Below are 57,671 nucleotides of genomic sequence, written 5' to 3' on the forward strand. Positions count from 1 at the left end.
GATATAGAAGGTTTTTTTACATTTATTATTTAGTTATACACTTTTCTAAAAGTCCATGTTCTTCTAAAACAGTTACTAATGTAGCACCCATATCTGAAGGTGTTGGAGCTACCTTCACTCCACAAGCTTCTAATGTTGCAGTTTTTTCAGCAGCAGTTCCTTTACCACCTGAAATAATGGCACCTGCATGACCCATTCTTTTTCCTGGAGGGGCTGTTTTCCCACCAATAAAACCAACAACAGGTTTTTTCATGTTTTCTTTAATCCACTGCGCAGCCTCTTCCTCTGCAGTCCCGCCAATTTCTCCAATCATAATTACAGCGTAAGTATCAGGATCTTCATTAAATCGATCTAAGACATCTATAAACTCCATTCCTTTTACTGGATCTCCGCCAATACCTACTGCTGAAGATTGACCAATACCTCGAGTCGTTAATTGATGTACTGCTTCATAAGTAAGCGTTCCACTTCTTGATACAACACCAACATGACCTTTAGTGTGTATGTATCCTGGCATAATACCTATTTTACATTCATCAGGTGTAATTAATCCAGGACAATTTGGACCAATGAGAAGCGTCTTTTTACCTTCCATATATTTTTGTACTTTAACCATGTCTAAAACTGGAATACCTTCTGTTATACAAATAGCTAATTCTACTTCAGCATCAACGGCTTCCATAATCGCATCGGCAGCAAAAGCAGGAGGTACATAAATGACGGATACTGTTGCACCTGTTTCTGTAACGGCTTCCATTACTGTATTAAATACAGGTAAAGAAGCTGTATTTCCATTTTCAAGTTCAATATCTACTTTTGTTCCTCCTTTACCAGGAGTCACACCGCCGACCATTTGTGTTCCATAATCCAATGCACCTTTTGTATGTAACATACCCGTAGATCCGGTAATCCCTTGTGTGATGACTTTTGTATCTTTATTTATTAAAATACTCATCGCATTTTCAAATCCTTTCTAAATTATTATAATATGGATGGATTTTACTTCACTAATTCCACAATTTTTTGAGCTCCATCTGCCATTGAATCTGCAGCTACTATATTTAAACCAGATTGATTTAAAATTTCTTTTCCTTGTTCTACATTTGTACCTTCAAGTCTAACAACTAAAGGACGGTCTAATTGAATCTGTTTAGCTGCTTGAACAACTCCATTAGCGATGATATCACAACGCATGATTCCACCAAAGATATTTACAAATATACCCTTTACGTTATCGTCAGATAAAATAATTTTAAAAGCTTCTTTGACTTTCTCAGTTGTTGCACCGCCCCCAACATCTAAGAAATTAGCAGGGTCTCCACCATAATGTTTAATGATATCCATCGTTGCCATAGCAAGACCAGCACCATTAACCATACAACCAATATTCCCATCTAATGCAATATAACTTAAATCAAATTTAGAAGCTTGAATTTCTTTTTCATCCTCTTCATCTAAATCACGGTATTCTAATATATCAGCATGTCGATACAATGCATTTGAATCAAAATTCAATTTAGCATCTAACGCCATGACATTTCCGTCACCTGTAACAACTAATGGATTGATCTCTGCAATAGAACAATCTTTTTCAACAAAAGCAGTATATAAACCAATCATAAACTTTACGGCTTTATTCACTAATTTAGTTGGGATATTTATAGAATAAGCTAATTTTCTAGCTTGGAATGCTTGTAAACCTACAGCAGGATCTACAACTTCTTTAAAGATTTTCTCAGGTGTTTTTTCTGCAACTTCCTCAATCTCGGTACCACCCTCTTCAGATGCCATCATAACAACTCTACCTGTATCACGGTCAACAACGATTCCTACGTAATATTCTTTCTGAATATCACATCCTTGTTCAATTAACAAACGTTTCACTTCTTTTCCTTCAGGTCCTGTTTGATGTGTTACTAAAACTTTACCTAAAATATCTCCAGCATATGTACGTACTTCATCTAAATTTTTTGCTACTTTAACACCGCCTGCTTTACCTCTTCCACCTGCATGTATTTGAGCTTTTACAACATTCACAGATGTTCCAAGTTCTTTAGCAGCCTCCACAGCTTCATCAACAGTAAAAGCAACTTTCCCTTCTGGAACCGCTACACCATACTGTCTCAAGATTTCTTTCCCTTGATACTCATGGATATTCATTCTATTTTCCTCCTATCAAAATTCACCTTAATAAAGTGTCGACAATTTTGTCTATTTATTAACGATTCTCTATTAGAACCATATATTGGAGCAGGTTTATATAGTCCTTATCACAAATCCTAAACTATTGTACCATTTTTTTTTGACAATTACCTTACTTTTAAAAAAACACACGAATCATACCAATATCATTTTTTTTAAAGTAGGTATAAAAAAAATTTATCACTATTGTTCAATAAAGAAACTTGTCGAATGTCCTTAAAGGCAAAGACAGTGCGGGAATTGTCAGTTTAGGTGTGCATGCCAATTTATGTCGCATGGAAAAACCGTCCAAGGGACGGTTTTTTCATTTCAGTAATATAAATTTCATGTGCTAAAAATCTATCTTTTACGCAAATCAAATCAATCCATAGATGTAGTTGCATTTTCAAATCTAGGTTCCCGCTCAGCCTGTTTGATAAAACGCATTTCGTTGCCGCTATAGTTACATACTCTGCATTGAATCATTGGTTCAGACTCCTCAATCAAGGTAGGTTCTTCTTGTTCAACGATCTGTCCAGAATAAGCGTTCTTTAACATTTGTAAAGATGTGGAAGCAATTAAGTTAAACTTAATTCGATTTGCACGACAGTTTGGACAAAAATATGGTTTTTCTTCCATTTTTATCACCTCAATTATAATATGTCCATCCCTCATTAAAAATATTTCAAAACAGTTGGTTTTATTAAATCCACTTTAATATAGTAGTTTTGAAAGAATAATTACCTAACTTTAATTTTATTAGATTAATTTTTATGGAATGGAAAATACAAGAAATACTTGCAGAATATAATGGTGTTTATTATAATAAATAAGAAAATTCAGGAAAAATGGAAGCACCTTTTTCTATTGTTTTATCATGATATAAGAAGAGGAGGGTGTTTTTTTTGTATGCAAAATTATTAAGTAGTTGTTTACATGGAATCGATGGTAAAATAATAGAGGTTGAAGTTGATCTAAGTAATGGTTTACCCGTTTTTCATATTGTAGGTCTTCCTGATTCTGCTGTTCGAGAATCCATAGAACGTGTAAGAGCCGCCATTAAAAATTGTGGTTTTGTATTTCCACTTCAACGTATCACAATTAATTTAGCCCCTGCAGATCTTAGAAAAGAAGGATCTTCTTTTGATTTAGCTATCGCTCTAGGCATTCTTGTGGCAAGTCATCAACTCCAAGTAGAAAACTTATCTAAAACACTCATTATTGGAGAATTAGCTTTAGACGGGACTTTAAGAGCTGTTCCTGGAGTGCTTCCAATGGTAGATTATGCACATAAACAAGGGTTACACCAAGTCATTTTACCAAAAAATAATGCATCCGAAGCAGCCTTAATTGAGCATTGTAAAGTTATTCCTATATCTCACTTGAATGATTTAAACCAAAAAGAATATCCGACGTATGTACAAAATCAAGAGATGTCTGAGCATTTAAGATGGTCAGCATTAGATAGTGTAGAAAAGGGCTCTAATGATTTCTGCCTCTGGAATGCATAATATTTTGCTTATTGGTCCTCCGGGTTCTGGTAAAACCATGTTAATGAAGCGAATAACGAGTATTTTACCAATGTTATCAAACGAAGAAGCACTTGAAGTAACAAAAATATATAGTATAACTAATAAACTTAAAAATAACCAAGAACTTATGAAAAAACGTCCTTTTAGATCTCCACATCATACGATTTCTCAAGCTGGATTAATTGGTGGTGGGAGTATACCTAAACCTGGTGAAGTGAGTTTATCTCACAGAGGGGTATTGTATTTAGACGAGTTTCCTGAATTTCATCGTCATGTTCTTGAAGTTTTACGACAACCTTTAGAAGAAAAGGAAATAACAATTAGCAGATCCAAAGCCGTATATACTTATCCTTCACAATTTATATTAGCAGCAGCTATGAATCCCTGTCCTTGTGGGTATTTAGGATCTGATTCCCAATCAAATTCTTGCTCTTGCAGTGCCCACAAAATCAATCAATATCGATCTAAAATTTCAGGACCGTTGCTGGATCGAATTGACCTGCATGTAGAAGTTCTACAAATGGATTATAACATCATAACATCTAGTGAAAAACAAATGTCTTCTGCTGAAATGATAGAACGTGTTGAGGCAGCACAAAAAATTCAACGTAAAAGATATCAACATACAGATATCCATTTTAACGGGGAAACCTACGGATCTTTAATTTATGAACATTGCAAATTGGATTCAAATGCAAAAGAGCTTTTACAAGTTTCATTTGAAGCCCTTGGATTAAGTGCTCGGGCGTATGATCGAATTATAAAAACAGCTAGAACGATCGCCGATTTAGATGAACAAACACATATTAAAAGTGAACATATCGCTGAAGCTATCCAATATCGTACATTAGATCGAAGATTTCATACAGTCTGATACTTAAATAGCAATTAAAATGCATTTTTTATGTGGTCAATTGACAGCAAAGTGTCACCCTTCTTATTTAATAATATACAAATGGCATCAAATCTAATTTTTGCATTTAATTTATTATTTTGTAGAAGAAACACCTGTGAAGCTGAACGGACTTTGTTTTGCTTTTTATAATCAATAGATTCCTGAGGAGTACCAAACCTCCCTGTATCTCTTCTTGTTCTTACTTCTAATAAAACAAGAGTATCTTTTTTATAAGCGATAATATCTATCTCTCCTAATTTGCACCTCCAATTCGTCTCTATAATATGATAGTTATTTGATTTTAAATATTTAACAGCTAATTGTTCACCTATTTGTCCGATTTTTAATCTTTGATTCTTTACATTTTTGTTCATGAATTAAATACTTTCATCATTTTTGCTTTTTGATCCGCCTTGTAAACCATTGTAAAAATCTCAGCAATAAGCTGATATAATTCTGCGGGAATTTCTTCATTTATTTCTAATTTTGATAAAACTTCTACTAGGGAAGCATCTTCTTGAATAGGAACGCCATAATTTTTTGCTTCTCTTATAATATTGTCTGCGACTAAACCTTTTCCTTTAGCTTTTAATTCAGGTGCATCATTTTTCTCAGATGTATAACTTAAAGCTACAGCTTTTGCTGTTTTTAGATCTTTTTTAATCATACTCGAACATCTACCCCCTTATATGCAGAATTAATATAGTCTCTTGTGTTATGTCTTTCACTTGACTTTCCTTGCTTTTCTGGAATAGGGAAATGTTTTAAGGAAAGAAATTGAAATCCCAAACTTTCAATAATAGGTTTCACAATTCCCGAATCTATTAACTCCTTTGTTTTAGGATGATCATTATGAATTTGTATGCTGACCATATTGCTAACAACTTGGACATCTATTAATGTTTCACCTAATGTTTTCATATTTAAATCGAACCATAAACTACAATGATTAACATCTAACTCACCATTTTTATTATAACGGCTTTGAATATTGACCGAAGAAGTCTGACCTCCGCTATCATTGTAAATAGGAATGAAAATAGTAAAGTGAGTCGTAATATCTGAGCGATTGGAAGTTAAGAATAGCTGTTGTCCAGTAATATGATTGAGTAGCTGCAGTGATTGTTCTTTAATATGATTCGGAAGATCATCAGCAGATAATAACTGTAACATTAAACCTTTAAGGTTTTGAAAGTTATTGGAAGTTTCTAAATCAAATAAACTAGCATTTTTCATAACAGATTGATTCATTTTATTTGATATAAACTCAAATGTTTTTATCGAATTTACTAATTGTTTCTCATAGTCTAATCCAAGACTGTTAATAAATCGAGCAATCCAATTTTCATTCAACTGACTATCTTGTGTCATATATCCCACAGGTCTTTGTTGATTAGATAATTCTGCGGACTTTTGTTTATTGAAATATAAAGATGAAAGTTCTGTTCTTTGAACATTAATTTCTGATTGATGAAAAACAGGATTCTCTGCATTCATCTTTTGAACAGGTTTAGTAATACCAAAGTTCTTATTATCATCGGGTGATTGAGTATTATTAGATTTTATCACCTCGGAAATCTCTTGCTGGACCATTATGCTTTTCATCATATTCTGTAATTTTACTAATAACTTCAAAGAAACCATATTGGGTTGGTTAGAAATTACAGATACGTTAGATTGATTATTGGGATTTAGATTGGATTTAACTAACAAATCTGCTTGAAGCTTAGGTTCTTTTATTGTTTGTAAATTCGATTTGAATTCAGCCACTGATTTATATAATTGGTGTATAAGCTCGTGTAGCGGTTTTCCATGCTGTATTTGCCGGATTGCTTCCATTGTGGTTTCAGTCATAGGTAAACCTCTATTAAACAGAAAAATCGCTGATTGTAAGGATTTTTTTATTAAATTACGATCCTTAGAACTAGAAATGATAGATTGAAACTGTGTTATATTCTCTTTAGTAAGAGGAATTTCTTCTTTATGTAAGGTTTGTATCAATTCTCTATTCAACGTTGTGTTCTTTATATTAAGTACATTTAATAACTGTGTTACTGATTCATTTGCATTAGGAAATACAGATTGTTCAACGGATTTCAAAAGCAATAAGCCACCTGGAGTTTTTGGTTGTACTTGCAACAACTTATGATCCCCTGGTGATAATGCAATTTCTAATTTCGCTTTTAATTGTATACCATTAATTTGAATTAATGCTTCTTGATTGTTCAAAAGCTGAAGCACCAGGCCTTTCACAATCTGTCCTTCTTTTAACTGAAGAGTTTTACTATCTGATATTTTAAAATCTCCTAAAAAATTACGCATTAAAACACTTAAATTCATAATAATCTCCCCAATTAATCTTAGTAAGCCTATCCAATTATTATCGGTAAAATACACACATAAGTGTAGAGAACCCTTGAAGATTATTCCCAGTTCACAAATAAAAAAGCCCAAAAATATAAGTGGATCATTCACTTTTAACTTTAGGACTCAATTATGTACATATTTTATTACTGTTTGTTATAAATTTCATACGTTTAAAACTGCTTTAAAAAAGGGTTTGTTGTATGTTAATGATATTTTTAAGGAAAGTCTGTCTATGTATTGGACAAGGACCAAAGTTTGTAAGGTGTTCTCTATGTAGCTTTGTTCCATAACCCTTGTGCTTAGCAATATCATATTCTGGATATTCCATATCCCACTGCAAGCACATTCGATCCCTTGTCACTTTTGCAACTATGGAAGCAGCAGCTATAGACTGACTTAGTTGATCCCCTTTGATGAGTGCTAACTGAGGGATCGGAGTACTAATTTTCTCAGCATCTATTAATAAAAAATCTGGTTGGATGGGTAAATTTTCAACGGCTTGTTCCATTGCTAAACGTGCAGCTTGTTTTATATTTATGTTGTCTATTCTGTTTGCATCCACTTTGCCTATACCAATGGCTAATGCTTTTTCCATAATTTTTTCATAACATATTTCTCTTTTTTTAGGACTTAGTTTTTTAGAGTCATTAATCCCTTCAATTACTAAATCTATAGGTAAAATAACAGCAGCAGCCACAACGTCACCTAATAAACACCCTCTGCCAACCTCATCAATGCCTGCTATGTATTGTTTGTTCTGCTGCCAATAAGTTTTTTCATAACTAATCATTCATTTTCTCCGGAGTTTCCAATGAAAATCTACCTAAGGTGCCGGCTCTCATTTCCCTTATAATGATACTTGATGTTTTTTCAAGATCAATGATTCCTCCACGTTTAATGCAGCCACGTTTTTGTCCGATATCTTCCATAACAGTTACAATTTCATTTGGATCATCTAAATCTTCGGGAATATATTTAATATCATATCTATCCTTTAGTCGTTCAGGATAATTTTCAAGAAAATATTTCACAACATAAAATGCTACGTCATCTAGGTGTAATAATGTTTCCTTAATCGCACCCGTTGCTGCTAATCCCATCCCTACATTTTGATCTTCAAATTTTGGCCATAAAATACCTGGCGTATCTAATAATTCCATTTCTGAGCCAACTTTGATCCACTGCTGCGCTTTTGTAACACCCGGTTTATCTCCTGTTTCAGCTATTTTTTTTCCTGCTAAACGATTAATCAATGTAGATTTACCTACATTAGGAATTCCAACAATTAATGATCGGATAGCTCGAGGTTTAATACCCTTTCTCAATTGGGCATCAATTTTATTCTTTATTAACTGCTTTGATCGAGGCAATATTTCTTGTACATGTGTTCCAGAAATTGAATCGATAGGTAAGGCATCTAAATTTTTTTCTTTGAAATATTTTACCCATTCAGAAGTAACAGAAGAATCTGCTAAATCTGCTTTATTTAAAAGAACAATTCGAGGTTTATCCTTTAATATTTCATCAATCATTGGATTTCGACTGGACAGAGGAACTCGAGCATCTAATAATTCAATCACGACATCAAGCAGTTTTAATTTACCTTCAATCTGTCTCCGTGCTCTAGTCATATGTCCAGGAAACCATTGAATGGTCATTGTAATTCACCAACCTCATGTGATACAATTCCTAGATCCTGTAAAGGCCAAATCACTAAGTCTGCACGACCAATAACTTGCTCATATGAAATGAAACCAATTCTTCGACTATCTTGACTATTGGGGCGGTTATCTCCCATTACAAAAACTGTGCCTTCTGGAACAATAGCTTCAGGAAAATTCAAATTATTATAACTCCCACCATTTTGTTTGGCTTTTTCTATTTCTTCTTTAATATAGGGCTCGTCTAATCGTTCGCCGTTAACAAATACTTCATCACCTTTGACTTCCACCGTTTCACCTGGTAGAGCAATAACCCTTTTAATAAAATCTTGTTCTTGATTTGCTTTAAATATAACCACTTCACCGCGCTCAGGCTCACGAATAGTATAAAGGATCTTATTAACGATTAACTTATCATTATTAAAAAAACTTGGTTCCATTGATTGCCCAGACACAACGGTTGGTGTAAATAAAAAAGAACGAATAATAACAACCAATGCTACTGCAATTAATATGGATTTGACCCATTCCCAAGATGTGTTCATAAAGGAACTTGCTTGTTTTGTTTTTTCATTATCTATTTTTTCTTCCATATCCATGACCTTTCTACTTGTAAGAATATATTGAATAACCTTAAAAATAATAAGATAGTCGTTGAGTAATTAACTGATAAAAAAAGGGACTTGTTTTAGCAAGCCCCCCTTCTTTTTTATCTTCTAATTTCTTTAATTCTTGCTGCCTTACCGCGAAGAGCACGTAAGTAATACAACTTAGCACGACGAACTTTACCACGGCGAACAACATCAATTTTATCAATTTTAGGTGAATTTATAGGAAATGTTCTTTCAACCCCAACGCCGTAAGAGATTTTTCTTACTGTAAACGTTTCACTAATTCCGCCACCACGTTTTTTGATCACTACACCTTCAAATACCTGAATACGTTCACGAGATCCCTCGATTACTTTCACGTGTACTTTTAAAGTATCACCAGGACGAAAGCTTGGTAAATCTTGACGTAATTGATCTTGTGTAATTTCTCTAACAATATTCATGAGTTAATTCCTCCTTCCAAACAGATGTTCATACCGTCTATAATATAGAAATAATCCTATATGTTCTACGAGCAGAGGACCACCTTAGTCAATCACAACAGAATGTATTTTACCATATCATGCTTAAAAACTCAATGTAATTTTATTCTTTTGTACTTTGGTCTTTAAGTTCATTTATGTATTTTAATTGTTCCTTACTTAATTTCATTTTTTCAAAAAGCTCTGGTCTACGTTCCAAAGTTCTACGTATAGATTCTTTTAATCTCCACTCATCAATGTTTTTATGATGACCTGATAATAATACATCAGGTACATCTAGTCCTCGAAATGAAGCGGGCCTTGTATATTGCGGGTATTCTAACAGCCCTGAACTAAACGAATCACTTACAACAGAGGTTTCATTCCCTAACACACCAGGAAGTAGTCGTACAACACTATCAATGACAACCATTGCAGGAATTTCTCCTCCTGTTAATATATAATCACCGATAGATATCTCGTCTGTAACTAAATGTTCTCTAATTCTTTCATCATAACCTTCATAGTGACCGCAGATAAAAATAAGATGTTGAGCTTTGGAAAGCTCCTCAGCCTTTTTTTGATCGAACTTTTTACCTTGCGGGCACATTAAAACGATTTTAGTATTTGTTTCACCTTCTGTTATCAGGTTTTCTACCGCAGAAAAAATGGGCTCTGGTTTTAATACCATCCCAGCTCCGCCCCCGTATGGATAATCATCAACTGTGTTATGTTTATTATTAGCAAAATCACGAAAATTAATAGTATTTAAATTGACAATTCCCTTATCATTTGCTTTGCCAAGTATACTTTCATTAAAAACACCACTAAACATATTCGGAAATAAGGTTAAAACATCGATCTTCATGATTATAACATTCCTTCCATCAATCGAATGATAACCTTTTTTTCTTTCACATCCACACTCAATAAAACATCATCTATAATAGGAACTAACAAATCTTGTCCTTTTTTTCGTTTGGCTACCCATACATCATTCGCACCAGTTGTTAATATGTCTGTAATTTCACCAAGCTCTTCATTTTCTTCAGAAAACACCTTACATCCTATAATTTCATGAAAATAATACTCCTCATCAGGTAGTTCAACAAGTTGATCCTCAGAAACATATATTATGTGATTTTTTAATTTTTCAACCTCATTGATATCATTAAAATCTCTAAACTTCACAATAAATACTTCTTTATGAGGTCTTGCATTTTCCACAATCATAGCTTCGTATTTATTTTCATTTTCAAGAGAGACATATAACTTACTTCCTTTTTTAAATCGAACTTCAGGAAAATCAGACTTTGAGATAATTTTGAGATCTCCACGTAAACCGTGAGTATTAACGATCTTACCTACTCTATAGTATTTTTTATTTTCCTCCAATATCATTCACTCCTAAACATCTACAGAAATTCATCATTAATATACCCATAATTAGGGAAGTAAATATATCTATAAAAAAAGGTTAGGAAAAATAGTTCCCCTAACCTTATTGAATAATATCAATGTATACACGTTTTTTATCTTTTACAGCTGCAGATGATACAACTGTACGAAGCGCTTTTGCGATCCGACCTTGTTTACCGATAACTTTCCCCATATCATCGCTATGGACAGATAATTGATAAACTGTTTCACGATCTTTTTGTACTTCATTCACATGAACATCTTCTGGATGGTCTACTAATGCCTTTACGATCGTTAAAATTAACTCTTTCATAAAAAGCCCCTCCGTATGAAGATATTATTTTTGAAGCTTTTGCTCATGAAAAGTTTTCATGATTCCTGCTTTACTGAATAAATTACGTACAGTATCAGAAGGTTTTGCACCTGTGCCAAGCCATTGAAGTGCTTTCTCTTCATTAATATTAACAGTTGCAGGCTCAGTTAACGGGTTATATGTTCCAATTTCCTCGATGAAACGTCCATCACGAGGAGAACGAGAATCAGATACTACTACACGATAAAACGGTGCTTTGTGAGCACCCATACGTTTTAAACGGATACGAGTTGCCATTATGTTTTCACCTCCTTAACAAAATAACAAAATTATTTTAGTATAATACACTTCCTATCCAAAAGGAAATTTGAATCCTTTTCCTAACTTGGGCTTTTTTCCTTTTTTACCTTGTCCACCCATCATAGTGGAAAACTGCTTCATCATTTTTTTCATATCTTCAAACTGCTTTAATAATCTGTTGACATCTTTTACAGAGGTTCCACTCCCTAATGCTATTCGTTTACGACGACTTGCATTTAAAATTTCTGGCTTTCGTTTTTCCTCTGTTGTCATGGATCTAACGATTGCTTCTACACGTCCTAACTGTTTTTCATCTACATTCAGATTTTTCATATTTTTCATTTTACCCATACCAGGCATCATATCCATAATTTGATCAAGTGGACCCATATTTCTAACTTGCTCCATTTGCTCCAGAAAATCCTCAAATGTAAATTCAGCCTTACGCATCTTACGTTCCATTTCTTTGGCTTTTTCTTCATCGATGTTGGTTTGTGCTTTCTCAATCAAACTAAGCATATCCCCCATACCAAGTATTCGAGAAGCCATCCGATCAGGATAAAAAGGTTCTAATGCATCTATTTTTTCACCCATTGCTGCGAATTTAATAGGTTTGCCTGTTACAGCTTTTACAGATAGCGCAGCACCACCTCGAGTGTCACCGTCTAATTTTGTTAAAACAACTCCAGTTAACTCAAGCTGTTGATTGAAGCTTTCTGCCACGTTCACAGCATCCTGACCCGTCATGGAATCTACAACCAGCAGTACCTCATCTGGTTTAACAGTTTCTTTAATATCCTTAAGCTCATTCATTAAGTCTTCATCGATATGCAAACGTCCCGCTGTATCAATGATGACATAATCATTGTGATTTTCTTTTGCTTGCTGTAAACCTTGTTTTGCAATTTCTACAGGATTGGCTTTATCTCCAAGTGAAAATACAGGTGTATCTATTTGTTCTCCTAAAATTTGAAGCTGTTTGATTGCCGCTGGACGATAAATATCTGCTGCTATTAAGAGTGGTTTATGATTTTGTTTTTGTAAGTATTTCGCTAGTTTTCCAGTTGTGGTTGTTTTACCTGCCCCTTGTAAACCTGCCATCATAATCACTGTTGGAGGTTTATTGGATTTATTTAATTTACTATGTGTTTCCCCCATTAATGAGGTTAGTTCTTTATTAACGATATCGATGATGACCATACCAGGCGTAAAACTTTTCATCACTTCTTGCCCGATTGCTTTTTCTTTTACTTTGTTAATGAAATCTTTAACAACCTTAAAGTTTACATCAGCCTCAAGAAGTGCAAGTCTTACTTCACGCATTGCTTCTTTTACATCATTTTCAGAAACCTTTCCCTTTCCTTTTAGCTTTCCAAAAACATTTTGCAATCTATTTGATAATCCTTCAAAAGCAGCCATTCACCTTCACCCCCCAATCCTTAATATTAAATCTCATCTATTTTTCTAACTTTTTGTATAATGTCTAACATTTGATCATTGTCATTTAAATCTAAAATGTAATCATTTAATTGATTTATTAATTCATTTCGCTTTATATAGTTCGAAACTAAATGTAATTTGCTTTCATACTGATCAAGCACTTGTTCCGCCCGTTTAATGTGCTCATATATAGCTTGTCTACTAATTTGAAATTGCTCTGCAATCTCTCCTAATGAGTAATCATCTTGAAAATAAAACTTTAAGTATGTTTGCTGCTTCTCGGTTAGTAAGTTTTGATAAAAATCAAATAACAGATTAATTCGATTTGTTTTTTCTAACATTTTTTCAGCAGACATATTCTCTTCTCCTTCTGTCAAGGAATATATCCTTACAGTCAAACTTTAATTATCATAAAGGATTTAAGAAACAATGTCAAGTGATTTTACTTGATAGGATGATATTTCAATTCAAAGGGATGATCCTTGTTATTGCACATGTGGAAAATACCATTTTGAAGGATATATTCTCTAATTTCATCTGCTTTTTTTTTAGGAACACGGATACCTCTATACATCGTGACTAAATCTTTCCTCATATCATCACCTCTCCAACTTCTGTTATCAATTCATAAAATGAAATTCATGATAAAAAGGTGATAACTATATAAGTTCGCAGCTTAATTATTCGGTTTAAAAAGAACGGATGTTATATCATACGATATAACATCCGTCATTTTATATTTGCTATTTATTCCACAGATTCCTCTACTTCTCTTTTCTCTTCATCTTTAATCAACCCTGCAAACAATGCGTGAACAAACTGCTCTGAGTCAAATTCCTGTAAATCATCCATTTGTTCTCCTAAACCTACAAACTTCATTGGAATATCCATTTCATTTCGGATTGCTACTACAATACCACCTTTAGCTGTTCCATCCAGTTTAGTTAGTACTAAACCTGTAACACCTGTTTTTTCTCCAAATAATTTGGCTTGACTAAGGGCATTCTGTCCAGTTGTTGCATCTAATACAAGTAATACTTCATGGGGAGCATTTGGAACCTCACGTTTTATAACACGATATATTTTATTGAGTTCTTCCATCAAGTTTGTTTTATTTTGCAATCTACCTGCTGTATCACAAAGCAAAATGTCGGCTTCCCTTTTTTTAGCTGCTTGTAATGCATCATAAATAACTGCTGCTGGGTCTGAACCTGCTTGTTGTTTCACAACATCTACACCAACACGGTCTCCCCAAACTTCAAGCTGTTCTATCGCACCTGCACGAAACGTATCTCCTGCAGCTAACAAAACTTTTTTTCCTTCGGAATTAAAACGGTGGGCCATTTTCCCTATCGTTGTAGTTTTTCCTACTCCATTTACTCCAACAAAAAGAATAACCGTCAAACCGCTCTCTTGTATATTTAAGCTGTTATCCTCTTTCCCAGATAACAATTCTACGAGTTTCTCTGAAAGAACTGGCTGTAAGTCAACTGCATCTTCGATTTTTCTTTTGCGCACTTCCGTACGTAGCTCATCAATCAACTCCATCACTACATTAACGCCTACGTCCGCCCCAATTAAAATTTCTTCTAACTCTTCATAAAAATCCTCATCAATTTTCTTACGACGAAGAACTAATGTTTCTATTTTTTCAGTAAATGCAGTGCTCGTTTTACTTAACCCATCCTTAAACTTAGTTGTTACGTCTTCTGTTTTTTTAGAAATTTTATCTTTTAGTTTTTTAAAAAAACTCATAAATATCCTCCTTCTTATATTACTTTATGATGCAGAGAAAAATCCATCCTCCTCTTCATCCAATCGAACTGAAACTAATTTAGATACTCCATCTTCTTCCATAGCCACACCGTATAACACATCAGCTTCTTCCATCGTCCCTTTACGATGAGTAACAACAATAAATTGTGTCTGTAAAGAAAATTCCCTTAAGTATTCAGCGAAACGAGTAACATTCGCTTCATCGAGTGCGGCTTCTACCTCATCCAATACACAAAATGGTACAGGTTTCACGTGTAATATTGCAAATAATAAAGCGATTGCTGTTAAAGCTCTTTCTCCACCAGATAACAATTGTAGATTTTGCAGTTTCTTCCCAGGGGGTTGTGCAACGATGTCTACACCTGTTTCTAATAAATTTTCTGGATTACTTAATATTAAATCTGCTCTCCCACCACCAAACAACTTCGAAAATGAAACAACGAAGTTTTTGCGAATATCTTCAAATGTTGTAATAAAACGCTGTGACATCTGTTCATCTAATTGCTCTATCACTTGATAAAGTGTATCTTTGGCTTCAATAAGATCTTGTTGTTGTTTAGTCAAAAATTCAAATCGATTATGAATTCGTTCAAATTCGTCAATGGCACCCAAATTCACCTCACCTAACGAAGTAATTTTTCTTTTTAATTGCTTTACCATTTCTTGCGTTTCAACAACATCATTAGGAAGAGAATATTTTTGTTTTGCCAATTCAAAACTGAGTTCGTAGTCTTCAGAAAGTTTATTTAATAAATTTTCTAACTCTACATCCAACCGATTCACTTTTACTTCTACTTGATGTAATTTATCCTCTGTCTGTTTCAAAGCTAATCTTTGTTCTTTTGTTTCATTTTCTTTTAATTCTATCATCTGTAATCCATCAGCACGTTCTTTTCTTTTAAAAGCAACTTGGTTGCTGCATTCTTGTTTATTTATTTTAAGCAGATTTAATTTTTCAAGTTGTTCTACATACTCTCTTTCATTTTTTTCACTCTCTGCTTCAAGCTGTAGTTTGGTTTGATCATTTGCATTCATTTCTATCTGCAACTGCGTTAACTCATGTTGAAAACGATGCAACTGCTCCATAGTGGCTTGTTTCTCCTGTGTAATAGAAGCTACTCTAACCTTTAAATCCGTTAATTCATTCTGTACTTCATCTTTTATAAATTGTTTTGTTTTTTTACTCTCTTCTGCTTCCTTCATCACTTGTTGTATTTTTTCTTCAGTTTGTAAAGATTCTGTTAATTTCATTTGTTCCCTTTTTTCTTTTTCAATTAACTCCTCTGATTTTTGTAATAATTGTTCAAGCTCTAATTGATTTGAAGAAATTTGTGATTCCTTATGCTCCATTTGTTGCTGACACTGATGAATTTCTGATTGTATTTTCTGTTCCTGCAAACGAAACTGTTCTCCCAGCGTTCGTAACTCTTCAAGTTCTGATGAAGTTTTAGAAATTTCCTGCTTTACATTTTTGCTTTTTTCCTGTAATTGATCAAGTTGAATTTCTGAATTTGTAATTTGATGTTCCAATTCCTCAATTTGTCTTTTACGACCTAAGAGATTCGTATTTTTCTTTTGTTTACTTCCACCAGTCATAGAACCGCCAGCATTAACAACATCACCATCTATAGTTACTATTTTAAACCGATAAGAACAAGAAGCAGCAATTCGATTGGCATCCTCTAAGCTATCAGCAATAATTACCTGACCTAATAAATTAGAAACAATAGATGAATAAGAAGAATCAAATTGTATTAAGTCAGCCGCAATACCGATATAACCTTTATTTTTATTCATTTTATGAATTTCATTTTGAGAAATGGTGCGAGGTTTAATAATATCTATTGGTAAGAATGTAGCTCTACCCAACTTTCTCTGTTTCAAGTAAGAGATGGCTTGTCTGCTGTCTTGTTCGTTCTCCATGACAATAAACTGGAGAGCACCTCCAAGTGCTGTCTCAACTGCAGTTTCTAATCTAGCAGGAACTTTTACTAATTCAGCCACTGCTCCATGAACACCACTTAACCCTCCAGAAGTTTGTCCCCTCTTTTTTAGTACTTCTTTAACACCATGAAAGAACCCATCAAAATCATTTTCCATTTCTTTGAAAGTATCTTTTCTTGAAATTAAAGAATTTAATTTTTGCTGCCATTTTTGTATAGTTAATAAAATATCTTCCAGTAATCTTTGTTTCTTCTTAACCTGCTCACTGATTTGATAGTATTTATTTTTCGTATCATTAATTTGATTCTGTACTTGTTCTAAGGAGGCTATTGTTGCCTCATTATTAGTATGAAGCTCATGATGTTGTTCAATCAAAAGTTTATGTAATCGTTGTAGTTCTTCTTTCTTCTCTTCATTCATTCTTAGTTGTTGACTAATATTACTAATTTCATTTTGACTTTGTGCAATTTCATTAATTACTTTTAACAGTGTTTCTTGCAGTTGTTCATCTGAGTCAATATTCAACTCTGATGTAATACCTAATAAATGTTCTTGCTTTTCTTCTAAGTTGTGCTCAGCTTCTTTAAGTTGATGTAGGATTTGCTCTAATTTAGATTCAAATGAATACTGCTCATTTTGTACATTTTCATGACGTTGGTTTTTTTCAATTACTAAAATTTCATGTTGTGTTTTTTGCTGTAATAGATTTTTTTGTCTTTCTTTAAGAACCTCACCAAAACCCTCGCTTTTTTCAACCTCTTCACTAAGGTTTAATAAGGTATTTTGCAATGCATCCAATTCATCCTCTAGTTGTTTTGCAACTATGCGGTCTTTTTCAATCGTTGCATCATGTTGATTTACAATTGTGGAAAGTTCAATTTGTTTGTTTTGTAATTGCTTTAAAGTTTGTGAGGATGCTTCCCAATGTTGATGTGCTTCTTCAATTTTATACACATAAAGGGAAATGTCATGTGCTTTTAATTGCTCCTTTAACTTTTTATATAAAACTGCTTGTTCAGATTGCTTTTGCAAAGGTTCGATTTGATCTTCTAATTCAGCAATAAGATCGTAAATTCTAAGCAGGTTTTGTTCAGTTTCAGCCAATTTTCTTTCTGATTCTTTTTTTCTAGTTTTAAACTTTACAATGCCTGAAGCTTCTTCAAAAATTCCTCTTCTCTCTTCTGAACGGTTGCTTAAAATTTCTTCAATTTTACCTTGTCCAATGATAGAATAAGCTTCTCTACCAATACCTGTATCCATAAAAAGCTCTATAATGTCTTTCAATCGACAAGCTTGTTTGTTTATAAAATACTCACTATCTCCATTCCGGTGTATGCGTCGAGTCACTGTAACTTCACTAAAATCAAGCAATAACTTCTCATCTGTATTATCCAATGTAAGTGAAACTTCACCAAAATTTACAGGTTTTCTTAACTCACTACCAGCAAAAATGATATCCTCCATTTTACCCCCACGCAAGGATTTGGCTTTTTGTTCTCCCAACACCCAACGTATGGAATCAGAGATGTTACTTTTCCCACTTCCATTTGGACCTACAACAGCAGTGATGCCTTGTACAAAGTCTAATGCAGTCTTGTCGGCAAAAGACTTAAAACCATTTAATTCAATCCTTTTTAAAAACATATAAAGGTCTCACCTCATGAATAAATATAACACAATTTCACCCCAAAAAGTGAACTAGATTCATAGATGTAATATCCGAATACTTTTCGGGGACCCCATAACAACAAGCCCAAAAGTTTTGAGTTCCCAGTTTAGGAAGAACTGGTGTCGGATGTTAGCCACATGGACGTGGCTGGTTTTAATCGACCGACTACTTTTGCGGGTCTTAAAATGAAAAGAGCCACCATCAAGTTTTTTATACTTGAGGAGCCCTTCTAATAAAATTTTAATTGACGGTTTCTATAAACGCTCATCGATCGATGAATTTTAAAAAAAATCATTTATAATTTAATTTTATAAGTGCTTTGGAAGCAGCTTGTTGTTCTGCTTCTTTTTTTGATCGCCCTGTACCTTTACCTAAAGATGTGTCATTCATGCTAACTTCAGATACGAACAATCTTTCATGAGCAGGACCACTTTCATCTATGATCTTATATTTTATTGCACCCATATTATGCTGTTGTGTAAATTCCTGAAGTTGTGTTTTGTAGTCTTTTAATTGCGGTTTACCTTCGCTTGATAACTTAGGGAAAATATACTTTTCTAAAAATGATTTCACTGCTTCTAATCCTTGATCAAGAAACAATGCTCCCATAAAGGATTCAAATAGATCTGCCAACAAAGCAGGTCTTGCTCTTCCACCCGTTAACTCTTCTCCTTTACCGAGAAATGCATATGCACCAAAATCTAAAGCTGATGCAAATTTTTCTAAAGATGGCTCACAAACAATTGAAGCTCTTAGTTTTGTTAACTCTCCCTCTGGTAATCGTCGATAGGTTTGAAATAAATATTCAGAGATCGTTAATTCAAGTACTGCATCACCTAAAAATTCTAATCTTTCATTATCTTCGTATTTAGATAAGCGATGCTCATTCACATAGGATGAATGAGTAAATGCTTGCTTCAATAATTTTTGATTTTTAAAAAAGATATCCAACTTTGTCTGTAATTGTTTCAAATCCTGATTCATATATTTCACCACCTAAACGATTAAAAGTAAAACTACATATAAGATTTAACTTTAGAGCTAATCTGTCCTAAATATTGCTACTTTTTTCATTCATATTTTTTCATAATAATACTAGCGTTATGTCCACCAAAACCAAATGAATTAGATAGTGCCACTTCAACCTCAGATTTACGAGCTACATTTGCGGTATAATCCAGATCACACTCAGGATCTTGATCATCTAAATTTATAGTAGGTGGAATCATACCGTGCTTTAAAGTCAATGCAGTAATAACTGCTTCTAGGCCTCCTGCTGCTCCTAATAAATGACCTGTCATTGATTTAGTGGAGCTTATAGCCAATTGATACGCATGTTCTCCAAAGGTTTCTTTAATCGCATTTGTTTCTGAGATATCTCCAACTGGAGTGGAGGTCCCGTGGGCATTAATATAATCTATTTTATTTGGTTGAATATCAGCATCTTTCAGTGCATTTTTCATACATCTTTCTGCACCATCTGGATTAGGATCAGTGATATGATATGCATCTCCACTCATTCCATAACCGATAATTTCACCATATATTTTTGCATTTCGCTTCACAGCATGATCATAAGACTCTAAAATCAAAACTCCAGCGCCCTCGCCCATGACAAAACCATCTCTACCAGTATCAAAAGGACGGCTTGCCTTTTCAGGCTCATCATTTCTTGTTGACATTGCACGTAATGCACAAAATCCAGCCACACCTGTTAATGTAATTGGAGCTTCTGCTCCACCACAAATCATGACGTCGGCATCCCCTCGTTGAATCAATTTAAAGGAATCACCAATAGAATGTGTCCCTGTAGCACAAGCTGTAACTGGAGTTGTATTAGGTCCCTTTGCACCCGTACGAATAGATATCTGACCTGATGCCATATTTGCAATCATCATAGGGATGAAAAATGGACTGACACGTTTTGGACCTTTATTTTGCAATATTGTATGTTGTTCTTCCCACGTTTGCAGTCCTCCAACACCTGAACCAACGATGACGCCTGTTCTTTCAGGATTCGTATCTTCTTTGACATTTAAATTAGCATCTTCTAAAGCATGGGTAGCTGCTGCAATCGCTAATTGTACAAATCGATCCATTTTACGTGCTTCTTTTCTCTCCATATAATCTTCAGGATTAAAGTCTTTTATAGAAGCAGCAATTTTAGTACTCAAATCACTGACATCGATGGATTCGATGATAGAAACTCCAGATTTCCCCTCTAATAGATTGTTCCAAAATGATTCTAAATTAGAACCAAGGGAAGAAGTTACACCCAAACCTGTGATCACAACTCTTTGCTTCATAAAATTCACACCTCTATATAAAACATAGTAAGCTTCTCGTCAACAATGCAGTTGATTAACGGTAAGAGCTTCTTGTTAATGAAATATGTTACTAAATTAGTAGAAAATAAATGATTACTTAGACATTCCTAAGTATATGTAATTTAATGCCATAAGGTTAATTATACCATATAAGTTACTTTGTCACAAACGTTAGTTCGCTATATACATTTATTACAAATATAAAATCATCTATTCATGACCTTTCACAGATCCCGATTAGTTTTTCCCTCATTCACATCATTTACAACTATAAAATGATAGATAATAGTCCCGTTAATGAACGGGACTTGAAGATTCTAATTAAATTATATAAGGTTCAATTATTTATGTGATTCTATGTAATTCACAACTTCACCTACGGTATTAATTTTTTCAGCATCTTCATCAGAAATTTCCATTTCAAACTCATCTTCTAATTCCATGATTAACTCAACTACATCTAAAGAATCTGCACCTAAATCATCTTTAAAAGATGCTTCGGGAGTAACTTCAGCTTCATCAACACCAAGACGATCAACAATAATTTTCTTAATGCGATCCATTAATTCTGACATTCAGTTCACCTCCTCCATGGTATTATACTTAAAATCAACTAAAATTTCCATATGCTTTTTATTTACATATACATTCCACCATCTACATGTAATGTTTGACCAGTAATATAAGAAGATTCATCACTAGCTAGGAATTTTACTGCATTTGCAATTTCAGCAGGTTGTCCCATTCTTGCTAGTGGAACCTGACTTAATATCCCTTCTTCCAAATCTCCTTTTAAATGATCTGTCATATCTGTTTCAATAAACCCAGGTGCGACTGCATTTACAGTAATTCCACGTGGAGCCAATTCCCTAGCAGCTGATTTAGTTAAACCGATAACACCCGCTTTTGCAGCAACATAATTAGCTTGCCCTGCATTCCCTAATACCCCTACAACGGAAGAAATATTAATAATTCTACCTGAACGCTGTTTCATCATAGGTCTTGATACCGCTTTGATACAGTTGAAGACACCCTTTAAATTGATATCAATGACTTGATCAAATTCATCTTCTTTCATACGCATTAACAAATTATCCCTTGTTATGCCAGCATTATTCACCAAAATATCAATCTTACCAAATGTTTCTATCGTTTTTTTGAACATATCACTAACTTCAGAAACCTGAGAAACATTCGCTTTAATTTTAATCGCTTTTTGCCCGAAATCTTCTATAGTGTCTACAACTTCAGCAGCTGCTTTTTCATTTCCTGCAAAATTGACAACGATATCTGCACCTGCTTCTGCTAGAGATAAGGCAATGGCTTTCCCAATACCACGAGAAGCCCCTGTTACTAAAGCAACTTTCCCCTTAAGCATGTAATCCCTCCATTTTAAAATCTTCTAATGATTTCATGTTATTAATAGAAATCACTTTCACTTTACGATTAATCTTCTTAATTAATCCTGCTAGTACTTTTCCAGAACCAATCTCAAAGAACGTATCAACCCCTTGTTCTAGTAGGTAATTAATACTGTCTTCCCAAAGTACTGGAGAATATACTTGATCAACTAATAACTTTTGGATTTCTGTTGGATGTGTTACCGTTTTCGCCGTTACATTTGCTACAACAGGCACTTTTGGACTATTCAGGGTGATTTGACTCAATTCCACTGAAAGCTTATCAGCTGCGTCCTTCATAAGAGAAGAATGAAAAGGTCCACTTACTTCCAACGGTAACAATCTTTTAGCTCCTGCTTCTTTCCCTTTGTCAATAATCTCTTGAACACCTTCTGTTGTACCAGAGATAACAATTTGTCCAGGACAATTAATATTTGCCATTTCAACTAATCCTACATTTTCACTAACTTCTTTACATAATTTCTCTAACTGCTCTCTCCCTAAACCAAGAACTGCTGCCATCGTTCCTTTACCTTCAGGTACTGCTTGATCCATAAACTCACCACGTAAGCGTACAATTTTTACGGCATCTTCAAAGCTCATTACCTCTGTAGCAACTAAAGCGGTATATTCTCCTAAACTATGTCCTGCTACAAAATCAGGATGGACTCCCACCTCTTTAAAAACTTCATACAATGCCATACTTGTCGTAAGCAAAGCTGGTTGGGTATTATAAGTAAGTCTTAATTTTTCATCAGGACCTTCAAATATTAAATCTGTCAGTTTAAAATCTAATATTTCATCTGCTTTATCATAAATTTGCCTAGCGCCCTCATGTTGTTCATAAGCATCTAACCCCATTCCAACAGTTTGGGCACCTTGTCCTGGAAAAACAAATGCAATTTTTCCCATTTAATCAACTCCTAAAAATATGGTGTTAAAAAGATCCGTTTTCACCGAGAAAGGGGGGTTTTTCTTCTTACCAAATAATTACGGAAGCACCCCATGTTAATCCACCACCAAAACCAACAAGTACAATACAGTCACCTTCGCTTATTCTTCCTTGCTCATTAGCTTCAGCTAAGGCAATAGGTATGGAAGCAGCGGATACATTACCATAATTTTGTAAATTAACAACACATTTTTCCTCAGACAATTCCAATCGATCCAAAGCCGCTTGTATGATACGGATATTGGCTTGATGAGGAACTAATAAGTCAATGTCCGATTTATTTAAATCTGCTTTTTTCAAAGCTTCTTCAGCTGCTGAACCCATAATTCGAACTGCAAATTTAAAAACTTCCCTTCCTTCCATCGAAATGTAATGTAATTTATTTTCAATTGTTTGTATAGAAGATGGATATCTCGAGCCCCCTCCTTCAACTTTTAGCAAATCGCCACCTGAGCCATCAGCTCCTAGCTCAAAAGAACGAAAGCCTCTATCATTGGCAACAGGTCCAAGTACAACAGCTCCTGCTCCATCTCCAAATAAAACACAGGTATTACGATCTGTATAGTCTGTTAATGTTGACAAACTTTCTGCACCTACTACTAAAATATGTTTATATGTACCATTCGCAATAAAATTAGACGCATTCGCTAAGCCATAAATAAATCCTGAACAGGCAGCAGATAAATCATAAGCCGCTGCCTTTTTGGCCCCTAATTTATCTTGTAATATACAAGCAGTAGAGGGAAAAATCATGTCAGGTGTCACTGTTGTAACAACGATAAGATCAAGATCCTCAGCATTTATTCCTGCATTTTTCAAAGCTTCTTCAGCTGCTTTTAATGCAAGGTCTGAAGTTGCTTGGTTTTCAGATTTTATTCTTCTTTCCTCAATTCCAGTACGTGTTTTAATCCACTCATCATTCGTTTCAACTATATTCTCTAAATCTTTGTTTGTTAATATTTTTTCAGGAACATACTTTCCAGTTCCAATAATTCCAACTGAAATCATCTATTATTACCCTCATTTCTAATTTCAGAGGCAATTGAATCCACTAGCTTTTTTTCAATAGCATTTCTAGCTTGACCGATAGCATTTTTTACTGCATTTGCATCTGAGGAACCATGGCTTTTAATACATACACCATTTACTCCTAATAAGGGTGCACCACCATAAGTGGTATAATCCATCTTCTTTTTAAAAGCACTCAAACTGGATTTTAAAATAGCTGCAGCTGCTTTTCGCAGTAAGTTTTTCGTTAATTCAACTTTCAAAACAGAAAAAACATTACTCGCTGTACCTTCCATCGCTTTTAATAATATGTTACCTACAAATCCATCACATACAAGTACATCACAGTTTCGATTCAATACATCTCTTGCTTCTACATTCCCTATAAAATTAATGGGAAGTTGCTCAAGCAGTGGATAAACCTCTTTTGTAATCTCACTCCCCTTTCCCTTCTCGGTGCCTACATTAAGCAGTCCAACTCTTGGAGAGTCCATACCATGAATTTTTGTTCTGTATATATTTCCCATTATTGCATATTGTACTAAATGCTCTGCTGAAGCATCCATATTGGCTCCCAAATCTAAAGCAAGCAAACCAACATTGTCCATCGTAGGTAACATAGGAGCTAAAGCAGGTCTTTCAACACCGGGAATACGACCCATAACCAACAATCCAGTTGCCATTAATGCCCCTGTATTTCCTGAAGAAATCATCGCGTCAGCACTTCTATCCTTTACCATTTTCCCTGCTAATACCATAGATGAGTTTTTTTTACGACGTACTGCTCTGACAGGCTCTTCATCCCCTGAAATCATCTCATCAGTGTGATTAACTGTAATATTGGGAAAAGTCGTATCGAGTAATGGATCAATTTGTTTAGAATCACCCACTAAAATAATTTCAATATCTTTCCATTGTTTAGTGGCTAACATCGCGCCCCTTACATTTACCTCAGGTGCATGATCTCCACCCATCGCATCAATCGCGATTTTCATCGGAGTCACTCCCCTCATTAATTATTTTTTATGATCTGAACGAAAGATGACAAAATTTCCTTCAAAAACAAGCTCATTGCCTACATAAGTAAACACATCTACGTTTACTTTGTCTCGATTCAACGAATCATTCCGTACATAAGCTTTAGCAATACATTTTTCTCCTAATTTCACTGATCGTACAAATCGAATATCCGCTGACGCCGTTAATGCTACCTCATCATCTATAACTGCAATCGCTAATGAATTACCTTGTGAAAATATATGATGACCTCGAGCTATTTTTGTTTTGGCAAAAACATGTTCTTCATTGATTTCAAAAATGGAGATTGCGCTTTTATCTAACTGTAAATCAACTACTTCCCCAATGACTTCATCAATTTGAAGTGAAACCACTTTATCATACGATTTTTCTGCCATTAATTTTATTCTTTCTCGCAGCTCAGGAATACCAAGCTCCATCCGATCTAACCTTATTGTTTGGATACTAACATTAAATTTCTTTGTAAGTTGTTCGTCGGTTATAAATGGATTATGTTCAATTTCATTTGCTAATTCCAATAACCGCTTCTGTTTTGGAATCCGTCCGATTCTCATCACCACCAAAAATTATTACCTGATACTAAAAGTAGTATATATAAATTTATCACAAAAGTGAAGAAAAAAATAGTACTTCAACGTAATGAAGTACTATTTTTTATAAAAATAAAATTATTTTGCTGCAATTTCTCTTCCTTTATACGTTCCACATGTTTTACATACGTGATGAGAAAGTTTTAACTCCCCACACTGTTCACATTTCACCATACCTGGAACTTCTAATTTAAAATGAGTACGGCGCTTATCGCGACGAGTTTTAGATGTTCTCCTTTGAGGTACTGCCATGATTCTCCACCTCCTTAATTCGATGTCATTCATTATTCGACATAAAAGTCTTTTAATTTAGCTAAACGAGGATCAATTTGATCCTGTTTACAAGTACAGGATGATTCATTTTTATTAATCCCGCATGTAGGGCACAACCCTTCGCACGTTTCCTCACAGATCGGTGCATATGGAAGCTCCAATAAAAATGATTCTCTAATGTAAGGTTCAATATCAACCTCATCAGATGTAACTAGCTGAATACTTTCCTCAGGATCAGATTTTGCAATTTCTGAATTTTGTGTTAAAGCCTCTTGTATGTTAATTTGAAGTGTTTTATTATATTCTTTTAAACATCTGGAACAAACATAACGAATTTGACCATTACATATTCCCCATACTCGAGCCACTTCAAAATCCATTTTCACTTGTAAATCCACCTCTAAAGGTGTAATATCCAAAATTTCTTTGTGATTTGAAATTAGATCCGCAACAGACAAAGATTGTTGTATGACTATTGGATCTTTTTTTGTAACTAGATCACGTAAATTAATCATTATTGACATAAAGAACCACCTCAAACAGACAAAGTTTATTATAGCGATTTATTTTGTGTTTTGTCAACAATATTTCCTCCATGTTATATTAAAAGTACCCTAAAAAGTGATGAAATATCTAAGAACATAATTAAACATGCTTTTTAGGACTATAAGTTCCTATAAATTGAAGGTGGGAGTATATGACAACCGTTGGCATTATAGTTGAATACAATCCATTACATAATGGACACGAATATCACTTTGAACAATCTAAAAAAATATCTAACGCAGATGCTGTAATTGCAGTAATGAGTGGAAATTTCCTGCAACGAGGTGAGCCTTCGATAGTAAACAAATGGGCTCGTACAGAAATGGCTTTACATATGGGGGCTGATTTAGTCATTGAACTTCCTGTTATTTATTCTTCCCAACCTGCTGAATGGTTTGCATTCGGTGCAATTTCCGCCTTGGATGCGACAGGGATCGTAGATCATTTATGTTTTGGCAGTGAAAGTGGTGAGTTGGAAATATTACAGACATTAGCCAAAAAATTAAAGGAAGAACCCGTTAGATTTGGAGTAGAAGTAAAACAGCAATTAAAAAAAGGAATAAATTATCCAGCCGCATATACTTCAGCCATTCAAAAAATATTACCTTTTGAAAAATCTGAACATATGGACTTATCTCAGCCTAATAACACTTTAGGTTTACATTACCTAATTGCAATTGAACGCTTAAATAGTAGTATCCAACCTCTAACTATAACAAGACAGAAAGCAGGTTATCATCAACAAGAGGTGACTGACCAACGAATTGCTAGTGCTACGGCTATTCGCAAACTCATTTTTGAAAAACAAAATCAATCTTACTTTTCTCAATATATGCCAAATTATACTTATGAGGTGCTGCAACGTGAATTTCAATCTGGTCGCGGACCTATCGATTGGGAGTGTTTAAAGGATCAATTATTATATAAATTACTAAGTATTACACCAACTGAATGTTCACATTATTTTGAAGTCACAGAAGGATTAGAAAACAGACTCAAACAAACATTGCCTGAACTACATTCTGATTCATCTTTTTCAGTTACAAAATTATTAGATTTATTAAAAACAAAACGATATACAAGAACAAAGCTGCAACGCACATTGCTTCGCATATTACTCAATCATTACAAAACTGATATCACAATCGATAAATTGAAAAAAGGCACCCCTTATTTAAGGGTACTAGGATTTTCAGATAAAGGACAACATTTGTTAAAGAAAATGAAGAAAACCTCAAAAGTACCCATTATAACAAAAGTAAATAAAAATCATACATCACTTTTAGAGATGGACATACGTGCAACCTCCATATATTCACTTTCTTATCAAAATCCATCTGCTAAAGAGATGTTCCAGGATTACTATCAACCGCCACTCATTTTGAAGCAATGAATGACTACCCTTTAAGGGTGACTAGGAGATAGCTGGTATAAATATTCCAGCGCTTCTTCCATGGTCTTTACAGTTACTACATCCATATCTGACTTAATTTCTTGTGCTTTTTCAGAAGCTACTTCAAAATTCTCTTCAGGTACGAAAAACACTTCGGCCCCTTCCTTATCAGCCGCTACAATCTTACGATCAACTCCCCCGATAGCTCCAACCTGACCATTTGCATAAATCTCACCTGTACCAGCTATGAGGAGACCTTGTGTAATGTCCTCACGTACTAGCTGATTATATATCTCAAGTGAAAACATTAACCCTGCAGATGGTCCTCTAATATTACCTGAATCAATAATGTGCTGTAAGTCAGCTAAATAAATGCCTATGCCTGGTTTTTCTTTGACTCCTTCTGAAACCTCATTATCACTCCGAAGATCCACTAATGTTAATTGAACTGTCTCATTCTGCTCTTCTCTTTCATATGTAATTGAGATCAAATCACCGACCTGATTTCTTCCAACACTTGAATATATATCCTCAGTGGTTTTAATGTGTTGATCATTAACTGATATTATTTTATCCCCAGATTGTAATACACCATCCGCAGGAAACCCCTCCACTGCGCCTAAAATTACAACACCATCTATAATAGATTCATAAGCAATTCCTGCCTTATTGTAAGCTACCTTAATAGCATTGCTTTGTGAATTAATCATGTTAAATGTTTGTCTTTCCAAATACTCTTCTTCTGTCTCATTTCTAAAGATATCTTCTTTTTTCACCACTATTGCGTGAGGATTAACAAAAGAATATAAATAGTAAAAAACATTGCTGTAATTCATGCGCACCGTAGTTAACATGAATGCCCCCTTTGCATCAACATAACCATCTTCCACATTAACCATCGGTTCTAATATTTCAGCAGATCCTGGCTCATAAACAACATAGGGTGTTGGCATTAAAAATATAATGTATAAAATGGCGGAAGCGATGAGAAAAAACTTGATGTTTTTAGAAATTTTCATATCCCTATTTTTATGTTTCTGATGCTCCATTTTCAATTTCCTCCCAGATGGTCTATTTGGACAAACTTTAGCGTAAACATGTACCATTGTAAAGCAAATGAGGTGAAAAAGCATGTCACGATTGAATTTTAACATGAATCATCGCTTTTTTACATTTTTACTAGCCATGTGTGCAGCCTTCCTTGTTCTATTTATTATTATATTTCCAGAAGAGGCTTTTCAATCCTCATTACAAGGATTAAATATTTGGTGGAAAATTGTTTTCCCATCACTACTCCCCTTTTTCATTTTATCTGAAATTTTAATCGCGTTTGGTGTAATTCGTATGTTTGGAGTTTGGTTGGAACCACTAATGAGGTTTTTATTTAAAGTACCAGGGGTAGGAGGATGGGCACTTGCAATGGGGTGGACTGTAGGATATCCATCTAGTGCTCAGATCACATCAAATATAAGACAACAAAATCTAATAACAAGAGATGAAGGTGAAAAAATACTTGCTATCTCTCACTCAAGCAGTCCCATATTTATTATCAATGTCATTGCTATAGGTTTTTTTCATCACATGCAGCTTGGTTTATTCATTATGACCATTCATTTTATTTCATTATTATTACTAGGATTTGTACTCCGATTATATTATGGAGACACTTCAAATAAACTTTTGACTGAGAACAATCATTTCATTATAAGAAGTATAAGGGCAATGTTTCAAGCACATCAACAGGATGGAAGAACATTTGGTAAATTACTTGGTGATGCTGTTATTTCCTCTATACAAAACTTGTTAATGATCGGTGGCACCATGATGTTGTTTGCCGTAATTATCAAGATGATTACCTTAACAAACTTTTTGCTTCTAATAAATAAGTTACTAACACATTTTTTTAAAATCACCAATCTTTCTGATAATACATTAGCTTCCATCACTACCGGATGGTTTGAATTAAATCTTGGTGCATATCAAATTAGCACAGCACAATCGATACCTTTTATTTGGCAAATTGCTTTGATTTGTAGTTTGTTAGCTTGGAGCGGTTTTTCCGTTCATCTACAGGTTAAAAGCCTCATTCAAAATACAGATTTACGTTATCGTTCGTTTTTCGTATCTAGAATGTTGCAAGCACTATTTTCCTTTGCATTAACATTTTTACTTTGGAAACCGTATCAAATCTTATTTTCTAATGTTGAACCTAGTTTTTTAAACACCGCTCCTAAATACGTGGAAACTTCTAACACAGTTTGGTCTATTTGGGAAAGTACATTTATTTTTATACTCATCCTATTGTGCACAATGCTCTTTCTATCTATAATAATCTCAATTTTTAAAGCCGTTTTCCATAAATTCGTTTGACAAGAAACGATCATTCCCACAATCATACTATTACAATAGAATTAAAAACATCTTCACATTTTAGTGTGCTTAAACTTTTCTCTCATTGCTATTTCCACTTCTATTGGGACGAGGTCAGTAACTGCCCCATCATATTTAGCCACTTCTTTTACGATACTTGAGCTTAAATAAGAATATTGTGGGTTTGTCATCATAAAAAAGGTCTCCACGTTCTCGTTTAATTTTCGATTTGTAGAGGCCATTTGCAATTCATATTCAAAATCAGAAACCGCTCGTAAACCTCGAACGATGATCTGTGCTTTTTTTGATTTCATATAGTTGGTCAGTAAATCGTGAAAATTATCAATTTCTACATTAGGCAGATCACGAGTAGCATGATAAAGTAAATTCTTCCGTTCTTCCACAGTAAAAAGGGGATTTTTTTTAGCATTATTCAACACTGCAACTACTAAAGTCTCAAATTGCTTGGCAGCCCGGTGTATAATATCTAGATGTCCATATGTAACGGGATCAAAACTCCCAGGATATACAGCTATACTTTGCTTCTTCTGCATTTTTCAACACCTCATTTTATTCATTCACTATCATAATCATATACCGTAACAGCAGTATCACCATAAACTAACCTACGGTCGTTTTTTAGTTTTCCTATGTGACTGTTATATGTATGTACCGCATCATGTTCTACAACAACGATAGCACCATTTTGAAAAAGGGAAAGCGAGTCCATTTGTTGCAAAATATCCTCCGTCATTTCTAATTTATAAGGAGGATCTAAAAATACTAAATCAAATTTCAATTTACGTTTTGCACAAACCTTCAGAGCTCTTTTTGCATCATTTCGATACACTTCTGCTTGTCCAGTCTGCCCTACGGCACTAATATTTCCTTTAATTACTTCTATGCTTTTTGGGTTAATATCTATAAAAATTCCTCGGTCCATCCCCCTGCTGATCGCTTCTATACCCAATGCTCCTGTACCTGCAAATAAATCCAATACAGTCCCACCTGAAAAATAGGGACCTATCCTACTAAATATTGCTTCCTTTACTTTATCGGTAGTTGGCCTCGTATGAATCCCTGGAACCGCTTTTAACTTTCTACCTTTAGAGACTCCCGATATCACTCTCAACACATTCACCTGCTTATTACATTTTCATTAAATATGTACGTTGCTATCGTATCATATTCTGCATGTCTTTAAAATACATGCACAAATAGTTGGTCATTCTTATGTATATTTTCTCAAAAAAGGGCAAAAATTAAAATTAACGGCATCAAAAATGTCGTAGATAACCGCGGAGAAGACTTACGTTTCCCCATAAGCTCTTCATCCGGTTTCTCCTCTCCCATGAGGTACCTGTGAGAACAGGTACCAAAAGAAAAAAACGCAGGATAATACCTGCGTTTTTTCTGTATCCTCAAAATAACCATCTAAAACTTAAAAAGAGAGCTACTAACATAAGTGTCAGCAGCTAATGGGGAAAAAATAAAAAACCGTTTGATTCATCCAACTCACGTGGTTCATTTTTGTCGAAAATTGATGTACATGAGTTTTAGAGAAATATCTCCATTTTATAAGTCAAATCTAGTAAAATTGACTCACGTGAATCACTTAATATTAGAATAACAGAACTGCTCTTTTATTACCACTATATTTTTATTACAAATCCGCAACGTCTGATGGCAAGACTTCTCCTGAATTCATATAATAAATTTCCACAATTACAAATGTTTTTTGTCAAAAAAAGAAACTTATTTATTTCATTTCACATCCATGATGTTATCAAATTGAATCCATTGGCAATCATCATTATAACATTGTAATTTAATACGCCTTATTGCAGAATCCATCTTGCTGACTATTCCTGTTACAAATTGATTTTTTCCATTTTCATTAAATATCTCTATTGTAATCTCTTCATCATCCATCATTGAATCTGATAAACGTTGTGATATGATCCCAACTTGTTCGTCTATAAGTTGTGGTTTCTTTTTCTTCTTACGTTGTTCATTATACAAATTAATACGCTCTTTGTGCTCTGGAAGCATCATTCGGCTAGATTCCCACAAGCCATTTCCCTCTAACTTTTTACTCACTTATAATGCCCTCCAATCTTAGCCGCTCTATCTTTAGCTTGACCCGCTTCAGCCACGGAAACTGCTCGCATAATAATGGCATCCCCATACCTGTCCTTTAACCCATCTGTTGCCTTTTCCAACGAACGATCTTTTTCAAATGGATCAAACCAGCTCAATTGAAATTCGTGATCACTAACTAACTGCGTTAAAGAAACCCCGAGACTACGTATAGGTGAACCGTCCCAATGTGTATAAAATAACTGGCGAACAGTTTCATATACTTCATTCGTTACATTTGTTGGAGCTGCTATTTTTTTCTGTCTATGAAACCCAGTAGGACGATCAAAATTAGCTCCTCTGCATCCTACAGAAATAACAGATCCCATATAACCTTTCGTGCGGCACCTGCGACAAACCAACTCTGTTAACTCTAGTAAAATTACCTCAAGCTCAGTTTTGCTCCAATAATCTCTCGGTAATGTCATTTGGTGTCCAATTCCTTTTTGCATTTCGTGGGTTTGAGGGGTTACTGGAGAAGCATCCAGGCCCTTAGCAATTTTCCAAAGTAACTCTCCGTTCACTCCCCATTTTTCTCGAAGTTTAGAAAGTGGTGTATTTGCTAAATCTCCTATGGTGTGAATCCCCAAACGCAATAAATGTGTATTCATTCGAGAACCTACTAAAAACAGTTTGTGGATGGGCAAGGGCCAAAGCACAGCTTGCAAATCTTTTTTAGGAAGCCCGAAAATTCCTTTTTTATTTTTTTTAGCAAAGTTATCACACGCCATTTTTGCAACTACCTTACAATAGCTGATCCCTATTCTGGTGTATACGCCCGTAGCATCCATAATTTTTTCTTGAATTTGCTCAGCTATATACTCTGGTGCGCCAAATAAATGCTGTGTATTTGTAAGATCTAGAAACTGTTCATCAATAGAATAAGGTTCAACTAAATCGGTGAAAGTTTCCAAAAGTCGAGTAATTTGAAAAGAAACATCAATATAGAATTGCATTTGAGGTTTTAACACGATTAAATCGGGACACTTTCCCATCGCTTCCCCCAATCGTTCCGCTGTCACCACCCCTTTTTTCTTTGCTAATGGACAAGCTGCCAGAACAATACCTGATCTTCGTGCAGGATCTCCGGCCACTACAACAGGTTTATTTTTATATTGCGGATGTGCTGCCTTTTCAACCGAAGCGTAAAATGACTGACAGTCAACCAGCATAATTACACGCTCTTTTTTATGCATTTCTTCATCACCCTAAATAGAATATATGTTCCTATACTTATTGTATTCAATATATCGAACATATATTCTTAATTCAACCGGTTAATTTTTACAGAAAGCGATAAACCCATATGTAGCAAAGCTTATTTACGTGCATACACTTTACGGAAATTTGACCAAAAATCAACGGAAAAGTGGTAGTTATATAAACAAATGTGGAAAAATAAGAAAACCATTCTATAAACCAAAATTATAATTAGGATATACATACGGTTCAGCAGGAGTATCAATTCTAATGATTTCCTTCACGTTTACTTTCATAATCTCAAAGTCATTAAATGTTGTTTTATCAATCGTTCCAATAATCGTAACCCATTCGTCATCCGCCCAACTTTCTGCATCATTATATTCCAAAAACACACCATAAGGTGAAGCATCAGCTGAGCAGCATTGAACTGCAAAACGACCTACAGCAAATTCATTCTCATTCATACCATCCGCTCGAAATATAAATCCACTGATTTCAATCTTTTTCCCTATAAACGCATCCAAGAATAAATCCAATGTTGTTAAGGTTTCAATATAAATGTCTTCTTGCACCTGGATGATATCTTGGGTATAAATTTGTTTTCCATAATTTGCATACACTTCTGTGAAGATTTCAGAAGCAAATAATGAATCTAAATCTTCTTCAGACTGCTCTGTCATTGTTTTTGATGATGGATCCACTATGCTTTCTTGGGGTTGTACTTCTGTTAACTCCTCCGTCTCATCGTCTGTGTAAGGGTATGATGTTTCAATAATAATCTCTACTCCATTTAACATATCATTTTTGGGATTTGCATTATTGAAATCATCACTATTCATTTCATTCTTTGAAGATATATCTTCTGACTCCACTTTTTGTGTTATTTCGTTAGATTCATCAGTTTTTAAAGAGTTTGCTGAACTAAAATTAACCCCTTTTTGCTCTGCCATTTGACTTCCTAAAATTGTATCGGGAGTTAAAAAACCTAAAAGAATGGGCATTAAAAAAACGGAGTAAACAATCAAGCTTTTAAAAGAAGACGGAGTTGTATGGCTGTGCCCACAGTTACAGTGAACACCATGTTGATCTTTCTTCATGAAAAAATAATAAATATGATATAAAGCAACAATAAACAATCCAAGTGCAGCTAACTTTACATAGATTTCCATACGGGGAGCAATATACAACTGAAGGTCCCCTTTTTTATCAAGAAATACAATATAAACAAAAAATCCTAAAAATATAAACCCTTTAATAAAATGATGAATACGACTCATATTTACTAAACCCCCTCCTAAGCAAATAATAAATGCTGAATGAAAATAGAACTAAAGAGAACGATGATAAAGATAAGTAAAGATAATACAACAATAAATCTTGTTTTAAATACTGATAACATCATCAGTGTATTTTTCAAGTCAAGCATCGGTCCAAATACTAAAAATGATAATAATGAACCTGCAGAGAAAGTCGTTGCAAAAGAAGAAGCAATAAATGCATCTGAAGTAGAACATAACGATAAAATATACCCTAATCCCATCATAAATAAATAGGAACTCCATTGTCCTTGTCCAATTTCAACAAGCTCAGCACGACTTACAGTAACTTGGATGATAGCTGTAATCAAAGCACCAAAAATTAAATACTTACCCATTTCAAAAAATTCTTCTGATGCATGAGCTAAAACAGAGATAAATTTACTTTTAACATTTTGGGAATGATGATGATGTATATGTAAATGTTCATTGACATTTAAAGACCGCTTGTTTTTCAAAGGATTTATTTTAATAAATTTATATATGATTAGTCCTATGATAAAAGCAGTTACAAAAGCTAATCCCATACGAGAATAAGCTATTTCTGGTTGATTGCGAAACGCCATATATGTGGAAGCGAATACGATAGGATTAATGATAGGTCCTGACAATATGTATACTGTACCTATGTAAAGAGGCATTCCTTTCAACATCAACCTTCTAACGATAGGAATCATTCCACATTCACAAAGTGGAAAAATTAAACCAAGAAAGCAACCAACAATAACCCCAAGTATTGGATTTTTAGGAATCATTTTGGCAATCATTTTTTCAGAAACAAACACACTTAACAGCGAAGACACTAAAACTCCTAGTAATATAAAAGGAAATGCTTCTAATAGAATACTCAAAAAAATAGTTTTAAAATTTTGAAACATCGTTATATTTTTTTCTCCCCACTCAAATACCAAACATTCCACCCCTTAATCGTTATCATTACGATTAATATAATTTTAGTCTATGAAAGTTTATTGGTCAATATGATTGTATACATTCTTTTATTAAATTTAATTCCTATTTGCATAAAATAACTGTAAAATGATAATAAGGATTTATTTTTTGAAAGGGGAATCAGTATGGAACATATAAAAATCCCTCATCAACAAGAATTAAAATTTAAAGATAAAACAATTTACATAGAAGGTCCAGTTTCTTCAGCCGAATTAAGAGAGTTAACTATGCATGAACATTTAGTTGCCTTTCGTGAGCCTGAAGAACAACAAAAAGCACTAATAGAAATTACCGATTTGCCAGAAGGTAGAATCATCATTGCTCGAAACGAAAATATCGTCGTAGGTTACGTTACCTTCCACTATGCTGATGAATTAGAAAGATGGTCAAAAGGAAATATGGAAGATTTAATAGAACTGGGTGCTATAGAAGTCGCTTTCCCCTATCGATCTTACGGTTTGGGTAAAAAGATGATTCAACATGCTTTTTTTGAAAATCAAATGGAAAACTATATAGTATTTACGACAGAATATTACTGGCACTGGGATTTAAAAGGCAGCGGCTTAAGTGTTTGGGATTATAGAAAAATGATGGAGAGATTGATGGAATCTGCTGGAATGACATGGTACGCCACAGATGATCCTGAAATCTGTTCACATCCTGCAAACTGTTTAATGGTACGCATAGGAAAAAACGTGCCAATGAGTTCAGAGGAAAAATTTGATAAAGTCCGTTTCCAACGACGTTTCATGTACTAAGATACCCACAAAAGTGAAGAGAAGCTTTGTAGGTTAGTCCTATTACTTTTGCGGGGGCCGGACACATAGCAAAACCCCAAAAAGTGAAGTAATACTTCTATGTTTATCCCCAGTTCTTGGATGAACTGGTGCCAGTGTTCAGCCAGCTCAAGGATGTGCTGGTGCCAGAATTGTCACATGGAGGTGACAGTTTATGATTGGCCACATGGACGTGGTGTGATCTTAACTGGGGAATACTTTTCGGGGACCCCATAAACCTAAAACCACAAAAGTGAAGCGAACTTTGTCAGTTAGAAATTTCGTAGAACAATAACCAAAAGAAGCTAAAAGGAGCTAAGTAAAGTGAGTATAAATTCAGCATTTATTTATCATCCTCAGACCTTAAACTATAAATTTAATGAACATCATCCATTTAATCAGAAGCGTCTAACTTTAACGATAGATCTACTAAAAAAATCCGGTGCTTTAAATGAAGAGAATATAATCACTCCAAATCCAGCTTCAGATGAATCTATTCATGCTGTACATCAAACTGAATTTATTCAAGCCGTGAAAGGATTAAGTTCACCCTCCCCATCCACAAAAGCATTGTCACAAGCTGAAAAGTTTGGACTTGATAAAGGCGACACACCTTATTTTATAAACATGCATGAAATTACATCTATTGTAGCTGGAGGGTCAATAGAAGCAAGTAAACAAGTCATGTCAGGACAATATTCACACGCTCTTCATTTAGGAGGAGGATTGCATCACGCGATGCCAGATAGATCTGCTGGTTTTTGTGTATATAACGATGCTGCAATTGCCATTCAATACATCCGTAAAAATTATGGAGCAAAGGTATTGTTTGTAGATACAGATGTTCATCATGGAGATGGAGTTCAATGGTCTTTTTACGCAGATCCAGAAGTTTTCACTTTCTCAATACATGAAACAGGGAAATACTTATTCCCAGGTACAGGGTATGTTACCGAACGAGGAGAAGATAGCGGTTTTGGATTTAATTTAAACCTTCCTATGGAACCGTATACAGAGGACGAATCGTGGCTGAAATGTTTCAGTGAAACATTGGAAAGAATTGTGAAAAGCTTCAGACCAGATGTCATTGTCAGCTTACATGGTTGTGATGCCCATGTTTATGATCCTCTTTCACACATACATTGCAGCATGGATATTTATCTAAAAATGCCTCAAATCATTCATAACCTGGCTCATGAATACTGCAACGGACAATGGATCGCACTTGGTGGCGGAGGATACGATATTTATCGTGTTGTACCAAGGGCCTGGAGTCTGCTATGGATGGTGATGTCAGAACACCCATTAATCCATTCTCTTATAGAAAAACCAAACCTTATACTGCCTGAAGCGTGGATTCAACAATGGCAAAAAGAAAGTCCAAAAATACTTCCAAATACTTGGTTAGATAAAAAAGAAGAATGGGATCCAATGCCTAGACGTGCGGAAATTACAAAACAGAATGAAAAAACAAAAGAGATAGCATTAACATACTGTTAAATGTAGAAATCCCGAATGTCACAAAAACATAAAACGGGATTTCTTAGTCATTACAACATTACCGATTAATATAGGAACCGCTAGTTTTAAACTAATGGGGACAATCGGACCGTCAAATATACTTTTTGTTAATTTATCATGTTCCTTTTCATTTTTTTGTTCCTTCACTTCTTTTTCTGAAATTAATTCTTGTCCTGTGCTCATTATTTTTTCACCTCCTTTCACAATTTGATAGAATTCAATTTTTCTGTTAAATTATTTTCTTGACCTTTTCGTGTTATACCCTTTATCTCCATAAGGTTGTAATTCATTCAGCCATTTTTCTTCAAGTTTTTTTAAGGCATCCCATTTATCTAAGTGTTCATCCTCTTTATATTCTAAAAGCTCTAATACTTCAAAAGAAAACGCCTCTTTCCCATACTTTTTGTAATCATTTTGCAATTTTTTAATAGGATAACTGCCCATATCCAGTTGAAATTGTTTCCCGTTCATAGATTTCAAATTCATACTGCTACCAATAAAAACCTTTTGATTTTGATTATTTTTAATCTGATACACACCCGCTTCCAATTTTGTATCCATATAGGTTTGTACCGCTTCTTTTCTATTCAACATCTCTTCTCCCTCCTTCAGCCAATACTCACTTCCATCTGATTTTCTGTCTAAAAAACCATATTGAATTAAATACCTTCTTAAAGTTACATAGTCATCATACACTGCAGACAAAATTCGATTCAGTTCCTTCTCTGTATAGATTCGTTTACTTTCAATTTTTTTAACGATTTCTCTAAGGACAACCAATTTATGCTTTTCCTTCATTGAAAATGTTTTTAGAGGACCATCAGTACCTTCAGAAAAGTATTTTTTTATAATATCTGCGCTCTCCTTTTCAGTAACAACATAACGATCGTCCACCATGGTTGCTGTTTTATGAGGAATAACAAAATTAGATCCATTTTTTTCATTTTCTTTTAAAAGCTCCATCATCACTAAAAAAACTTTTGACTGACGTTCCTTCTCTTTTAAAGCAAAACGATGATTTCGAATCGTTGAAGTACTTCCTATTCCAGTTTCCTTCTGAACTTCTTTATCATTTTTCCCTTCAAAAAAGAGTCGCAGTAATGTGTTTTGATGATCGGTTAAACCCGTAATTTTTTTATCCATAGCAATTAAATAATGAAATACCGATTGATGCACTTGATCAATATGAATGCGTATATACTTACTAGCATCATACAAAATCCCCTCGTTGGGATAAATAATTCCTTTCTCAATTTTTTCCCCACAAAGCAAACATTTATAATTTTCCTCTTCTTCTTTAAATCCACATTTCATTTCTTCTAGTGGCGCATTCCAAAATAGGTCTAAATTTTTCATTTTATAAACACCTTTCATTATTATCTAAATATATATAGATTTATTATTATTTTGTTTATATATTTATAAACATTATATTTATTTGTCTGTAGAATGTCAAACATTCTTTCGATTTGTTTACTTATAAAAAAAATTACATCCAAATGGATGTAATAAGATAAGGTATTGGTTTGACTGTAAGTATTCCAAGAAGGAAAGATGAATCTACGGGTTTTTTTAAAAAAAACCATCTCTATCAAACACATAAGAGGGATATAAATGGTCATTATTTCATTAGTTCTTACCTAAACATTCCCCACAACTTTATCATATGAAATGTATTATTCGGATCAATTTTTTGATCAATTACAAAATTAATGATTTTATTGCTTGTTGCTGTGTCAACTTTGATCCCTAAAATTCTTGATACTTTTTGTAAAAGAGATTTCACTTTTGTACGACTTTGCAAATCTTTTTTTGCTACACCATCTAACGCTTTTTTTACTCGTTCTAAGTATACATCGTTTTGCAATTTTTTCTTCACACGTTCTACTAGTGATTCGGGTATTCCATATTCTTGATAGCCCATTAATCACACCTCCATAATGCAATGTTTATGATGAAGGTGTTAAATATGTACCTATAAATGAAAAGAAAAAATCAAAAAATTTAAAACAAATTACTAATAAAGTGAAATCACATCTATTTAACCACCTTTTTAATGCATTTGTTGGTATGGTCATACAATTTATGATTGTTTCTTGTCATAATATTACAATCTTCTAATATAACTAGTTACTATAAAGACAGGCTATAAAGGAGCGTAAAAAGATGTCCTTACTTTTAATTAAACATATAATTCTCGGGTTATCCATCGCAGCACCCATTGGGCCAATTAATATTGAAATTCTTAGAAGAGGATTATCTCAAGGATTCTGGCCGTCACTCTTTGTAGGTGCAGGAGGAATGACTGCTGATTGTGCCTTAATGTTTTTCATGTATCAAGGACTTGCTCGACTATTAACCTTAGATGGGGTTCAGCTTACTTTCATTATTTTCGGAGCGGTGGTATTGATGCATACAGGTCTACAAAGTTTAATAAAACAAAAAGAATCGATAATGACTAATGAATGGCACTCTATCAACTCTAGTACTGGATTAATGAATTCATTTTTAACAGGAGTGTTTATTGCTGCTTTTAACCCCCTAAATATTCTTTTTTGGTTGGGTATATATGGATCAGTGTTAAGTGAAACCTTTAACGATGACAACAAAATAAAGGCATTTTTTATCAGTAGTGCTGTTTTTATAGGGATCGGATTGTGGAACTTAAATTTAGCTCTCATCGTTCACTTTGGAAGAAAATCACTTAACCCAAGCACATTGAAAAGGATCTCACTTGTTGCAAGTCTCATTATACTAGGATTTGGTCTTCATTTAAGTTACCAAGCCATTATGAGAATGCTGGATATGATGTAACATAGCATTAAGTACTTCAACCTTCATAGTAATTTAGTAAGATTATATATTTGTTCATAATATATGTGTAGAATTCATATATTCTCTTAGTTACTATATGCTGTTAATTCAATTTACCAAAAGGAGGGGTCGTTATCCATATTCAAACAAATAGAAATAATCTTTTGTTAGAAAAATACCAGTATACGAGAAACTTAACACTACATATCGTTAAACCCTTAGAAATTGAGGATTTTGGTATGCAGGGGATGGTAGATGTAAGTCCTCCCAAATGGCATTTAGCCCATACAACCTGGTTTTTTGAAGACTTTATTTTAATGAATTATAAACCTGGCTATAACTATTACTTAAAAGATGCAAGAAGGTTGTTTAATTCCTACTATGAAACATTGAGCAAACCGTTCCCTAGATCAAAAAGAGGTCTTATTTCTCGACCAACTGTAAGAGAAGTATTAGATTACCGAAGTGCAGTCGATGAAGAAATCATTGCACTATTAGAGCAAAGTGATGAGTTAGATGAAAAGCTCTGCTCCTTAATTCTATTAGGTATTCACCATGAACAGCAGCATCAAGAACTTTTAATTACTGATCTTAAATATAATTTCTCAATTAACCCTTTAAAACCTGCTTATAAAGAAGGTATTGATAACCCATCGGATTATTCGTCTATCCTGCCTCTAAAATGGATGTATTTTGAGGGGGGAACTACGACGATTGGAACTAATAACAATAATTTTTCATTCGATAATGAACAACCTGCTCACAAACACTATCTATATCCTTTTTCGATCGCCAACAGACCCATAACAAATGGTGAGTATCTTGAATTTATCAAAGATAACGGTTATGAGGAAGCCATAAACTGGCTTTCTGATGGTTGGGAAACTGTCACAAGACAAAAGTGGAAATCACCACTTTATTGGGAATGTATAAACGGAACTTGGTTTCAATTTACACTCTCTGGATTAAAACCCATTGTAAAAGAACAACCTGTTACACATATTAGCTTTTATGAAGCCGATGCTTATGCAAGATGGATCGGTTACCGCCTCCCTACCGAACAAGAGTGGGAACATGCATTTCAAAATACGCCAGTGGAAGGAAAGTTTCTAGAAAATCTTCTTTTTAATGAAAGGTACGAATCAGATAAAACAATTTTCGGTACAGTTTGGGAGTGGACGTCAAGCCCTTATACTCCTTATCCACAAAGTGCCAGACAAGAAGGTGCTTTAGGAGAATACAATGCCAAATTCATGAGTAACCAAATGGTTTTGCGTGGTGGGTCCAGTGCTACTCCTTGCAATCATATTCGAACAACTTACCGTAATTTTTTCCACCCGGATAAAAGATGGCAATTTAGTGGCATTCGTTTAGCCAAGGAGGAACGATAACATGTTGCAACCAAAGCAAATGATCGTTGATTTGAATCCTCCTGTTTCCTCTTTAAAAGAAGAAGTCTTAAAGGGATTAAGACAAGATCAAAAACAGCTACATCCCAAATGGTTTTACGATGAACAAGGAAGCAAACTTTTTAATCAGATCACTACTTTACCTGAATATTATTTAACTCGTAAAGAAAAAGAAATATTAACAAACAATCACTCTGATATTTGTGCTCTAATTGGTCATCGTTCTCCATTATTTGAGTTAGGATGCGGTAATGAAGAAAAAATACAACTAATTTTAGAATCTTTACAAAGCGGAAATCGTTATGTTCCCATTGATATTTCACAAGAAGCTTTAAACAGTACTGTTGAAAAATTACTTGATTCATTTCCTTTATTGGATGTAAAAGCAATTCGTGCTGACTATACACAAGCCTTATCGTTCTTATGTCAAGGGTCAAAAGAAAAAAAAGTCATTTTATTTCTTGGTTCAACGATTGGAAATTTGAATGGAAATGATAGGGAGAAGCTTCTACACCAATTATCCAATAATCTAAACCATCATGATGGTTTACTTATTGGCATTGATCTCATAAAATCACCCATTTTATTAGAAGCAGCTTATAACGATTCACAAGGCATTACGGCTGCATTTAACAAAAACTTACTTCACAGAATTAACAGAGAGCTTCATGCCAATTTTCAAGTGGAACAATTCACACATCATGCTTTTTTCAACAATGTTAAAAATAGAATCGAAATGCACCTTATCAGCAAGACGAATCAAGAAGTATTGATTGGCGATGAGACTTTTTCTTTTCTTTCAGAAGAAACGATTCACACTGAGAATTCTTATAAGTTCAATCTCAAAGAATTCGAACAAACGCTATTCAAAGTAGGACTTTGCATGCGTAATTTCTGGACAGATAAACAAAATTACTTTGCCGTAACATATATAGAACCAATCACAAAATAACTAAAGCGACTACAAATTCCTTCAATTCACATTGAATGGAATAACGAGTCGCTTTTCTGTTTCTAGTCTAATTCCTTCTCTAACAACTGATCCTGATCCAATAGCTCACGAAGTGGCAAATATTTTGCAGCAGTCCAAAACTCTTCTGACTTCACTAACTCTGCCGCATCCTCTCTCGCCATCTCTAATACTTCAAAATCATGAGCTAGATCTGCCACGCGAAACTCAGGCATTCCGCTTTGTTTTGTACCAAAAAAGTCACCTGGTCCCCTTAATTCTAAGTCCATACGAGCGATTTCAAATCCATCATTTGTTTTCGTCATAGAACGCATTCTCTCTTGTCCCATCTCTGATTTGGGATCGGCGATTAGTATACAGTAAGATTGGGCTTGTCCTCTTCCAACTCTGCCCCGTAATTGGTGAAGCTGTGATAAACCAAAACGATCTGCATCATAAATGACCATGACAGTAGCGTTTGGCACATTGACTCCAACTTCAACTACAGTTGTAGATACAAGCACTTGTACTTCATTTTCACTAAACTGTAACATCACCTGTTCTTTTTCGTCAGCTGCTTGTCTTCCATGTAATAAACCTACTTTGTAACCAACTAAAAACGCTTGTATTTCTGCATGTAAATCAATAGCATTCTGTACATCAATCTTATCCGATTCTTCAATCAAGGGACAGATAACATAAGCTTGACGATGAGCCTTTAATTCTTTTTGAATGAAACCAAGCACTCTTTTCATCAAATTGTGTTTTACCCAGTAAGTTTTAATTTCTTTCCTACCTTTTGGCAACTCCTTCAATGTAGATACATCCATATCTCCAAAAGCAGTTATAGCTAACGTTCTAGGAATGGGAGTAGCTGTCATTGTGAGAACATCAGGGTTCAAGCCCTTATGTCTGAAAATGGTTCGTTGATTTACACCAAAACGATGTTGTTCATCTGTTACAACCAACCCTAAGCTTCTAAAATGTACATTTTCCTGTATTAAAGCATGAGTACCGACTACGATATCAATGAGACCGGATTGTAATGATGCAAGAACGTCTTTTCTTTGTTTATTCGTTAAACTACCCACTAACAATCCAATCTCAAGCCCATAGGAAGCAAATAAATCTTGTAAAGATTGATAATGCTGTTCCGCTAGTATTTCAGTTGGTACCATCATCGCACCCTGAAAACCTGATTTAAAATTTGCATAAAGAGCTGCTGCTGCAACCACCGTTTTACCTGATCCTACATCCCCTTGTAATAAACGGTTCATACTATAAGGCTGTCGTAAATCAGAAAGAAGTTCGGCGATTACTTTTTTCTGTGAATCAGTCAGCTGAAACGGAAGTGAACGAACAAACTTACGTATATCCTCAGAATCAAAAATATGCTGAATACCATCAGCTTTTGAACGTGATGTTGAGCGAAAAATCATCAGTTTAAGTTGAAATAAAAATAGCTCCTCATAAACTAAACGTCGCCTTGCTTCTGTACCATCTAAAGCATCTTGAGGATGGTGAATGGACATGATAGCTTGTTTACGAGGAATCAAATTATGTTTTTCACTATAAAATGCAGGGATAGGATCTCTAATCAGTCCACCATATTGTTGGAGTGCCTGATGTATGATTTTTCGAATCCACTTTTGGGTGATAGATCCTCCTACAGAATAAACAGGTTGCAACGAACCTGCTTGAGGGGAATGGGTTCCAGGAAATTCAGATTCTGAAACGGTCAAAACCTGCCTTTTAGAATCCCATTTCCCAGTTACAATGATTTCTTTACCGATGATCAGACGATCCTTAAGAAAATGACGATTAAACCATACGGATGTAATCATAAACTGATCATCGACCATCATTTTACAAGTCATTCTTGATTTATTTCGCCCATATCGTTGAACTTGCGGTAAGCTATGTATCTTTGCTTGTACTGTAATCCTATCTCCATCCTCGACTTCAGAGAGGTCACGTAAACGATAATCTTCATAACGAAAAGGAAAATACTCAATTAGATCTGAAACAGAATGAATTCCTAGTGCGTTTAAATCTTTACTCCTCGCCGCACCTAACCCATGAATATCTTGGAGCGGGATTTGATGCAAATTATTCATTGGAACGAGGTCGCATTATAATACCAAGTGTCCCAGGACCTACATGTGTGCCTATTACTGGACTTAATGAAGTTAACTTTACGTTATGTACTTGAAATTGTTCTTTTAATAGTTGAGAAAAATCCTTAGCATTAGAAATATCGTTTGAATGGACAATGATCATGTCTACATCTGTCATTGAAAAGTCTTCTTTTAAAACGTCAACAATTCGATTTATGGCTTTCTTTTTGCCTCTAACTTTATCAACTGAAGTAATTTCACCTTCATCATCTATCGAAAGAATGGGTTTAATATTTAATAATGAACCTACTACAGAAGCAGCTTTACCTATTCTACCGCCTTTTTGCAAGTATTCTAATGTATCCACTAAAAAGTAAATTCTGATATCCTCTCTCAGTTTTGCAACGATTTCCAGAATTTCATCTTTATTTTTCCCATTTTCATAAGCCTTTACTGCTTCAACCATTAGTACACCAATTCCATAAGAAGCTGATCTCGCATCTACAATGTGCAGATCTACCCCTTCATCTAGAAGTGATTTTGCTAATACAGCAGATTGGTATGTACCACTCATGGCTGAAGACAAATGAATAGAAATAATTGTACAGTTGGGATCTTCTTCATAAATTTTTTTATATACGTTTAAAAAATCTACAGGTGACGGTTGAGACGTAGTAGGCAAGACATTACTTACAGCCAATTTTTCATAAAACTCTTTAGACTGAATTGTAATCGCATCCAAAAACACTTTCTGACCGAAATGCACCTTTAACGGTACCATCTCAATGTTGTATTTTTCCCTTATTTCTAATGGAATATCCGATGTACTATCTGTAACAAATCGAATTTTAGACATACAATCACCTCATTTAATAATTATTCAACTGAAAAGATATAATCGTAAATTGGTTGTCCACCTTCAATGACTTCAATTTCAATATCAGGGTAAGATTCCTCAACAAATTGTACTAATATATCTGTATGTTGTGCTGCCATCCCTTCACCTATAAACACCGTTAACATTTCGTTTTCTTCCGTGATCATTAGTTGAAGCAATTCCTTAGATGTCTCTATAATTTCATTGGAAGCAGTTACAATTTGATTTTCTTGTATTCCTATATAATCCCCTTCATTGATTGAGATTCCATTCATTTGCGAGTCTCTTACAGCTATCGTAACACAACCTGATTGAACATCCTGAATTGCTTGATTCATTAAATGTTCATTTTCATCTACATCATTCATGTCTTGTAATGCCAAGGCTGCTGACAATCCCTGTGGTATCGTTTTTGATGGAATAACGATGACTTCTTTATCCTCAATTAGATTTTTTACTTGCTGAGCAGCTAAAATGATATTTGAATTATTAGGTAAAATAAATATATATTTTGCATGAATACTTTCTACAGCCTTCACAAGATCCTCAGTACTAGGATTCATCGTTTGACCACCAAACAGAACATAGTCAACTCCGATACTACTAAACACATCCGAAATTCCATCACCTGATGAAACAGTAACCATGCCAAAGGTTTTAGGTTCAACGGATGTAATGGATGTTTCATCTTTTTCATTGAAAGTTTCATCCTCTTGAATACTATTGGTTTCTTCCACAATTTCTCGGTGTTGATCACGCATATTTTGAATGTGAAGACGAGTTAACTCCCCATACTGAATCGTTAAATTTAATACATCACCTGGGGAATTTGAATGAACGTGAACTTTTACAAAGTCATCATCAGGAATTAAAACGATGGAATCCCCAATCTCAGCTAATTTTTTTCTTAATACAGATTCATCAAAATGGACTTCTTTGGATAAATGAATAAAAAATTCCATATCATAAAAATGAGTTATATCTTCCGTAGCTATATTAGATTGAGCTGGTTTTGGTTTATTAATTGTAATTTTCTGGTAATCAGTATGATGCATTACATTAGAATCCACATTAAAACTCCCTTTAAGAGCTTCAATAAATCCTTGATAAATAAAAACCAATCCTTGTCCACCAGAATCCACTACTCCAGCTTGTTTTAATACAGGAAGTAGATCGGGTGTTCTAGCTAACGATTTCTTCGCTTCATTGATCACTTCCTCTAATAACTCAATAATATGATCTGTTTGGTGAGATACAAATAAAGCGTGTTTAGCAGATTCTTTTGCAACAGTTAAGATCGTACCTTCGATCGGTTTTACAACAGCTTGATATGCTGTATCTACACCTTGTTGCAAGGCTGCTGCAAATTGTACAGCGTTGATCTCATTTAGTTCATGAACTGATTTTGTAAATCCACGAAATAACTGTGAAAGAATGACACCAGAATTACCACGCGCTCCCATTAATAAGCCTTTAGAAAAAGCTTCTGCCATCTCCCCAATGTGGTCCGAAGATTTAGACTGAATATACTCAATACCTGATGTTAAAGTCATATTCATGTTCGTACCTGTATCACCGTCTGGAACTGGGAACACATTCAAACTATTTATTTTTTCTACATTTGAATGTAGGACGTTTGCCCCAGACAAAACCATATTCATAAAATCTGTACCATTAATGAAAACTTTACTCAATGTGATTCTCCCTTTCTATTGGGATACTCTAACCCCTTGCACATATATATTTACAGTTTGAACTTCAAGTCCTATAAGATCATTTAAGACATATTTCACTTTGTTTTGTATGTTATGTGCAACTTCAGAGATTTTAGTACCATAACTTACGATGATGTACAGGTCAATATGGATATCATTTTGTTCACCCTCTTGCCTAATTAATACACCACGAGATAAATTCTCTCTACCTAGGAGCTCAGCAATCCCATCCTTAAGCTGACTACGAGAAGCCATACCTACTAACCCATAACAATCTAATGCAGCTGAGCCTGCTAAGGTAGCTATGACCTCACTTGTCATCATAATCTTTCCATACTCATTATCAAGTTGAATTGTCATCTTCAATCCACTCCTTTTTTCTATAGAAATATGGACTTTATCATTGTACTATAATCATGAATATAATAAAATCCCTATCGGTGACTTTTTCGAATGTGATTCACGTGTACATCAGTTCGTCCATGAAAAACAGCAAAGTAAGTATGATATTATTTTATACTTTCCTGTCCTATAAATAAATCCATTTTTCTATAAAGTTCATTGACTATCTCATTTTTTTTGTGATATTATAGTAAAAGTGTTTATGATTACGTGTATGTTCCAGAATAAAATTAACGTAAAGAAAGCTATATCTTTCCATCGTTATTTCTGGCTTAACCCCGCAAAAGTAATTGAACCGTCATTCATTGTCATGTCGAATGTGGCATCTGCACAATGGTTCTTCCATGAGCTGGGAATTCATAGCTTATTTTCACTTTTTGTGGGTTATTTAAAGGGGGTGTAGGAATGTCACGCAAATGTTATGTTACTGGTAAAAAAAGAGGTGTGGGAAACAACAGATCTCACGCTAACAATAAAACGAAACGTACTTGGGGAGTCAATGTTCAAAAGGTGCGAATCCTTGTAGATGGTAAGCCAAAGCGCGTTTATGTAAGCACAAAAGCATTAAAATCTGGATTAGTTGAACGTGTATAGAAAATGACATTGACAAAAAGCACCTCTGCGGGGTGCTTTTTTTCAGTTCATAATAGTACATTAAAAACTCTTTACAAACTGATCATTTTTTATTAAACGTATTCAAAATAATTCTCACAAACCCGCCTAAAAATTTTGGTAGTTTAAAGGTATAAAATCTCATCCCTACCCCTCCCAGGATACATAATGAACTGACCATAGTACATGGACTTTAAATATAGTATATTCATAATCATCAAAAAATTGACTATGGTTTTAAAAAAATAAAACACAAATCTAAAGACTTAGCACTATTCATTATATATGTAAGATAAGCCTCCAACATACCTATAGAAATTAAATAGAATTACTTTTCCCTCTGAGTTGTTCAATTGACTCTTTTTTATTTTCATGATTAAATATTGCACTACCTGAAACAAGCACGTTAGCACCTGCCTCTATGACTAAAGGAGCTGTATCCTTGTTGATTCCACCATCCACTTCAATATCCAACTTTAATCCTTGTTTTAAACTCATTTCTTTAAGTTGTTTAATCTTGGGGAGTGTAGATGAAATAAATTTTTGTCCCCCAAATCCAGGGTTAACTGTCATTAATAATACCAAATCCAGTTCATGAACTACATGTTCAATGACAGATAAAGGAGTAGCTGGGTTTAAAACTACCCCTGCCTTTGTGCCATGATCTTTAATATGATGAATCGTACGATGTAAGTGAGGACATACCTCAGCGTGTACACTAATGAGATCAGCGCCTGCATTTACGAAATCAGGAATATATGTATCTGGGTTTTGAATCATTAAATGAACATCTAGAGGAAGTGAAGTATGTGGACGGATACTCTCAAGAACTAAAGGCCCCATTGTAATATTAGGAACAAAATGTCCATCCATAACATCCACATGAATCCAATCTGCACCGGAGGATTCTAATTCTTGTACCTCTTGTCCTAATTTTGAAAAATCTGCTGATAATATTGATGGAGCAATACGTAACATGTTAATACCTCCTTTTCATCTGGCTAATTTCATCTAAAAATCCTAGATAATGTTCATAACGTTTAGATGAAATTTTTCCTGCATTTGTTGCTTCAATAATCTTGCATTTAGGTTCTTGCTGGTGCAAACAACCTCTAAACTTACAGTCAGGAATATATTGTTTAAATTCTTTAAAATAAAAACCTAAATCTTCCTGGTCAATATTCGTAAAATCTAATGAACTGAAACCAGGAGTATCTGCCACGATACCCCCATTGCTCAATTCAATCAATTCAACATGCCTAGTTGTATGTTTACCTCTTCCTAGTTTGGAGCTAATTTGTTTCGTTTCTAACTCCAACCCTGGGATAATAGCATTCAAAAGAGAGGACTTCCCTACACCTGATTGTCCAGAAAACACACTCGTTTTGTTAGCCATATACCCTAAAAGTTCTTCATGACCTTCCCTTGTTGTTTTACTCGTTAATAATACCGGATAACCAATGGTTTCATAATATTGAATCAATTTATCTAAAAATATAGACTTTTCCTTTGAATCCTGAAATAAATCATATTTTGAAAAACAGATGATTGACTCGAGTCCTACTTTTTCAATATGAACTAAAAATTTATCTAATAACTGCAAGTTTAGTTTTGGTTCCACTAATGAAAAAACAAGTACTGCCAGATTAACATTAGCTATAGGGGGACGGATTAACTCACTAGTTCTAGGAAGAATTTCATGAACTGTACCCTCACCATTCTCTGATAATTCAACCATTACAAAATCTCCAACTAAAGGTGAAGTTTCTCTTTTTCTGAAAATACCTCTAGCTCTACACTGGATCAATGGTTCTCCAACCTGATGAGGTTTCACATAATAAAATCCACTTAAAGCCTTTACAATTCTTCCTTCTAGCATAAATTAATCAAAACCCTCCTATTATTTATAATCATCATATTTCACTTCGTATGTGCCTAAATGCTTAGCATCACGATAAACACTAATGGAAGCTTTACCATCAGGTAAATCAGGAGTTAATACAACTGGTACAAAGAAAGTTTCTTCCTCATTTATCGTTTTTGTGTTCCCAATACGATCCGTACCTAAGGCATCTGTTATTTTAAACTCGATAACTGAATCTTCACCTTTGACTTCTGGTTCAACAAAAATGGGATAATTTGTTCTCCTTACATCTTCAGGTTCACCTTTACTAACAAATATAGTAATTTCTTCACCTTTTTTGAGGGTATCTCCTGGATCATAAGGATGCTGTTTAAATACATAACCTTCATTTACATTTAAATCAAAATCTTTTTCAATATTAACTTTAAGTCCTTTTTGTTCAAGGATAGAAACCGCTGCTTCTTCACTAAGTTTAATTAAATTAGGCATTTCAACACTACCTAATCCTTCACTTACTGTAAAGGAGAGAACAACATCATTTGGATTGTATTCCTTATTTGCTTGAGGAGATTGGCTGATTACCTCACCATCAGGTACATCGCTTAGTATTGTTTCCATCTTAATATCTTCATCGGTAAATCCAATTTTTCTCAAAGCATTTTCAACATTCACCCACTGCATTCCTCTATAGTCTTTCATAATTTTTGTTTCTTGTCCTTGGCTAACGGTCAGAGTGATAGGAAAATTTTCTTTTACCATTTTATTTTTATCAGATTGATCTATTACGATCCCTTCTTCTACTTGATCATCATACTCATATTGAACAGGATCACGTACTGTTAATTGAACACTTTCCAGCTCCTTAGTTGCATCTTCTAAAGTTAAACCAACAACATTGGGAACTTCTACATCAGATACATCAAGCATACCCAGTACTGCTTTAACACCAAACCAAGCTGAGAATAAAATAATAATTGTAGTAAAAGTCCAAATAACTGGTTTTAACCAAAAGAGACGATTTGTTTTTTTGTAATCTTCATCTTCATTATGTTCTGGAATGATAGTTTCATTCTGATCTGTCTCTTGCACTTTTCGATTTAAACCAATCACAGGCATAATTTTCGTATGTTCTTCATCATCTAATTCGTCATTAAACTGGAATTTGTTTTCATTCAATTTTTCAGGTAATAAACATGATTCTAAATCGTATAGCATTTGACTAGCAGATTGATAACGCTGTTCAGGATTTTTTTGCATTGATTTTAGTACAATATTTTCTACACTCTGCGGAATCAAAGGATTCACTTTTCGAGGTTCTTCAACATTTTCTTGTATATGTTTTAATGCAATACTAATTGGACTATCCCCAGAAAAAGGAAGTTTGTTCGTAAGCATTTGGTACAATACAATACCTAGTGAATATAAATCAGACTTAGCCCCTTGAGTCACCCCTTTAGCATGCTCAGGAGAAAAATAATGAACAGATCCTAGAACAGATCCTGTCTGAGTAATTTCAGATGACGAAGCTGCACGTGCAATCCCAAAATCCGTAACTTTTACACGTCCATTTCTTCCAATTAAAATATTATGCGGCTTAATATCTCGATGAATAATTTGATTTTGATGAGCGTGATCTAATGCATCACAAATCTGACTAGTAATATGAATAGCTTCCTCTACTTGAAATGGAGCCCTATTTTTAATTTCTTCGTTTAAATTGCTACCTTCTATGTATTCCATTACAATGTAATGAATATCATCTTCCTGTCCTACATCATAAATACTTACAACATTCGGATGAGAAAGTGATGCAGCAGATTGAGCTTCTCGACGAAAGCGACGAATAAAATCTTCATCATAAACAAATTGTTGACGAAGTACTTTAATGGCAACCATACGGTTTAACAATTTATCATGTGCCTTAAATACAAGCGCCATTCCGCCCCCACCAACGCGATTTAATATTTCGTATCGACCGCTTAATTGCTGTCCAATCATTTTTTCACCTCATTACCTGTGTATATTAATTTCAGCATTTTCAACTTACTCATTTTCTAATAAAACAACAGTAATGTTGTCATCTCCACCTGCATCAAGTGCGTGCTGAATTAATTCATTAGCCTTTAATTCGAGATTTTGTTCTTGCATTAAAATATCAACCATGTCCTGCTGACTTACTAAGCTGCTTAATCCGTCACTACACAACATTAATAAATCATGCCGAAGCCACTCATGACGATGAATTTCTATACTAACATATTCTTCTGTTCCCAAAGCACGAGTTAATAAATTACGTCTCGGATGTTGTTTTGCTTCCTCAACAGAAATTTGTCCACTTTTAAGTAATTCATTTACTAAAGAATGATCTTCTGTTAGTTGTATTATAGATTCTTGAGTAAATTTATAAGCCCGACTATCCCCGATATGTGCAATAAGTATGAACTCACTTGTAGCAAGTGCAACCACAACAGTAGTTCCCATTCCCATATATTTTTCATTTTCTGAAGCAAGTTGATATATTTTTGCATTTGCTAAATAAATGGCTTCTCGGATACACATCTCACATTCTTCTACAGTCATATCAGACTCTAATGTTTGCAAGTTTTCTTGAATGGTTTCTATCGTAATTTGACTAGCGATATCTCCAGCTTGATGTCCTCCCATCCCATCTGCCACAACTGCAAGTGTAAACCCATTTAACTCTGTTTGCACCGCAGCTCGATCTTCATTAACTGCTCTAGTACGTCCAACATCTGTTTTATTGGTTGATTTCATAATTATATCACCTCGTACTTGACTCCATATGTTTAGCACGCAATTGACCACAAGCTGCCTCTATATCATGCCCCTGCTCTCTTCGAATGGTCACATTCACTTTTTTATGTTCTAAAATCTTTTTAAACTCAAAGATATCTTTTTTAGGTGTCCTAATATAACCCCGCTCTGGTACATGATTCACAGGAATCAAATTCACATGACATAACATGCCTTGCAGCACATCTGCTAATTCTTCTGCATGCTCTGGTCTGTCATTTTTACCTCCAATTAAAGCATACTCGAAGGTAATTCTTCTACCTGTTGTTTGGATATAATATTTACAAGCTTTCAACAAGTCACGCAGCGGAAAACGTCGATTTACAGGCATTAAACTTGAACGAAGAGCATCATTTGGAGCATGGATAGAGATCGCTAAATTAATTTGTGTTTTTTCATCTGCAAACTTATAGATGTTCGGAACAATTCCACTCGTTGAAACAGTGATATGACGCTGCCCGATGTTTAGACCTTGTTTATGTACCATCGTCTTTAAAAATTTCATCATGTGATCATAGTTTTCAAAAGGTTCTCCAATACCCATAATCACAATGCTACTAATTCGTTCGTTTGAATTGTCTAATCTTTGCTGAGCCTGTACAACTTGTGCAATGATCTCCCCCGCTGTTAAATCTCTTTTTAATCCTCCTAGTGTAGATGCACAGAAAGTACAACCTACTCGACAACCAACTTGTGTCGTTACACAAATGCTATTGCCGTAATCATGTTTCATAATGACAGTTTCTATTGCATTTTTATCTTGCAGCTCAAATAAAAATTTGATTGTACCATCTTTCGATTCAAATCTTGTAATCTCATTTAATGTAACAAAGTTAAAATCCGCTTCTAGTTTTACGCGAAGTTGTTTTGGTATATTAGACATTTCCTCAAAACTGTTTACGCGTTTAACATATAACCAATCGTAAATTTGTTCTGCCCGAAATGTCGGTTGTTTATTTTCTTTTACCCATGATTGTAATTCCTCTAGGGTGTAATCATAAATAAAGGGTTTCATTTTCACACAACCTTGTTTATATTGTGATAATTTAAATTATCTAAAATCTTACTAAATCATTTGTAAATTCACCTGTGATTGATATTTTTCACTTTTTTTGGGTAAGTTTTAGGTCTATTTTATCATACATTCTCATTTTTATGTAAACGGGCAATAAAAAAACCGTCTGAATGATAATAATTCGGCAGCACCTGAAGCATTCCTTCCTCTAACTTGATTTGATGATATACCTCCTTTGGCAAAAATTTGTCAATAGAAGAATCTGTGGAAAACTGTGGATTTTGTGATAAAAATGCTTTAATAATATGCTCATTTTCTGACGCTTCTATCGTACAAGTACTATATACTAGTACACCTCCAGGTTTAACTAAGTCAGCAATCTTACACAGTATACCTAATTGTATTTGAGTTATTTCCTCAATATCTGATTCACTTTTTACCCACTTTAAATCTGGTTTTCTACGGATCACACCTAATCCAGAACATGGAGCATCCAATAATATACGATCAAAGGATTGTTTCTCAAACTTTTTTATTAATAGAGCAGCATCTTCAACCGATGTTTTGATATTTTTTAAATGCAACCTCTCTACTTGTTCATCAATTAATTTTTTCTTATGTTGATGAATGTCATTAGCCCAAATAACACCTGTATTTTCCATCTTTTCAGCAATATGTGTTGTTTTTCCACCTGGAGCAGCACAACAATCAAGAATCGTTTCATTCTTCTTAGGATCTATTACTGCTGCAACTAGCATCGAACTTTCGTCTTGAATAGAAATTTTACCTTCCTTAAACCATGCGCTATGCGCCATATTCCCTCCACTTTCAACAACAATGCCATCTGCAGAAATAGATGAAGGAGATACTTTTAATGCTTCCTGTTGCATTTCTTTTACTATAGAATCTCTATCCTGTTTAAGGGTGTTTACTCTTACACTCACATGAGGGGTTTCATTATTCGCTTTGCATATTTGCTCAGCTATTTCTTCACCAAACTGATGTACCCAACGTCTAACCATCCACTCTGGGTGCGAGTGCTTTAAGGATATATGCTGTACAATATTTGAAGTACTGGGTAATGCTATTTGATCTTTTTTCCTTATGATGTTTCTTAATACTGCATTGACCATCCCTGAAATCCCACGATGTCCTTTACGCTTAGATATGTTTACGGCTTCATTAACTACAGCATGATCTGGAATCCGATCTAAATAATACAACTGATAAAAGCTTAAACGTAATAAATTACGTACCCATGGTTGTAATTTCCTTACCTTTTTGTTTAAGAATTGGTCTAAAAAATAATCAATCGTATTCATTCTTTGAATGGTTCCATATACGATTTCAGTAGTTAAAGCAACTTCTTGTCGTTCTAATTTAAATTTGTTCAATGATTCGTTCAATAATATATTACTATATGCCTTTTTTTCATCAACCTTTGTTAGAATTTCCATGGCTAGTTCTCGAGCAGTAGGTATTTTCTTTTTGGATGTCTTTTTTGTATTTGATGAACTCATCTAAATCATCTCCCAAATTGTGTCCCTTCAGGGATGGCACTTCCTTTGCTAAATTGCCCAACGTCCATTCTTTTTTTACCAGCAGGTTGAATTTGTGTTAACCAAATTGTTCCGTTCCCTGTTCTCACCTCTATACCATCTGTGGTCATCTGAATGACTGTACCTGGTGATATATCATCCTTATGGTTGACAGGTTTTGAGTAGATGTCAGAAGGATTTAAACTCTCCCATACCTTTAACACTTTTCCATTCCATAAAGTATAAGAGCCTGGAAATGGATTTAGTGCACGAATATGATTAAAAATATCTTTAGAAGATTTTTTCCAGTTAATGAGCTCATCCTCTCTTTTAATATTTGAAGCAAATGTAGCTTCTTCATGATTTTGAGCTACTGGCTGAATATTTCCTTGAACTAATTTAGGCAAAGTTTCTTTTAACAACTCTGCTCCAGCAATACTTAGTTTTCCAAACATTGTTCCTGTATTGTCATTTTCAAGGATTGGAACTTCTATTTTGCTAATCATATCTCCCGTATCTAATCCTTCTGCCATATACATAATGGTCACTCCTGTTATTGTTTCTCCATTTTTTATAGCATGATGAATAGGAGCACCTCCTCTATACTTTGGAAGAAGAGAAGCATGAACATTAATACAACCTAAGCGAGGGAGTTCTAATACCTCTTTGGGTAAAATTTGTCCAAATGCTGCAGTGATAATTAAATCAGGCTGTAATTGTTTTAACAGTTGTATGGCTTCTGGAGCTTTCATTTTTTCAGGTTGAAGCACTGGAATATGATGATTTAAAGCCTCTACTTTTACAGGAGTTGGTGTGAAAATCTTCTTTCTCCCTTTAGGACGGTCTGGTTGTGTTACTACTCCTACTACATTTAATTTTTCTTCAAGTAAATATTGAAGAGAGGGAACAGCAAAATCTGGTGTTCCCATAAATACGATACGAATTTGATTAATCAATGACATTGTTTGGCTGTTCCCCTTCATATATGGTTTCTGCTATATCTGTAAATAAAATTCCGTTTAAATGATCAATTTCATGTTGGAATATTCGAGCTAGAAAATCCTCAGCTTCATACTCTACTTCATTGCCATTTCGGTCAAGACCTTTCACTGTAATGGCCTTAAAGCGATTTACATCTCCACTAATAGATGGAATACTTAAACAACCTTCTGG

At 34.4% G+C, this 57,671-nt stretch carries 60 protein-coding genes and 1 pseudogene (1 of these 61 running past the window's edge); 9 read left to right on the plus strand and 52 right to left on the minus strand.

Translation table 11 applies throughout. The features are described 5' to 3' along the window. Positions 1–25: 25 nt before the first annotated feature. The 3 genes from sucD to ERL59_RS11480 form a co-directional block, all read right to left on the minus strand. On the minus strand, positions 26–955 hold the full coding sequence (gene sucD / locus ERL59_RS11470; protein WP_160646364.1) for a succinate--CoA ligase subunit alpha: 930 nt from the start codon (positions 953–955) through the stop codon (positions 26–28). A gap of 44 nt (positions 956–999) precedes the next feature. Further along, positions 1,000–2,160 (minus strand): ADP-forming succinate--CoA ligase subunit beta, encoded by a 1,161-nt coding sequence (sucC, locus tag ERL59_RS11475; protein WP_160646365.1) that lies wholly within the window; start codon positions 2,158–2,160, stop codon positions 1,000–1,002. 402 nt (positions 2,161–2,562) lie between these two features. Then, positions 2,563–2,820, minus strand: coding sequence for a hypothetical protein (locus ERL59_RS11480; protein WP_160646366.1), 258 nt, complete (start codon positions 2,818–2,820; stop codon positions 2,563–2,565). A 266-nt stretch (positions 2,821–3,086) separates the two neighbouring features. Here ERL59_RS11480 and ERL59_RS21675 point away from each other — a divergent pair. Further along, positions 3,087–4,587, plus strand: a pseudogene (locus ERL59_RS21675) (YifB family Mg chelatase-like AAA ATPase). 14 nt (positions 4,588–4,601) lie between these two features. On the opposite strand, the gene ERL59_RS11490 reads toward ERL59_RS21675, so the two are convergent. The 26 genes from ERL59_RS11490 to ERL59_RS11615 all read right to left on the minus strand — a co-directional run bounded on the left by ERL59_RS11490 (position 4,602) and on the right by ERL59_RS11615 (position 26,681). Further along, positions 4,602–4,982 (minus strand): YraN family protein, encoded by a 381-nt coding sequence (locus ERL59_RS11490; RefSeq protein ID WP_160646367.1) that lies wholly within the window; start codon positions 4,980–4,982, stop codon positions 4,602–4,604. Continuing rightward, positions 4,979–5,275 carry an EscU/YscU/HrcU family type III secretion system export apparatus switch protein gene (locus ERL59_RS11495; RefSeq protein WP_160646368.1) on the minus strand — a complete coding sequence of 99 codons (297 nt, stop codon included), beginning with the start codon at positions 5,273–5,275 and terminating at the stop codon, positions 4,979–4,981. Before ERL59_RS11495 ends, ERL59_RS11490 begins: the two co-directional genes overlap by 4 nt. Further along, on the minus strand, positions 5,272–6,948 hold the full coding sequence (locus ERL59_RS11500; RefSeq protein WP_160646369.1) for a hypothetical protein: 1,677 nt from the start codon (positions 6,946–6,948) through the stop codon (positions 5,272–5,274). Before ERL59_RS11500 ends, ERL59_RS11495 begins: the two co-directional genes overlap by 4 nt. Positions 6,949–7,156: 208 nt before the next feature. Continuing rightward, positions 7,157–7,765, minus strand: a complete 609-nt coding sequence (locus ERL59_RS11505; RefSeq protein WP_160646370.1) for a ribonuclease HII — start codon at positions 7,763–7,765, stop codon at positions 7,157–7,159. Beyond that, positions 7,758–8,633: a ribosome biogenesis GTPase YlqF gene (gene ylqF / locus ERL59_RS11510; protein WP_160646371.1), complete on the minus strand. Its 876-nt coding sequence runs from the start codon at positions 8,631–8,633 to the stop codon at positions 7,758–7,760. The genes ERL59_RS11505 and ylqF overlap by 8 nt, the downstream gene beginning before the upstream one ends. Beyond that, on the minus strand, positions 8,630–9,235 hold the full coding sequence (gene lepB / locus ERL59_RS11515) for a signal peptidase I (RefSeq protein ID WP_160646372.1): 606 nt from the start codon (positions 9,233–9,235) through the stop codon (positions 8,630–8,632). Before lepB ends, ylqF begins: the two co-directional genes overlap by 4 nt. Before the next feature lie 110 nt (positions 9,236–9,345). Next, entirely contained in the window at positions 9,346–9,690 is a 345-nt protein-coding gene (rplS, locus tag ERL59_RS11520) for a 50S ribosomal protein L19 (protein WP_160646373.1), read from the minus strand. 142 nt (positions 9,691–9,832) lie between these two features. Further along, positions 9,833–10,576, minus strand: coding sequence for a tRNA (guanosine(37)-N1)-methyltransferase TrmD (trmD, locus tag ERL59_RS11525; RefSeq protein WP_160646374.1), 744 nt, complete (start codon positions 10,574–10,576; stop codon positions 9,833–9,835). A gap of 2 nt (positions 10,577–10,578) precedes the next feature. Continuing rightward, positions 10,579–11,103, minus strand: a complete 525-nt coding sequence (gene rimM, locus ERL59_RS11530; RefSeq protein ID WP_235929867.1) for a ribosome maturation factor RimM — start codon at positions 11,101–11,103, stop codon at positions 10,579–10,581. Between the two features lie 106 nt (positions 11,104–11,209). Further along, on the minus strand, positions 11,210–11,440 hold the full coding sequence (locus tag ERL59_RS11535) for a KH domain-containing protein (protein WP_160646376.1): 231 nt from the start codon (positions 11,438–11,440) through the stop codon (positions 11,210–11,212). A 24-nt stretch (positions 11,441–11,464) separates the two neighbouring features. Then, positions 11,465–11,737, minus strand: a complete 273-nt coding sequence (rpsP, locus tag ERL59_RS11540) for a 30S ribosomal protein S16 (protein ID WP_160646377.1) — start codon at positions 11,735–11,737, stop codon at positions 11,465–11,467. Positions 11,738–11,791: 54 nt separating this feature from the next. Next, on the minus strand, positions 11,792–13,159 hold the full coding sequence (gene ffh / locus ERL59_RS11545; RefSeq protein WP_160646378.1) for a signal recognition particle protein: 1,368 nt from the start codon (positions 13,157–13,159) through the stop codon (positions 11,792–11,794). 26 nt (positions 13,160–13,185) lie between these two features. After that, entirely contained in the window at positions 13,186–13,536 is a 351-nt protein-coding gene (locus ERL59_RS11550; RefSeq protein WP_160646379.1) for a putative DNA-binding protein, read from the minus strand. An 86-nt stretch (positions 13,537–13,622) separates the two neighbouring features. Then, the gene (locus tag ERL59_RS11555) at positions 13,623–13,775 is read right to left on the minus strand and encodes a hypothetical protein (protein ID WP_160646380.1); all 153 of its coding nucleotides are present in this window, start codon (positions 13,773–13,775) and stop codon (positions 13,623–13,625) included. A gap of 152 nt (positions 13,776–13,927) precedes the next feature. Beyond that, positions 13,928–14,935, minus strand: coding sequence for a signal recognition particle-docking protein FtsY (gene ftsY / locus ERL59_RS11560; protein WP_160646381.1), 1,008 nt, complete (start codon positions 14,933–14,935; stop codon positions 13,928–13,930). A 24-nt stretch (positions 14,936–14,959) separates the two neighbouring features. Continuing rightward, complete coding sequence (smc, locus tag ERL59_RS11565; RefSeq protein WP_160646382.1) at positions 14,960–18,544, minus strand: chromosome segregation protein SMC; 3,585 nt, start codon at positions 18,542–18,544, stop codon at positions 14,960–14,962. Positions 18,545–18,860: 316 nt separating this feature from the next. Then, positions 18,861–19,553 (minus strand): ribonuclease III, encoded by a 693-nt coding sequence (gene rnc, locus ERL59_RS11570; protein WP_160646383.1) that lies wholly within the window; start codon positions 19,551–19,553, stop codon positions 18,861–18,863. Between the two features lie 86 nt (positions 19,554–19,639). Further along, entirely contained in the window at positions 19,640–20,875 is a 1,236-nt protein-coding gene (fabF, locus tag ERL59_RS11575; RefSeq protein ID WP_160646384.1) for a beta-ketoacyl-ACP synthase II, read from the minus strand. 362 nt (positions 20,876–21,237) lie between these two features. Further along, the gene (acpP, locus tag ERL59_RS11580; RefSeq protein WP_160646385.1) at positions 21,238–21,471 is read right to left on the minus strand and encodes an acyl carrier protein; all 234 of its coding nucleotides are present in this window, start codon (positions 21,469–21,471) and stop codon (positions 21,238–21,240) included. A 62-nt stretch (positions 21,472–21,533) separates the two neighbouring features. Further along, a complete protein-coding gene (gene fabG / locus ERL59_RS11585) occupies positions 21,534–22,274 on the minus strand; it encodes a 3-oxoacyl-[acyl-carrier-protein] reductase (protein ID WP_160646386.1) in 741 nt (246 codons plus the stop codon). Then, entirely contained in the window at positions 22,267–23,208 is a 942-nt protein-coding gene (fabD, locus tag ERL59_RS11590) for an ACP S-malonyltransferase (RefSeq protein ID WP_160646387.1), read from the minus strand. Before fabD ends, fabG begins: the two co-directional genes overlap by 8 nt. Positions 23,209–23,275: 67 nt before the next feature. Continuing rightward, positions 23,276–24,256: a beta-ketoacyl-ACP synthase III gene (locus tag ERL59_RS11595; RefSeq protein WP_160646388.1), complete on the minus strand. Its 981-nt coding sequence runs from the start codon at positions 24,254–24,256 to the stop codon at positions 23,276–23,278. Beyond that, positions 24,253–25,251, minus strand: coding sequence for a phosphate acyltransferase PlsX (plsX, locus tag ERL59_RS11600; RefSeq protein WP_160646389.1), 999 nt, complete (start codon positions 25,249–25,251; stop codon positions 24,253–24,255). Before plsX ends, ERL59_RS11595 begins: the two co-directional genes overlap by 4 nt. A gap of 21 nt (positions 25,252–25,272) precedes the next feature. After that, positions 25,273–25,848, minus strand: a complete 576-nt coding sequence (gene fapR, locus ERL59_RS11605; RefSeq protein WP_160646390.1) for a transcription factor FapR — start codon at positions 25,846–25,848, stop codon at positions 25,273–25,275. A 114-nt stretch (positions 25,849–25,962) separates the two neighbouring features. Next, entirely contained in the window at positions 25,963–26,136 is a 174-nt protein-coding gene (gene rpmF / locus ERL59_RS11610; RefSeq protein WP_160646391.1) for a 50S ribosomal protein L32, read from the minus strand. Positions 26,137–26,168: 32 nt separating this feature from the next. Then, positions 26,169–26,681: a YceD family protein gene (locus tag ERL59_RS11615; RefSeq protein ID WP_160646392.1), complete on the minus strand. Its 513-nt coding sequence runs from the start codon at positions 26,679–26,681 to the stop codon at positions 26,169–26,171. 173 nt (positions 26,682–26,854) lie between these two features. Here ERL59_RS11615 and ERL59_RS11620 point away from each other — a divergent pair, with 173 nt between their 5' ends. Beyond that, positions 26,855–28,096 (plus strand): nucleotidyltransferase, encoded by a 1,242-nt coding sequence (locus tag ERL59_RS11620; protein WP_160646393.1) that lies wholly within the window; start codon positions 26,855–26,857, stop codon positions 28,094–28,096. Between the two features lie 11 nt (positions 28,097–28,107). Here ERL59_RS11620 and ERL59_RS11625 read toward each other — a convergent pair whose 3' ends face one another. Continuing rightward, positions 28,108–29,145, minus strand: coding sequence for a YlbL family protein (locus ERL59_RS11625; RefSeq protein WP_160646394.1), 1,038 nt, complete (start codon positions 29,143–29,145; stop codon positions 28,108–28,110). A gap of 82 nt (positions 29,146–29,227) precedes the next feature. Here ERL59_RS11625 and ERL59_RS11630 point away from each other — a divergent pair, with 82 nt between their 5' ends. Continuing rightward, complete coding sequence (locus ERL59_RS11630) at positions 29,228–30,466, plus strand: nucleoside recognition domain-containing protein (RefSeq protein WP_160646395.1); 1,239 nt, start codon at positions 29,228–29,230, stop codon at positions 30,464–30,466. A gap of 53 nt (positions 30,467–30,519) precedes the next feature. Here ERL59_RS11630 and coaD read toward each other — a convergent pair whose 3' ends face one another. The 6 genes from coaD to ERL59_RS11660 all read right to left on the minus strand — a co-directional run bounded on the left by coaD (position 30,520) and on the right by ERL59_RS11660 (position 36,035). After that, positions 30,520–31,020 carry a pantetheine-phosphate adenylyltransferase gene (gene coaD / locus ERL59_RS11635; RefSeq protein WP_160646396.1) on the minus strand — a complete coding sequence of 167 codons (501 nt, stop codon included), beginning with the start codon at positions 31,018–31,020 and terminating at the stop codon, positions 30,520–30,522. Positions 31,021–31,040: 20 nt separating this feature from the next. Continuing rightward, positions 31,041–31,601: a 16S rRNA (guanine(966)-N(2))-methyltransferase RsmD gene (gene rsmD, locus ERL59_RS11640; RefSeq protein WP_328699945.1), complete on the minus strand. Its 561-nt coding sequence runs from the start codon at positions 31,599–31,601 to the stop codon at positions 31,041–31,043. A 629-nt stretch (positions 31,602–32,230) separates the two neighbouring features. After that, positions 32,231–32,566 (minus strand): YolD-like family protein, encoded by a 336-nt coding sequence (locus ERL59_RS11645; RefSeq protein ID WP_160646398.1) that lies wholly within the window; start codon positions 32,564–32,566, stop codon positions 32,231–32,233. Next, positions 32,563–33,777, minus strand: coding sequence for a DNA polymerase IV (locus ERL59_RS11650; protein ID WP_235929868.1), 1,215 nt, complete (start codon positions 33,775–33,777; stop codon positions 32,563–32,565). The genes ERL59_RS11645 and ERL59_RS11650 overlap by 4 nt, the downstream gene beginning before the upstream one ends. 240 nt (positions 33,778–34,017) lie before the next feature. Next, complete coding sequence (locus tag ERL59_RS11655) at positions 34,018–35,085, minus strand: TIGR03943 family putative permease subunit (protein WP_160646400.1); 1,068 nt, start codon at positions 35,083–35,085, stop codon at positions 34,018–34,020. A 17-nt stretch (positions 35,086–35,102) separates the two neighbouring features. After that, positions 35,103–36,035 carry a permease gene (locus ERL59_RS11660; RefSeq protein WP_235929869.1) on the minus strand — a complete coding sequence of 311 codons (933 nt, stop codon included), beginning with the start codon at positions 36,033–36,035 and terminating at the stop codon, positions 35,103–35,105. A 165-nt stretch (positions 36,036–36,200) separates the two neighbouring features. On the opposite strand from ERL59_RS11660, the gene ERL59_RS11665 reads away from it, so the two are divergent. Both ERL59_RS11665 and ERL59_RS11670 read left to right on the plus strand, forming a co-directional pair. Then, complete coding sequence (locus tag ERL59_RS11665; protein WP_160646401.1) at positions 36,201–36,833, plus strand: GNAT family N-acetyltransferase; 633 nt, start codon at positions 36,201–36,203, stop codon at positions 36,831–36,833. 342 nt (positions 36,834–37,175) lie between these two features. Beyond that, on the plus strand, positions 37,176–38,351 hold the full coding sequence (locus ERL59_RS11670; protein WP_160646402.1) for an acetoin utilization protein AcuC: 1,176 nt from the start codon (positions 37,176–37,178) through the stop codon (positions 38,349–38,351). Between the two features lie 18 nt (positions 38,352–38,369). Here the strand turns inward: ERL59_RS11670 and ERL59_RS11675 are convergent, their stop codons facing one another. The 3 genes from ERL59_RS11675 to ERL59_RS11685 form a co-directional block, all read right to left on the minus strand. Beyond that, entirely contained in the window at positions 38,370–38,555 is a 186-nt protein-coding gene (locus tag ERL59_RS11675) for a hypothetical protein (protein ID WP_160646403.1), read from the minus strand. Positions 38,556–38,606: 51 nt separating this feature from the next. Further along, positions 38,607–39,728 carry a DUF2087 domain-containing protein gene (locus ERL59_RS11680; protein WP_160646404.1) on the minus strand — a complete coding sequence of 374 codons (1,122 nt, stop codon included), beginning with the start codon at positions 39,726–39,728 and terminating at the stop codon, positions 38,607–38,609. 280 nt (positions 39,729–40,008) lie between these two features. After that, on the minus strand, positions 40,009–40,296 hold the full coding sequence (locus ERL59_RS11685) for a stage VI sporulation protein F (protein ID WP_160646405.1): 288 nt from the start codon (positions 40,294–40,296) through the stop codon (positions 40,009–40,011). A gap of 242 nt (positions 40,297–40,538) precedes the next feature. Between ERL59_RS11685 and ERL59_RS11690 the strand changes: the two genes are divergently transcribed. The 3 genes from ERL59_RS11690 (at position 40,539) to egtD (ending at position 43,547) form a co-directional block, all read left to right on the plus strand. Continuing rightward, the gene (locus ERL59_RS11690) at positions 40,539–41,186 is read left to right on the plus strand and encodes a LysE family translocator (RefSeq protein ID WP_160646406.1); all 648 of its coding nucleotides are present in this window, start codon (positions 40,539–40,541) and stop codon (positions 41,184–41,186) included. Positions 41,187–41,350: 164 nt separating this feature from the next. Further along, complete coding sequence (egtB, locus tag ERL59_RS11695; protein ID WP_201763544.1) at positions 41,351–42,577, plus strand: ergothioneine biosynthesis protein EgtB; 1,227 nt, start codon at positions 41,351–41,353, stop codon at positions 42,575–42,577. 1 nt (position 42,578) lies between these two features. Further along, a complete protein-coding gene (gene egtD / locus ERL59_RS11700; protein WP_160646407.1) occupies positions 42,579–43,547 on the plus strand; it encodes an L-histidine N(alpha)-methyltransferase in 969 nt (322 codons plus the stop codon). Between the two features lie 62 nt (positions 43,548–43,609). Here egtD and recG read toward each other — a convergent pair whose 3' ends face one another. The 4 genes from recG to ERL59_RS11720 are packed head-to-tail and all read right to left on the minus strand — an operon-like array spanning position 43,610 to position 48,613. Next, complete coding sequence (gene recG / locus ERL59_RS11705) at positions 43,610–45,661, minus strand: ATP-dependent DNA helicase RecG (RefSeq protein ID WP_160646408.1); 2,052 nt, start codon at positions 45,659–45,661, stop codon at positions 43,610–43,612. Next, the gene (locus ERL59_RS11710; RefSeq protein WP_160646409.1) at positions 45,654–46,517 is read right to left on the minus strand and encodes a DegV family protein; all 864 of its coding nucleotides are present in this window, start codon (positions 46,515–46,517) and stop codon (positions 45,654–45,656) included. The genes recG and ERL59_RS11710 overlap by 8 nt, the downstream gene beginning before the upstream one ends. Before the next feature lie 20 nt (positions 46,518–46,537). Further along, positions 46,538–48,232, minus strand: coding sequence for a DAK2 domain-containing protein (locus ERL59_RS11715; RefSeq protein WP_160646410.1), 1,695 nt, complete (start codon positions 48,230–48,232; stop codon positions 46,538–46,540). A 15-nt stretch (positions 48,233–48,247) separates the two neighbouring features. Beyond that, a complete protein-coding gene (locus tag ERL59_RS11720; RefSeq protein ID WP_160646411.1) occupies positions 48,248–48,613 on the minus strand; it encodes an Asp23/Gls24 family envelope stress response protein in 366 nt (121 codons plus the stop codon). Between the two features lie 447 nt (positions 48,614–49,060). On the opposite strand from ERL59_RS11720, the gene rpmB reads away from it, so the two are divergent. Continuing rightward, positions 49,061–49,249 (plus strand): 50S ribosomal protein L28, encoded by a 189-nt coding sequence (rpmB, locus tag ERL59_RS11725; protein WP_160646412.1) that lies wholly within the window; start codon positions 49,061–49,063, stop codon positions 49,247–49,249. A gap of 82 nt (positions 49,250–49,331) precedes the next feature. Here rpmB and spoVM read toward each other — a convergent pair whose 3' ends face one another. From spoVM to def, 9 genes are all read right to left on the minus strand, one after another. After that, a complete protein-coding gene (gene spoVM, locus ERL59_RS11730) occupies positions 49,332–49,412 on the minus strand; it encodes a stage V sporulation protein SpoVM (protein ID WP_160646435.1) in 81 nt (26 codons plus the stop codon). A 173-nt stretch (positions 49,413–49,585) separates the two neighbouring features. Further along, the gene (rpe, locus tag ERL59_RS11735) at positions 49,586–50,245 is read right to left on the minus strand and encodes a ribulose-phosphate 3-epimerase (RefSeq protein WP_160646413.1); all 660 of its coding nucleotides are present in this window, start codon (positions 50,243–50,245) and stop codon (positions 49,586–49,588) included. Between the two features lies 1 nt (position 50,246). Next, the gene (gene rsgA, locus ERL59_RS11740) at positions 50,247–51,146 is read right to left on the minus strand and encodes a ribosome small subunit-dependent GTPase A (protein WP_160646414.1); all 900 of its coding nucleotides are present in this window, start codon (positions 51,144–51,146) and stop codon (positions 50,247–50,249) included. Between the two features lie 21 nt (positions 51,147–51,167). After that, a complete protein-coding gene (gene pknB / locus ERL59_RS11745) occupies positions 51,168–53,129 on the minus strand; it encodes a Stk1 family PASTA domain-containing Ser/Thr kinase (RefSeq protein ID WP_160646415.1) in 1,962 nt (653 codons plus the stop codon). A 45-nt stretch (positions 53,130–53,174) separates the two neighbouring features. Then, positions 53,175–53,906: a Stp1/IreP family PP2C-type Ser/Thr phosphatase gene (locus ERL59_RS11750; RefSeq protein WP_160646416.1), complete on the minus strand. Its 732-nt coding sequence runs from the start codon at positions 53,904–53,906 to the stop codon at positions 53,175–53,177. 7 nt (positions 53,907–53,913) lie between these two features. Further along, positions 53,914–54,960 (minus strand): 23S rRNA (adenine(2503)-C(2))-methyltransferase RlmN, encoded by a 1,047-nt coding sequence (rlmN, locus tag ERL59_RS11755; protein WP_160646417.1) that lies wholly within the window; start codon positions 54,958–54,960, stop codon positions 53,914–53,916. A 122-nt stretch (positions 54,961–55,082) separates the two neighbouring features. Continuing rightward, complete coding sequence (rsmB, locus tag ERL59_RS11760) at positions 55,083–56,480, minus strand: 16S rRNA (cytosine(967)-C(5))-methyltransferase RsmB (RefSeq protein WP_160646418.1); 1,398 nt, start codon at positions 56,478–56,480, stop codon at positions 55,083–55,085. 5 nt (positions 56,481–56,485) lie between these two features. Then, positions 56,486–57,460 carry a methionyl-tRNA formyltransferase gene (fmt, locus tag ERL59_RS11765; protein ID WP_201763545.1) on the minus strand — a complete coding sequence of 325 codons (975 nt, stop codon included), beginning with the start codon at positions 57,458–57,460 and terminating at the stop codon, positions 56,486–56,488. Next, positions 57,447–57,671, minus strand: partial view of a peptide deformylase gene (gene def / locus ERL59_RS11770; protein WP_160646419.1) — the end only. Its footprint extends 267 nt past the window's final position; the window shows 225 of its 492 coding nt (coding positions 268–492); its start codon lies beyond the right edge, outside the window — the gene reads right to left on this strand; it ends in the stop codon at positions 57,447–57,449. The genes fmt and def overlap by 14 nt, the downstream gene beginning before the upstream one ends.

The sequence above is a fragment of the Chengkuizengella marina genome, from assembly GCF_009910845.1.
GTDB classification, from domain to species: domain Bacteria; phylum Bacillota; class Bacilli; order Paenibacillales; family KCTC-33759; genus Chengkuizengella; species Chengkuizengella marina.

Bases quoted from the DNA above. Each gene is read 5' to 3' on its own strand.
- sucD (WP_160646364.1), bottom strand. From the start codon at position 955: ATGAGTATTTTAATAAATAAAGATACAAAAGTCATCACACAAGGGATT.
- sucC (WP_160646365.1), bottom strand. From the start codon at position 2,160: ATGAATATCCATGAGTATCAAGGGAAAGAAATCTTGAGACAGTATGGT.
- ERL59_RS11480 (WP_160646366.1), bottom strand. From the start codon at position 2,820: ATGGAAGAAAAACCATATTTTTGTCCAAACTGTCGTGCAAATCGAATT.
- ERL59_RS11490 (WP_160646367.1), bottom strand. From the start codon at position 4,982: ATGAACAAAAATGTAAAGAATCAAAGATTAAAAATCGGACAAATAGGT.
- ERL59_RS11495 (WP_160646368.1), bottom strand. From the start codon at position 5,275: ATGATTAAAAAAGATCTAAAAACAGCAAAAGCTGTAGCTTTAAGTTAT.
- ERL59_RS11500 (WP_160646369.1), bottom strand. From the start codon at position 6,948: ATGAATTTAAGTGTTTTAATGCGTAATTTTTTAGGAGATTTTAAAATA.
- ERL59_RS11505 (WP_160646370.1), bottom strand. From the start codon at position 7,765: ATGATTAGTTATGAAAAAACTTATTGGCAGCAGAACAAACAATACATA.
- ylqF (WP_160646371.1), bottom strand. From the start codon at position 8,633: ATGACCATTCAATGGTTTCCTGGACATATGACTAGAGCACGGAGACAG.
- lepB (WP_160646372.1), bottom strand. From the start codon at position 9,235: ATGGATATGGAAGAAAAAATAGATAATGAAAAAACAAAACAAGCAAGT.
- rplS (WP_160646373.1), bottom strand. From the start codon at position 9,690: ATGAATATTGTTAGAGAAATTACACAAGATCAATTACGTCAAGATTTA.
- trmD (WP_160646374.1), bottom strand. From the start codon at position 10,576: ATGAAGATCGATGTTTTAACCTTATTTCCGAATATGTTTAGTGGTGTT.
- ERL59_RS11535 (WP_160646376.1), bottom strand. From the start codon at position 11,440: ATGAAAGAGTTAATTTTAACGATCGTAAAGGCATTAGTAGACCATCCA.
- rpsP (WP_160646377.1), bottom strand. From the start codon at position 11,737: ATGGCAACTCGTATCCGTTTAAAACGTATGGGTGCTCACAAAGCACCG.
- ffh (WP_160646378.1), bottom strand. From the start codon at position 13,159: ATGGCTGCTTTTGAAGGATTATCAAATAGATTGCAAAATGTTTTTGGA.
- ERL59_RS11550 (WP_160646379.1), bottom strand. From the start codon at position 13,536: ATGTCTGCTGAAAAAATGTTAGAAAAAACAAATCGAATTAATCTGTTA.
- ERL59_RS11555 (WP_160646380.1), bottom strand. From the start codon at position 13,775: ATGAGGAAAGATTTAGTCACGATGTATAGAGGTATCCGTGTTCCTAAA.
- ftsY (WP_160646381.1), bottom strand. From the start codon at position 14,935: ATGAGTTTTTTTAAAAAACTAAAAGATAAAATTTCTAAAAAAACAGAA.
- smc (WP_160646382.1), bottom strand. From the start codon at position 18,544: ATGTTTTTAAAAAGGATTGAATTAAATGGTTTTAAGTCTTTTGCCGAC.
- rnc (WP_160646383.1), bottom strand. From the start codon at position 19,553: ATGAATCAGGATTTGAAACAATTACAGACAAAGTTGGATATCTTTTTT.
- fabF (WP_160646384.1), bottom strand. From the start codon at position 20,875: ATGAAGCAAAGAGTTGTGATCACAGGTTTGGGTGTAACTTCTTCCCTT.
- acpP (WP_160646385.1), bottom strand. From the start codon at position 21,471: ATGTCAGAATTAATGGATCGCATTAAGAAAATTATTGTTGATCGTCTT.
- fabG (WP_160646386.1), bottom strand. From the start codon at position 22,274: ATGCTTAAGGGGAAAGTTGCTTTAGTAACAGGGGCTTCTCGTGGTATT.
- fabD (WP_160646387.1), bottom strand. From the start codon at position 23,208: ATGGGAAAAATTGCATTTGTTTTTCCAGGACAAGGTGCCCAAACTGTT.
- ERL59_RS11595 (WP_160646388.1), bottom strand. From the start codon at position 24,256: ATGATTTCAGTTGGAATTATTGGAACTGGAAAGTATGTTCCTGAAAAA.
- plsX (WP_160646389.1), bottom strand. From the start codon at position 25,251: ATGAAAATCGCGATTGATGCGATGGGTGGAGATCATGCACCTGAGGTA.
- fapR (WP_160646390.1), bottom strand. From the start codon at position 25,848: ATGAGAATCGGACGGATTCCAAAACAGAAGCGGTTATTGGAATTAGCA.
- rpmF (WP_160646391.1), bottom strand. From the start codon at position 26,136: ATGGCAGTACCTCAAAGGAGAACATCTAAAACTCGTCGCGATAAGCGC.
- ERL59_RS11615 (WP_160646392.1), bottom strand. From the start codon at position 26,681: ATGTCAATAATGATTAATTTACGTGATCTAGTTACAAAAAAAGATCCA.
- ERL59_RS11620 (WP_160646393.1), top strand. From the start codon at position 26,855: ATGACAACCGTTGGCATTATAGTTGAATACAATCCATTACATAATGGA.
- ERL59_RS11625 (WP_160646394.1), bottom strand. From the start codon at position 29,145: ATGGAGCATCAGAAACATAAAAATAGGGATATGAAAATTTCTAAAAAC.
- ERL59_RS11630 (WP_160646395.1), top strand. From the start codon at position 29,228: ATGTCACGATTGAATTTTAACATGAATCATCGCTTTTTTACATTTTTA.
- coaD (WP_160646396.1), bottom strand. From the start codon at position 31,020: ATGCAGAAGAAGCAAAGTATAGCTGTATATCCTGGGAGTTTTGATCCC.
- ERL59_RS11650 (WP_235929868.1), bottom strand. From the start codon at position 33,777: ATGCTGGTTGACTGTCAGTCATTTTACGCTTCGGTTGAAAAGGCAGCA.
- ERL59_RS11655 (WP_160646400.1), bottom strand. From the start codon at position 35,085: ATGAGTCGTATTCATCATTTTATTAAAGGGTTTATATTTTTAGGATTT.
- ERL59_RS11665 (WP_160646401.1), top strand. From the start codon at position 36,201: ATGGAACATATAAAAATCCCTCATCAACAAGAATTAAAATTTAAAGAT.
- ERL59_RS11675 (WP_160646403.1), bottom strand. From the start codon at position 38,555: ATGAGCACAGGACAAGAATTAATTTCAGAAAAAGAAGTGAAGGAACAA.
- ERL59_RS11680 (WP_160646404.1), bottom strand. From the start codon at position 39,728: ATGAAAAATTTAGACCTATTTTGGAATGCGCCACTAGAAGAAATGAAA.
- ERL59_RS11685 (WP_160646405.1), bottom strand. From the start codon at position 40,296: ATGGGCTATCAAGAATATGGAATACCCGAATCACTAGTAGAACGTGTG.
- ERL59_RS11690 (WP_160646406.1), top strand. From the start codon at position 40,539: ATGTCCTTACTTTTAATTAAACATATAATTCTCGGGTTATCCATCGCA.
- egtD (WP_160646407.1), top strand. From the start codon at position 42,579: ATGTTGCAACCAAAGCAAATGATCGTTGATTTGAATCCTCCTGTTTCC.
- recG (WP_160646408.1), bottom strand. From the start codon at position 45,661: ATGAATAATTTGCATCAAATCCCGCTCCAAGATATTCATGGGTTAGGT.
- ERL59_RS11710 (WP_160646409.1), bottom strand. From the start codon at position 46,517: ATGTCTAAAATTCGATTTGTTACAGATAGTACATCGGATATTCCATTA.
- ERL59_RS11720 (WP_160646411.1), bottom strand. From the start codon at position 48,613: ATGACAATTCAACTTGATAATGAGTATGGAAAGATTATGATGACAAGT.
- rpmB (WP_160646412.1), top strand. From the start codon at position 49,061: ATGTCACGCAAATGTTATGTTACTGGTAAAAAAAGAGGTGTGGGAAAC.
- spoVM (WP_160646435.1), bottom strand. From the start codon at position 49,412: ATGAGATTTTATACCTTTAAACTACCAAAATTTTTAGGCGGGTTTGTG.
- rpe (WP_160646413.1), bottom strand. From the start codon at position 50,245: ATGTTACGTATTGCTCCATCAATATTATCAGCAGATTTTTCAAAATTA.
- rsgA (WP_160646414.1), bottom strand. From the start codon at position 51,146: ATGCTAGAAGGAAGAATTGTAAAGGCTTTAAGTGGATTTTATTATGTG.
- pknB (WP_160646415.1), bottom strand. From the start codon at position 53,129: ATGATTGGACAGCAATTAAGCGGTCGATACGAAATATTAAATCGCGTT.
- ERL59_RS11750 (WP_160646416.1), bottom strand. From the start codon at position 53,906: ATGAAATCAACCAATAAAACAGATGTTGGACGTACTAGAGCAGTTAAT.
- rlmN (WP_160646417.1), bottom strand. From the start codon at position 54,960: ATGAAACCCTTTATTTATGATTACACCCTAGAGGAATTACAATCATGG.
- rsmB (WP_160646418.1), bottom strand. From the start codon at position 56,480: ATGAGTTCATCAAATACAAAAAAGACATCCAAAAAGAAAATACCTACT.
- fmt (WP_201763545.1), bottom strand. From the start codon at position 57,460: ATGTCATTGATTAATCAAATTCGTATCGTATTTATGGGAACACCAGAT.